Source organism: Burkholderia sp. AU45251 (genome assembly GCF_030482905.1).
Lineage (GTDB): Bacteria > Pseudomonadota > Gammaproteobacteria > Burkholderiales > Burkholderiaceae > Burkholderia > Burkholderia aenigmatica.
In genome coordinates this window covers 113,218-157,547 of record NZ_JAUJQH010000018.1, presented here as the reverse complement: position 1 = coordinate 157,547, position 44,330 = coordinate 113,218, and the positions used below count along the sequence as shown (strand labels likewise).

The 44,330-nt window shown below is 64.0% G+C and carries 44 protein-coding genes and 1 tRNA gene (1 of these 45 running past the window's edge); 11 read left to right on the top strand and 34 right to left on the bottom strand.

Translation table 11 applies throughout. The features are described 5' to 3' along the window. The first annotated feature begins 510 nt into the window (after positions 1-510). The 4 genes from QZM67_RS28455 (at position 511) to QZM67_RS28440 (ending at position 4,323) form a co-directional block, all read left to right on the top strand. The gene (locus tag QZM67_RS28455) at positions 511-1,728 is read left to right on the top strand and encodes a DUF2863 family protein (protein WP_043188777.1); all 1,218 of its coding nucleotides are present in this window, start codon (positions 511-513) and stop codon (positions 1,726-1,728) included. A 213-nt stretch (positions 1,729-1,941) separates the two neighbouring features. Further along, complete coding sequence (locus QZM67_RS28450) at positions 1,942-2,778, top strand: response regulator transcription factor (protein WP_301808489.1); 837 nt, start codon at positions 1,942-1,944, stop codon at positions 2,776-2,778. Positions 2,779-2,853: 75 nt separating this feature from the next. Further along, positions 2,854-3,528, top strand: a complete 675-nt coding sequence (locus QZM67_RS28445) for an energy-coupling factor ABC transporter permease (RefSeq protein WP_301808487.1) — start codon at positions 2,854-2,856, stop codon at positions 3,526-3,528. A 144-nt stretch (positions 3,529-3,672) separates the two neighbouring features. Then, on the top strand, positions 3,673-4,323 hold the full coding sequence (locus tag QZM67_RS28440) for a hypothetical protein (RefSeq protein WP_043188784.1): 651 nt from the start codon (positions 3,673-3,675) through the stop codon (positions 4,321-4,323). 87 nt (positions 4,324-4,410) lie between these two features. Here QZM67_RS28440 and QZM67_RS28435 read toward each other — a convergent pair whose 3' ends face one another. Together QZM67_RS28435 and yaaA are read right to left on the bottom strand one after the other, a co-directional pair. Next, entirely contained in the window at positions 4,411-5,565 is a 1,155-nt protein-coding gene (locus QZM67_RS28435; RefSeq protein ID WP_043188787.1) for a M14-type cytosolic carboxypeptidase, read from the bottom strand. A gap of 137 nt (positions 5,566-5,702) precedes the next feature. Next, the gene (yaaA, locus tag QZM67_RS28430; RefSeq protein ID WP_043188790.1) at positions 5,703-6,485 is read right to left on the bottom strand and encodes a peroxide stress protein YaaA; all 783 of its coding nucleotides are present in this window, start codon (positions 6,483-6,485) and stop codon (positions 5,703-5,705) included. Positions 6,486-6,542: 57 nt separating this feature from the next. Here yaaA and QZM67_RS28425 point away from each other — a divergent pair, with 57 nt between their 5' ends. Beyond that, positions 6,543-7,022, top strand: coding sequence for a putative toxin-antitoxin system toxin component, PIN family (locus tag QZM67_RS28425; protein WP_175023716.1), 480 nt, complete (start codon positions 6,543-6,545; stop codon positions 7,020-7,022). A gap of 33 nt (positions 7,023-7,055) precedes the next feature. Further along, complete coding sequence (locus tag QZM67_RS28420) at positions 7,056-8,228, top strand: pyridoxal phosphate-dependent aminotransferase (RefSeq protein ID WP_301808483.1); 1,173 nt, start codon at positions 7,056-7,058, stop codon at positions 8,226-8,228. A gap of 43 nt (positions 8,229-8,271) precedes the next feature. On the opposite strand, the gene QZM67_RS28415 is transcribed toward QZM67_RS28420, so the two are convergent. Continuing rightward, positions 8,272-8,928, bottom strand: a complete 657-nt coding sequence (locus QZM67_RS28415) for a glutathione S-transferase (RefSeq protein ID WP_301808480.1) — start codon at positions 8,926-8,928, stop codon at positions 8,272-8,274. Positions 8,929-9,129: 201 nt separating this feature from the next. Here QZM67_RS28415 and QZM67_RS28410 point away from each other — a divergent pair, with 201 nt between their 5' ends. Together QZM67_RS28410 and QZM67_RS28405 are read left to right on the top strand one after the other, a co-directional pair. Beyond that, on the top strand, positions 9,130-9,921 hold the full coding sequence (locus QZM67_RS28410) for an oxepin-CoA hydrolase, alternative type (RefSeq protein WP_043188799.1): 792 nt from the start codon (positions 9,130-9,132) through the stop codon (positions 9,919-9,921). Positions 9,922-10,177: 256 nt separating this feature from the next. Then, the gene (locus tag QZM67_RS28405) at positions 10,178-10,870 is read left to right on the top strand and encodes a glutathione binding-like protein (protein ID WP_175023712.1); all 693 of its coding nucleotides are present in this window, start codon (positions 10,178-10,180) and stop codon (positions 10,868-10,870) included. A gap of 47 nt (positions 10,871-10,917) precedes the next feature. Here QZM67_RS28405 and QZM67_RS28400 read toward each other — a convergent pair whose 3' ends face one another. The 28 genes from QZM67_RS28400 to QZM67_RS28265 all read right to left on the bottom strand — a co-directional run bounded on the left by QZM67_RS28400 (position 10,918) and on the right by QZM67_RS28265 (position 37,923). Continuing rightward, positions 10,918-11,394, bottom strand: a complete 477-nt coding sequence (locus QZM67_RS28400) for a MaoC family dehydratase (protein WP_301808475.1) — start codon at positions 11,392-11,394, stop codon at positions 10,918-10,920. Further along, entirely contained in the window at positions 11,391-11,852 is a 462-nt protein-coding gene (locus QZM67_RS28395) for a MaoC family dehydratase (RefSeq protein ID WP_301808472.1), read from the bottom strand. Before QZM67_RS28395 ends, QZM67_RS28400 begins: the two co-directional genes overlap by 4 nt. Before the next feature lie 37 nt (positions 11,853-11,889). Continuing rightward, positions 11,890-13,023, bottom strand: a complete 1,134-nt coding sequence (locus QZM67_RS28390; protein ID WP_301808469.1) for an acyl-CoA dehydrogenase family protein — start codon at positions 13,021-13,023, stop codon at positions 11,890-11,892. A 19-nt stretch (positions 13,024-13,042) separates the two neighbouring features. Continuing rightward, positions 13,043-14,239, bottom strand: a complete 1,197-nt coding sequence (locus QZM67_RS28385) for an acyl-CoA dehydrogenase family protein (protein WP_301808468.1) — start codon at positions 14,237-14,239, stop codon at positions 13,043-13,045. A 54-nt stretch (positions 14,240-14,293) separates the two neighbouring features. Further along, a complete protein-coding gene (locus QZM67_RS28380) occupies positions 14,294-14,716 on the bottom strand; it encodes a DUF1178 family protein (RefSeq protein WP_043188814.1) in 423 nt (140 codons plus the stop codon). Positions 14,717-14,852: 136 nt separating this feature from the next. Continuing rightward, the gene (locus tag QZM67_RS28375) at positions 14,853-15,443 is read right to left on the bottom strand and encodes an NUDIX domain-containing protein (RefSeq protein WP_089450952.1); all 591 of its coding nucleotides are present in this window, start codon (positions 15,441-15,443) and stop codon (positions 14,853-14,855) included. A 348-nt stretch (positions 15,444-15,791) separates the two neighbouring features. Next, positions 15,792-16,088, bottom strand: a complete 297-nt coding sequence (locus QZM67_RS28370; RefSeq protein WP_043188818.1) for a DUF2818 family protein — start codon at positions 16,086-16,088, stop codon at positions 15,792-15,794. Continuing rightward, a complete protein-coding gene (gene nuoN, locus QZM67_RS28365) occupies positions 16,088-17,542 on the bottom strand; it encodes an NADH-quinone oxidoreductase subunit NuoN (RefSeq protein WP_179258716.1) in 1,455 nt (484 codons plus the stop codon). The genes QZM67_RS28370 and nuoN overlap by 1 nt, the downstream gene beginning before the upstream one ends. Positions 17,543-17,578: 36 nt before the next feature. Continuing rightward, positions 17,579-19,069: an NADH-quinone oxidoreductase subunit M gene (locus QZM67_RS28360; protein WP_043188824.1), complete on the bottom strand. Its 1,491-nt coding sequence runs from the start codon at positions 19,067-19,069 to the stop codon at positions 17,579-17,581. 16 nt (positions 19,070-19,085) lie between these two features. Beyond that, positions 19,086-21,140: an NADH-quinone oxidoreductase subunit L gene (gene nuoL, locus QZM67_RS28355; RefSeq protein WP_043188827.1), complete on the bottom strand. Its 2,055-nt coding sequence runs from the start codon at positions 21,138-21,140 to the stop codon at positions 19,086-19,088. Between the two features lie 17 nt (positions 21,141-21,157). Next, complete coding sequence (gene nuoK, locus QZM67_RS28350) at positions 21,158-21,463, bottom strand: NADH-quinone oxidoreductase subunit NuoK (protein ID WP_006478272.1); 306 nt, start codon at positions 21,461-21,463, stop codon at positions 21,158-21,160. A gap of 18 nt (positions 21,464-21,481) precedes the next feature. Further along, on the bottom strand, positions 21,482-22,132 hold the full coding sequence (locus QZM67_RS28345) for an NADH-quinone oxidoreductase subunit J (RefSeq protein WP_301808463.1): 651 nt from the start codon (positions 22,130-22,132) through the stop codon (positions 21,482-21,484). Between the two features lie 112 nt (positions 22,133-22,244). Continuing rightward, on the bottom strand, positions 22,245-22,733 hold the full coding sequence (nuoI, locus tag QZM67_RS28340) for an NADH-quinone oxidoreductase subunit NuoI (RefSeq protein WP_011352695.1): 489 nt from the start codon (positions 22,731-22,733) through the stop codon (positions 22,245-22,247). A gap of 12 nt (positions 22,734-22,745) precedes the next feature. After that, on the bottom strand, positions 22,746-23,813 hold the full coding sequence (nuoH, locus tag QZM67_RS28335; protein WP_043188836.1) for an NADH-quinone oxidoreductase subunit NuoH: 1,068 nt from the start codon (positions 23,811-23,813) through the stop codon (positions 22,746-22,748). Continuing rightward, a complete protein-coding gene (gene nuoG / locus QZM67_RS28330) occupies positions 23,814-26,144 on the bottom strand; it encodes an NADH-quinone oxidoreductase subunit NuoG (protein WP_043188839.1) in 2,331 nt (776 codons plus the stop codon). Positions 26,145-26,226: 82 nt separating this feature from the next. Beyond that, a complete protein-coding gene (gene nuoF, locus QZM67_RS28325; RefSeq protein ID WP_006478267.1) occupies positions 26,227-27,537 on the bottom strand; it encodes an NADH-quinone oxidoreductase subunit NuoF in 1,311 nt (436 codons plus the stop codon). Then, positions 27,534-28,019 carry an NADH-quinone oxidoreductase subunit NuoE gene (gene nuoE / locus QZM67_RS28320; protein ID WP_006756903.1) on the bottom strand — a complete coding sequence of 162 codons (486 nt, stop codon included), beginning with the start codon at positions 28,017-28,019 and terminating at the stop codon, positions 27,534-27,536. The genes nuoF and nuoE overlap by 4 nt, the downstream gene beginning before the upstream one ends. 171 nt (positions 28,020-28,190) lie before the next feature. Then, the gene (locus tag QZM67_RS28315) at positions 28,191-29,444 is read right to left on the bottom strand and encodes an NADH-quinone oxidoreductase subunit D (protein WP_043188847.1); all 1,254 of its coding nucleotides are present in this window, start codon (positions 29,442-29,444) and stop codon (positions 28,191-28,193) included. Between the two features lie 9 nt (positions 29,445-29,453). Then, entirely contained in the window at positions 29,454-30,056 is a 603-nt protein-coding gene (locus QZM67_RS28310) for an NADH-quinone oxidoreductase subunit C (RefSeq protein WP_043188849.1), read from the bottom strand. Positions 30,057-30,077: 21 nt separating this feature from the next. After that, on the bottom strand, positions 30,078-30,557 hold the full coding sequence (locus QZM67_RS28305; RefSeq protein WP_006398799.1) for an NADH-quinone oxidoreductase subunit B family protein: 480 nt from the start codon (positions 30,555-30,557) through the stop codon (positions 30,078-30,080). A gap of 62 nt (positions 30,558-30,619) precedes the next feature. Beyond that, positions 30,620-30,979 (bottom strand): NADH-quinone oxidoreductase subunit A, encoded by a 360-nt coding sequence (locus QZM67_RS28300; RefSeq protein ID WP_006398798.1) that lies wholly within the window; start codon positions 30,977-30,979, stop codon positions 30,620-30,622. A gap of 153 nt (positions 30,980-31,132) precedes the next feature. Then, positions 31,133-31,217: transfer RNA gene (locus QZM67_RS28295), tRNA-Leu, on the bottom strand. A 112-nt stretch (positions 31,218-31,329) separates the two neighbouring features. Then, positions 31,330-31,707 carry a preprotein translocase subunit SecG gene (gene secG / locus QZM67_RS28290; protein WP_175023708.1) on the bottom strand — a complete coding sequence of 126 codons (378 nt, stop codon included), beginning with the start codon at positions 31,705-31,707 and terminating at the stop codon, positions 31,330-31,332. A 72-nt stretch (positions 31,708-31,779) separates the two neighbouring features. Next, on the bottom strand, positions 31,780-32,535 hold the full coding sequence (tpiA, locus tag QZM67_RS28285; RefSeq protein WP_301808458.1) for a triose-phosphate isomerase: 756 nt from the start codon (positions 32,533-32,535) through the stop codon (positions 31,780-31,782). A 141-nt stretch (positions 32,536-32,676) separates the two neighbouring features. Continuing rightward, a complete protein-coding gene (locus QZM67_RS28280) occupies positions 32,677-33,696 on the bottom strand; it encodes an NAD(P)H-quinone oxidoreductase (protein WP_175023706.1) in 1,020 nt (339 codons plus the stop codon). A 152-nt stretch (positions 33,697-33,848) separates the two neighbouring features. Then, entirely contained in the window at positions 33,849-35,996 is a 2,148-nt protein-coding gene (gene pnp / locus QZM67_RS28275; protein WP_175023705.1) for a polyribonucleotide nucleotidyltransferase, read from the bottom strand. A 290-nt stretch (positions 35,997-36,286) separates the two neighbouring features. Next, entirely contained in the window at positions 36,287-36,556 is a 270-nt protein-coding gene (gene rpsO, locus QZM67_RS28270; protein WP_043188860.1) for a 30S ribosomal protein S15, read from the bottom strand. Positions 36,557-36,663: 107 nt separating this feature from the next. Further along, the gene (locus tag QZM67_RS28265; protein WP_301808455.1) at positions 36,664-37,923 is read right to left on the bottom strand and encodes a branched-chain amino acid ABC transporter substrate-binding protein; all 1,260 of its coding nucleotides are present in this window, start codon (positions 37,921-37,923) and stop codon (positions 36,664-36,666) included. Between the two features lie 168 nt (positions 37,924-38,091). On the opposite strand from QZM67_RS28265, the gene QZM67_RS28260 reads away from it, so the two are divergent. The 3 genes from QZM67_RS28260 to QZM67_RS28250 all read left to right on the top strand — a co-directional run bounded on the left by QZM67_RS28260 (position 38,092) and on the right by QZM67_RS28250 (position 41,218). Further along, the gene (locus QZM67_RS28260) at positions 38,092-38,604 is read left to right on the top strand and encodes a hypothetical protein (protein WP_043188863.1); all 513 of its coding nucleotides are present in this window, start codon (positions 38,092-38,094) and stop codon (positions 38,602-38,604) included. Positions 38,605-38,987: 383 nt separating this feature from the next. Beyond that, positions 38,988-39,629 (top strand): carbonic anhydrase, encoded by a 642-nt coding sequence (locus tag QZM67_RS28255; protein ID WP_301808452.1) that lies wholly within the window; start codon positions 38,988-38,990, stop codon positions 39,627-39,629. A gap of 38 nt (positions 39,630-39,667) precedes the next feature. Further along, positions 39,668-41,218: a SulP family inorganic anion transporter gene (locus tag QZM67_RS28250; protein ID WP_301808448.1), complete on the top strand. Its 1,551-nt coding sequence runs from the start codon at positions 39,668-39,670 to the stop codon at positions 41,216-41,218. 72 nt (positions 41,219-41,290) lie between these two features. On the opposite strand, the gene QZM67_RS28245 is transcribed toward QZM67_RS28250, so the two are convergent. The 3 genes from QZM67_RS28245 to QZM67_RS28235 form a co-directional block, all read right to left on the bottom strand. Further along, positions 41,291-42,835 (bottom strand): 2-isopropylmalate synthase, encoded by a 1,545-nt coding sequence (locus tag QZM67_RS28245; protein ID WP_043188868.1) that lies wholly within the window; start codon positions 42,833-42,835, stop codon positions 41,291-41,293. A 315-nt stretch (positions 42,836-43,150) separates the two neighbouring features. After that, a complete protein-coding gene (gene pssA / locus QZM67_RS28240) occupies positions 43,151-44,017 on the bottom strand; it encodes a CDP-diacylglycerol--serine O-phosphatidyltransferase (RefSeq protein ID WP_043188870.1) in 867 nt (288 codons plus the stop codon). 15 nt (positions 44,018-44,032) lie between these two features. Continuing rightward, a protein-coding gene (locus QZM67_RS28235) for a phosphatidylserine decarboxylase (RefSeq protein WP_301808444.1) crosses the window boundary here: on the bottom strand, positions 44,033-44,330 show its final stretch. The gene runs 347 nt beyond the window's last position; only the last 298 of its 645 coding nucleotides appear in the window; its start codon lies off the right edge, out of view; it ends in the stop codon at positions 44,033-44,035.

Sequence of the window (44,330 nt, the reverse complement as noted above, 5' to 3'; positions counted from 1 at the left end):
AATATGAATTGCTTCATAAACCTGACTTACTTTAGTGTGAGACTCTTGATACTTTCGCTATCTGATCCGAGGATCAGCTCGCTTCCATCAAGCGCCCACACTTATCGGCTGTTAATTTTTAAAGAGCATTTCTGCGAGAAACTTCGTGTTTCTCAGCAGCGCTGCGTTTTCAGCAGCAGAGAAGCGAGATTATGAACCGTGTTTCGCATTTCGTCAACAACTTTTTTCACTACATCGTTGCGACTGCGGGGTTCAACTTCCAGGCCAGTGGCGCGCTCCAGACTGCAGCACACCGCCAACCTTGCTTCCCTCTTCCGCGCCGCGTTTCCGTTAGCGCGAAAGAGGCGTGATTATAGGTAGCTTGCGACATTCGCGCAAGGGGTTTGAAGCAACTTTTTTACAAAAGCTGCAATTCGGCCAACCAGCCATGCGTCGGCACGAGACCGCTTATGGTGCAAAGAACGGACTAGAATGTGAGGTTCTTCGCCTCTTTCTATATACGTCTTTAATATGCGCCAGCGAATCGCCAAACGCCTCCCCCCCGATGCCGACAAACTGGTCGGTCTGTCGCTTGCGCTCTTCGCCTCGGGCAGCCGTATCGAGGATCGCTTCTGGGAAGCGAAGCTCGACGCGCTGCTCGCCAAGATTGTCCGCAACGGCAACCAGACCACGCTCGACGCAGCGCTCGACCATCTTCAGCAGAATCACCCCGATGCCTATGGCGCACTCGCCGACATGGCCGAGACGCACAGCGAGTCGATGGTGATCGAGCACGACGGCCAACCGTTCGACGCACTGCTGGTCGCCGTCCCGGTTCTCGCATGGACGCGCTACATGATTCCGTCGGGCCCGCTCAAGGGTGACGTTGCCGATGCGCTGCGAACGCACCTGCAGGCTCACGTCCTGGCGAACGGCACCTTGGTCGGGCTTGCTCCGTTCCTCTACAGCATCGACCAGTTGCCGCGGCACCACGTCGAGACCTACCGGCTGGCCCAGCAGCTCGCGCATGCGGCGATCAGCCAGCACACGCCCAAGCTCAGCTTCGGCGACCTGCCGGAAACCTCGCCGATCCTGGCCGACCCGCGCTTCCTGCTCGCCGTCGTCGCTGCGCCCGCCGGCGCACCGCTGTTCCGCTGGCAGGAAGAAGAAGGCGGCAGCCGGATCGAACGTGGCCAGTGCCTCGAGCAATGGACCGCCCAGGGCGGCCCGAACCTGTCGATCGCCCTGCCCGGCTGCGAGTTCGAATGCCTGCTTCCGGACGCGTACTATTCGGCCTGCCGGGATGCGGACGAACGCGTGCGTCCGCACACGGTCAGAACCGCCATTCGTTATCTTTTCGACACACTTGGTGCGGCACCGCAAGAGCTGCGCGCGGTGGTCGCCGGCTTCGGCGAACGCCGTATCGACGAGTATCGTGTCGGCTTCACGCGACGTGCCAGCAACGACGTAATCTACGGCGTCGTATGGCCGCTCTACGGCCGTGAAAACGGCGACGTGTCGATCGACAGCGCGACGCTTGAAGGCGAAGCACCGATCGAAGGGCCGCTCGAGGAAATCGTGAGCCTGCTGAAGGAATGCGGTGTAACCGACGTCCGGCGGCACGCGGGCCGCTTCGAGCCCGAATACTGCGATGACTGCGGCGTGCCGCTCTACGCCGATCCGCTCGGCGAAATCGTCCACGCGGAAATGCCGGAAGACGCGTCACCCGCCCAGCCGCACTTCCACTGACCCGCAGCACAGCAGGCCCTGACGGCCTGCCCGCCTGAAGCCGCTCACGGTTCCCGCCGGAGCGGCTTTTTACTTGTCCGCCATCCCGCCGCCCGAAATTTCATACTTTTCCTAAGCCTTTCAGCCAAGCAGACATCGTGTAAGGTCTTTGTCATCATCAGACCCAAGGCATGCCAGACGGCAGATCAATGGCTCACATTATGGAGGTTGAATATGCGGTTCCTGATGCTCAATTCAGACGCCGAACGGCGTGACGGACTGAAGGCCCTGTTGCGACAGATCGACCGTCACGCCAGCATCAACGATGCGCCCGACAGTTTTCAGGCGCGCAGGCTGCTGCGCAACCAACGTTTCGACCTCCTCGTGATCGACTGGCTCGATGTCGGCCGGCTCAGCGAGCTTCAGGCGCTCTGCAGCGCGTGCTCGCCGACACCCGTCGCCGTCCTGGTCGACGAGACATCGCCGGAAGCCATTCAGCGCTTCTTCAACTATGGTGTTGCCGGCGTGATCCCGCACTCCACGCGGCCGCACCTGATCGTGCGTGCACTCGAGATCGTGCTGCTGGGCGGGCACTACATCCCGCCGATCGCGCTCCGTCTGCTGCCTTCCACCGCCTCGGCGCGCTACGATGCCCATTTCCAGACGCTCGCCGGATCGCTTCCCCGCCGCCCGCCGAGCGGTCTCTTGTCGCCGCGGCAAGCGCAGATCATGCGCTTCGTCCACATGGGCAGCACGAACAAGATGATCGCCCGCACGCTCGGCATCAGCGAAGGTACCGTCAAGATCCACCTCGCCAGCATCTTCCAGCAGCTTGGTGCCGCCAATCGCGCCGCCGCGGTCGCGATCTACAACGGCTGGCTGTCGCCCCATCTCGAGGTGCTGCTGGCGAACCGCAGTCGCCCGCGCAAGCCGCCCACCGGCGAACACGGCCCGGTTCCGCTGCGTCCGCAACGGCATGACCGGCCATACCCGTTGCCAGCCTCGATCGACGGCGCACAGGACCTGCCGATCGCCGCCGAGCCGCCAGCGCGGTTCCGGCGCGAACGCTAGGCAAACAGTCTCGATATTGCGACGGTCGGTATGTGCGGATTCCCACCTTTGATGCTCAACGAGTAATATGGACGCATGGGTTTTCTTTTCACACCGCTTCCGCTCTGGGTTGGCATCGGTGGCTGGATCGCCGCCGTGGCCCTGCTCGCGCTCGCGATCTGGAATCGTCCCTTCGTGCGCCTGCAGGACTCCACGCTCCAGCACGTGTGGCTCGCGCTCGTGACCGCCATTGCAGTCCTCTGGGCCTCGAATGCCTGGCTCGAAGATGGCATCGTCATGCATCTGCTTGGCGCGACGCTGCTCGTCACACTGTTCGACTGGACACTCGCACTGATCGCGATGGGCGCCATCACGGCGGTCGCCGCGATCATCTTCGACGCGCCTTGGCAGGGTATTGGCCTGACCTATCTGATCTACGGCGCGCTGCCTGTCGCCGTGTCGGCGTTGCTGCAGCGCGCAGCGCTCGCATGGTTGCCACACAATCTCGCGTCGTTCATCACGGGCCAGGGATTCCTGTCGCCGGCGATCGCGATCATCGCGGTCGCCGCTGCCGCGGCCGGGGTCCAGCTCGCACTCGCGGATGGCGTGCCCGTCGTGATTCCGGCCGGCTATCTGCTGAACACTGCGCTGCTCGCACTCGGCGAAGCGTGGTTCACCGGCATGGCGACGGCACTCATCGCCGTCTATCGCCCCGCATGGGTCACGACCTTCGACGTCCGGCGCTATCGCCTCGGCGGCCCGCGCGCCTGAATGACCTGACCCACTGGTAGCGGCACCGCCATCACGTACCGGCGGTACCTCGTGCAGCGCGGCAGAATACGACATCTACTGCCGCACAACTTTTTTACGCTAAGATTGAACTCCGGTTCTTCATCGGACATCTATACGTGCCCGATGTCTCATTCGCTCCTCACCAATAACCAGATGGACAGCTCTCCTGCGTCGCTCCGGATTTTCCGAGCGCTCGGCAAGCTGGCAGCCTGTATTGCGGGCCTGTCGCTTGCGCTTCCGACACCGGCATTCGCCGACCTGCTCGACCAGCGCTCCGAACTGATCAACAAATTCGTCAACGAAATGCATGCCGATCCGCTCGCCGCCGATTGTGCGGCGCACGGCAGCTTCATCGCCAGTACGTCGTCGGCGTTCGACCGCGTCGACTTCGCGCCGAACGCATTCGACAGCGGCAACGCGACGATCACGCCTTGGAACGACTCGTTCGATCAAGGCAAGCAGCGCGTGAAGGTCGACAATATCGTCACGGTCGACGGACTCGGCATCCACAGCGACGGCAGTGACCCGACGCCACTGAAATTCCGATGCGGCTACGTCGGTCAGCAAATGCTTGCGTTCAGCTGGAACGACCCGGTTCCGCCGCTGAAGCCACGCGTCGAGCGCTCCTCATCCTCGACGAAGAAATTCAAGGGCAAGTCGCACCGAGGCAAGGTCAAGGCATCGAGCCGCACCGGCAGCAAGAAGGCCGTCGCAACGAAAAAGTCGAGCGGCCAGAAGAAGGTCGTGAAGAAGAAAGCCGCGAAGAAGTCCTGATACGACGTAGCGACATCGACAGACGCAAAAAAGCCGGGGCATCTCAAGATGCCCCGGCTTTTTTCATACGGCGACGCGACGCTACGCTTACGCGAACGTGTCGACGTGCACCAGGATCGCCGCCAGCATCGCTGCGCCAAGCGCCGCACTGCGCTCGCCGTTCCAGCCGACTCGCTCGTCGGGCAGGTTCGCGTTGTCCTTGAACGGCATCTCGAGCGTCAGCGACAGGCAGCCGAACTGGTGGCCGATGTACTTCGACGCGAGCTTGAGCGCGTCCTCCTTGTATTTGCTCGCCGCATAGCCGTGTTCAGTCTGGAAGTCGGGGCTCGCGACCTTGAACGCGTCGATGAATGCGGTCTGCTCCTTGCCCTGCTGCTCGGTAAAGCTCGGCAACATCTCCGACCCGGCAACGAACACATACGGCAGATCCTCGTCGCCGTGAATGTCGAAGAACATGTCGCAGCCGATCGCATGGATCGCATCGCGCACCGCCAGCACCTCGGGGCTGCGCTCTGCATCGGGCGCCATCCACTCGCGGTTCAGGTTCGCGCCTGCCGCATTGGTGCGCAGGTTGCCATGCACGCTGCCGTCCGGGTTCATGTTCGGAACGATGTGGAACGTCACGCGATCGTACAGCTTGCGCGCGACCGGATCACCGGCCCAGTCGCCCCAACCGGCCAGCCGCTTGACGAGGCCTTCGACGAACCACTCGGCCATCGACTCGCCGGGATGCTGGCGCGCGATGATCCACACCTTCTTCTTCGGCGTGCCGTCGGTTTCCGGCGTACCGAGCGTCAGCAGCGACATCGGACGGCCTTCGACCGTGCGGCCGAGTTCGACGACGCTCGCCTGCGGCAGTTGTTGAACCGCGCCGAGAAATGCCGCGTGACGCTCTTCCGAGTACGGTTCGAAATACGCGTAGTAGATGCTGTCGAATTCAGGCGTATGGTCGATGGTCATCGTCTTGCCGTCGAACGTCGTCGGCACGCGGAACCAGTCGACCCGGTCATAGCTCGCCACCGCACTGTAATTGCGCCAGCCCGACGGATATGCGCATTCGGCAGCATTCTCGAACGTCATCACGCAGCGCTCGCCGCGTGCGCCCGTCAAGCGGTAGTAAAACCATTGCGCGAATTCCGACTGGTTGTCGCCACGCACGCGCAGCCGAATCGCATCGGGACTGTCGCACGACACGACGTCGATTGCGCCTGCGTCGAAATTGCTGGTGATCGAAAGGGCCATCTGTCTCTCCTTTATCGACCGGAGTTGGCGCTTTAGCGCTTACGCCGGTCCTATGCAAAGCTGGCGACCGGAACAAGCGGTGTAACGCCTGCCCGGCCTCATGCATGCGTCGGCCGTCTCGTGAACGGCCGACAGGGTCACTCGCCGACGCGCCGGCGATATACGTAAGTCGAATCGTTCGACGCAGCCGCATCGAACGCATAGCCTTCCGTCGCGAAATCCTTCAGCGCCTTCGGGTCGGTAATACGGTTCTCGACGATAAAACGCGCCATCAGGCCGCGCGCCCGCTTCGCATGGAAGCTGATGATCTTGTAGCGGCCGCCCTTCCAGTCCTCGAACACCGGCGTGATGACGGGTGCGGCCAGCAGTTTCGGCTTGACCGACTTGAAGTATTCGGTCGACGCGCAGTTGACCAGCACGCGCGCCGCGCCGCTGCGCGTTTCGAGCTGTTCGTTCAGCGCCCGCGTGATGCGATCGCCCCAGAACGCATACAGATCCTTGCCGCGCGCGTTCGCGAAGCGCGTACCCATCTCGAGACGGTACGGCTGCAGCAGATCCAGCGGACGCAACAGCCCGTACAGGCCCGACAGCACGCGCACGTGCTGCTGCGCATAGTCGAGATCGGCGGACGAGAGCGATTTGGCGTCGAATCCTTCATATACATCGCCGTTGAACGCGAGCACGGCCTGCTTCGCGTTGGCCGGCGTAAAGGTCGGCGACCAGTCCGCGTAGCGCTGGAAATTCAGGCGTGCGAGCGGATCGGAGATATCCATCAGCGTCGCGATGTCCTGCGGCGAAAGCTTGCGCAGGCCGTCGATCAGCTCCGACGCGTCGTCGACGAATGCAGGCTTCGTGTAAGACTGGACGTGCGCGGGCGTATCGTAGTCGAGGGATTTGGCTGGAGAGAGAACGATTATCATATAGGCTCGCTGGCACGCCGTGCCTTGCGGTCAGACGAAAACCACCGATTGTAACGAATGACCCGCTCTCTCGCCCCGCATGCCGCACATCGCGTCGTGCTCGACTCGAACGTCTGGATCGACATCCTCGTATTCGACGACCCCGCTACGCGCCCGATCCGGGCCGCGCTCGAACGCGGCACGCTTGCCGCCGTGATCGACGGCCGCTGCCTGACCGAACTCGAGTATGTGCTCGACTATCCGCAGTTCCAGTCGCGCGCAGTCGACAAGGCGGCCGCGCTCGCGACCGTCGCCCGCCTGGCGAGCCTCGTCGAGCCGCCGTCCATCGACGCCGACGCGCCGCCATTACCGAAGTGCAAGGACCGCGACGACCAGAAGTTTCTTGAACTCGCCCGCGCCGCCCAGGCCGAGTGGCTCGTATCGAAAGACCGCGCGCTGCTGAAGCTCGCGAAGCGCACCGCACGCGACTTCGGCTTCCGGATCGCGCAGCCTGCACCCTTTGCCGAGGCCTGCGCGCTCGACGCCACGCCGGCCTGACGCACGCACCTCCACCCGCTTTCGACCGTATCGATGAACGCTCCTTCAGACATGCCAACGACTCCCGTTTTCCCCTCGCGCCTGCCGAACGTCGGCACGACGATCTTCACGGTCATGAGCGCGCTTGCCGCCGAAAAAGGCGCGGTGAACCTCGGCCAGGGCTTTCCGGATTTCGACTGCGATCCGCGCATCGTCGATGCGGTTGCCGCCGCGATGCGCAACGGGCACAACCAGTATCCGCCGATGGCCGGGGTCGCGCCGCTGCGCAATGCGATCGCGGACAAGATCGCGCAGGTCTATGGCCGGCGCTACGATCCGGCGACCGAAATCACCGTGACGGCCGGCGCGACGCAGGCGCTGCTGACCGCGATCATGTGTACGGTGCATCCGGGTGATGAAGTGATCGTCGTCGAACCGACCTACGACAGCTACCTGCCGTCGATCGAACTCGCGGGCGGCAAGCCCGTGTTCGTCACGCTGGAAGCGCCCGACTACGCGATTCCGTTCGACCGTCTGGCGGCCGCCGTCACGCCGAAAACGCGCATGATCCTGATCAACACGCCGCATAACCCGACGGGTACCGTGTGGCGCGAGGCGGACATGCGCAAGCTCGAAGAGATCGTGCGCGGCACCAACGTGCTGATCCTGTCCGACGAGGTTTACGAACACATGGTCTATGACGGCGCGCGCCACGAGAGCGTCGCGCGCTATCCGGAACTCGCCGCGCGCAGCTTCATCGTGTCGAGCTTCGGCAAGACTTATCACGTGACGGGCTGGAAGGTCGGTTATGTTGCAGCGCCTGCAGCGCTGACCGCGGAATTCCGCAAGGTCCACCAGTTCAACGTGTTCACGGTGAACACGCCGATGCAGATCGGGCTCGCCGATTACCTGCGCGATCCGGCGCCGTACCTGACGCTTGCCGACTTCTATCAGAAGAAGCGTGACTTCTTCCGGGCCGGCCTCGAGCGCACGCGCTTCAAGCTGCTGCCCTGCACCGGCACGTACTTCCAGTGCGTCGACTATTCGGCGATCAGCGACCTGCCGGAAGCGGAATTCTCGAAGTGGCTCACGTCGGAGATCGGCGTGGCCGCCATTCCGGTGTCGGCGTTCTATCACGAGCCGCACGAATCGGGCGTCGTCCGATTCTGCTTCGCGAAGCAGGAAAGCACGCTCGCGTCCGCGCTCGAGCGGCTCGCCCGCCTGTAAGTCCCGCACGGGCGGCGTCGCGCCGCCCCGCCGGCCCCGCGCTTTACGAACGTGCGCCGCTCGTCGCTTCGATATAGGCCTTCCGATCGGCCGCCACGCGCTGTGCAGCAGGCCGCTCGCCGACCTGCTTCGCGTGAGCCTTCCAGTCGATGTCCGCATCGAGCAGGAAGTCACGTCCGAACACGGCCTTCGTCGCCATTCCGATGACCGGCAGATGGATCGATGCGGCGATGTCCGCCAGGCTGAACGACTCGCCGAGCACATACGGCGAAAACTGCGTCATCTGCTTGAACGCATCGATCGCGCGTGGCAGGCGCTTCTCGACATGCGCCTTCATCCCGTCGCTGACCTTGCCGCCGAAAAACGCTTCCGTATAGACCTCGCGCGCCATCCATTCGAGATACAGTTCGAGCGTTTCGACCAGTTCGCGCACCTTCGCCGCCGCGAACGGGGTTGCCGGGAAAATGCCCTTCTCGGGATAGCGTGCCGCCAGGTACTCGACTATCACCTGCGACTCGAACAGCGCGCCTTCCTCCGTTTTCAGGAACGGAATCTTGCCGAGCGGCGAATCGGCGAGCTGGGCCGGATCGCTGATCGGCAAACCGCACACCGACTCCTCGAACGGAATGTCGTGTTCGAGCAGGACGAACTTCACCTTGTTGTAATAGTTGGACAACGGAATACCGCACAGCTGTAGCATCGGAGTCTCCTTCGTTGCTGGAACGCGGCCGCAACGGTGCCGGCCGCATCGGGATTCGTCGCGCTGAAAAGCACGTTCGTGCTAGTCTAAAGCAAGTTTTTCGTCCGTCACGACAACAATACATCTGCTACGGCACCGGCTGCATCCGCGCGTGCCATGCGCCCGCCGCCATAGCCCCGCCATCCGATGGAGACACGCCGCATGAGTGCTGAACTGCTGGCCTCGCGTCCGCCCGAGAGCGAATCGACGCTCGTCCTCACGCTATCCAATCCCGGCGCACGCAACGCGCTGCATCCCGACATGTACGCGGCCGGCATCGAAGCGCTCGCCACCGCCGAACGCGATCCAGGGATTCGCGCAGTCGTGCTCACCGGCGCCGATCGCTTCTTCTGCGCCGGCGGCAACCTGAACCGGCTGCTCGACAACCGCTCAAAGGATCCGTCCTACCAGGCCGACAGCATCGATCAGCTCGCCGCATGGGTAACGGCGATCCACGCTTCGACGAAGCCGGTGATCGCGGCGGTCGAAGGCGCCGCGGCCGGCGCGGGCTTCTCGCTCGCGCTCGCGTGCGACCTGATCGTCGCCGCGCACGATGCGAAGTTCGTGATGTCGTACGCGCGTGTCGGTCTGACGCCCGACGGGGGCGGTTCGTGGTTCATCGCGCGCGCACTGCCGCGTGCGATCGCGGCCGAGATCCTGTTCGAAGGCAAGCCTGTCGCAGCCGAACGTCTGCACACGCTCGGCGTCGTCAACCGGCTCGCCGTGCCCGGCGCGGCACTGACCGACGCGCTCGCATGGGCCGATGCGCTCGCCGGCATCTCGCCGAACGCACTCACGCGCATCAAGTCGCTGCTCGACGACGCAACGATGCAGCCGCTCGACGCGCATCTCGGCACCGAGCGCGATCATTTCGTCGCATCGCTGCATCATGCGGACGGACTCGAAGGCATCACCGCATTTCTCGAGAAACGCCAGCCCCGCTACAAACGCTGAGCCGTCGCGCCCGCTTTCGAATGGACGCGTCGCCACCGCATCGACCCGATGCTGCACGGCGACGCCCCCAATCTCGGCGACTCGGCACGACACGCGATTGCCCCCGACACCATGCGACTCGACGCGCGCACGACTGCGCATACGCACTGGCACGCACGGTACCGTCGCCAGCAGCCCGCATCGATCCATGCTCTAATGACCGCCTGTCGCGGCGCTGCCGGCGCCGTTTTACGCGCATGCAACAAAGGAGTTCACAATGATCGACGTCTATAGCTGGGCGACCCCGAACGGCCACAAGGTGCACATCATGCTCGAGGAAACGGGCCTCGCCTATCGTGTCCATCCGGTCGATATCGGCGCAGGCGACCAGTTCAAGCCGGACTTCCTGAAGATCAGCCCGAACAACAAGATCCCCGCGATCGTCGATCCGGACGGCCCCGGCGGCCAGCCGATCTCACTGTTTGAATCGGGCGCGATCCTGATCTACCTCGCGGAGAAGACCGGCAAGTTCCTGCCGACCGATCCGGCCGCGCGCTATGCGACGCTCGAATGGCTGATGTTCCAGATGGGCGGTGTCGGCCCGATGCTCGGGCAGGCGCACCACTTCCGCCTGTATGCGCCGGAGAAGATCGAGTATGCGGTCAACCGCTACACGAACGAAGCGAAGCGGCTGTACAACGTGATGGACAAGCGGCTCGGCGAATCCGAGTATCTCGCGGGCGACGAGTACACGATCGCGGACATTGCGACGTTCCCGTGGACGCGCTCGTGGCAGAACCAGGGTATCGTGCTCGACGAATTGCCGAACGTGAAGCGCTGGCACGAAGCGATCGCCGCGCGACCGGCCGTGCAGTGCGGTGTCGAAGTGCTCGCATCGATGCGCAAGGCGCTGCAGGACGACAAGGCACGCGAGGTGCTGTTCGGTGCGACGCAATACGCGAAGCACTGACACGCATGTGACGAGCGGAGCGGCATCCGTGGATGCCGCTCCCCGCTTCAGAAGTAATGCAGCGTGATGAATTCCGCCGCACAAACCGGCAGTGGCGCGTCGGGACGCTCGACCTGCATCGTCACCGACCACGTCACCTGCACACCGCCTTTTGCGGCCTCGGCGGTTTCCTTTACCGCAAACAGCGCGCGCACACGTGCGCCGACCGGCACCGGCTTCAGGAACCGCACGCGGTTCAGTCCGTAGTTCACGCCCATCTTCTGCTCGAAACGCATCGCGTCGGCCATCAACGCCGGAATCAGCGACAGCGTCAGGAACCCGTGCGCGATCGGGCCGCCGAACGGCGACTCGCGCCGCGCTCGTTCGGGATCGACGTGAATCCATTGATGATCGCCGGTCGCATCGGCAAAGCCATCGACACGACGCTGGTCGATCGCGAGCCAGCCGCTCGCGAGCGGCTCTGCGCCGACACGCGCCTGCAGCGCCTGTACCGATGCGATCAGCGGCAAGGTCACGTCGGTCATGCTTGCTTGCCTCCCGGATGGCGCAGCCCGAAGATCACCTTGGTATGCACGGTGATCACCGTTTCGCCGGCGCCGTTCACGCCGACCCACTCCGTCGACACGATGCCGCGGTCGGGCTTGCTCTCCGACACGCGCTTGTCGTGGACCTTCTGATACATCGTGATCGTGTCGCCGGCGCGCACCGGCTTGAGCCAGCGGATCGAATCGATACCAGGCGAGCCCATGCTCGTCGAGTCCGACCCGAGCTTCTTGATGAGCAGGCTCATGAACACCGAACACGTATGCCAGCCGCTCGCGACGAGCCCGCCGAAATGAGATGCTTTCCCGGCTTCTTCGTCGAGGTGGAACGACTGCGGGTCGTAGCGTTGCGCGAACGTCTTGATGTCGTCCGGTTCGAACGTGTAACGGCCCACTTCAGTGGTGCTGCCCACCACCAGGTCTTCGTAACTGATGCCCACTAGATGTCTCCTTGTCTGGTGCGCTCGCGCATCGCCGTCACGCTGCGTCGGCCTGCGCGAAATCGGGCAGCGCCGCGATGCGGGCAAGATGATGATCGGTATCGCCGAGCGTCGTCTCGATGATCGTCAGCCGCTTGAACAGGTGTGCAGCGGCGACCTCGTTGGTCACGCCCATGCCGCCATGCAGTTGAACGGCCTGCTGGCCGACGAAGCGCGCGGCGGCGCCGACGCGCGCTTTCGCGGCCGACACGGCCTTGCGCCGCGCATCGGCATCGCCGCTCGCGTAGCGCACGGCTGCCAGGTAGGTCAGCGAACGCGCCTGCTCGGCATGGATCAGCATGTCGACCATCCGGTGCTGCAGCGCCTGGAAACGCGCGATCGGCACGCCGAACTGCTCGCGCGTCTTCGTGTATTCGACCGTCGCGCGATTCAGTTCGTCGAGCGTACCGACCGCTTCCGCACACAGCAGGAACGTCGCGTAATCGGCAACCTGCTCGAGGGCCGCCGCATCGCGCGCACCGCCCGTCAGCAGTCGCGCCGGCGTTTCATTGAGCTCGATCGTCGCGGCACGCTGGCCGTCGATCGTCCGGTAGTCGACCACCTTCGCATTCGCGGCATCCCGTTCGACGACGAAGAGGCCAATGCCGCCGCCGTCGACGCGCGCGGGCACGATCCACGCATCCGCCTGTGCGCCATGCTGAACGACCGACTTCGTGCCGGTCAGCCGGTACGTGCCGCCCTGCTCGTGCGCATGGGTATCGAGTTCGAACAGGTCGTAGCGCGCATGCGGTTCGTGGAACGCGACTGCCACGCGCTTCTGACCCTGCGCGACGGCCTCCAGCAGCGCGGCGTCCTCACCGGCGCCGGAGCCGGCGATGCGCAAGGCCTCGACGCCCACCGCCGTTGCCCAGTACGGCTCGATCACGAGCGCGCGGCCGAGCTCCTGCATCACGACCAGCATGTCGACCGGGCCACCGCCGAAGCCACCCTGTGCGTCCGGCACTGGCAGCGCGGTCAGCCCCAGCTCGGCGAACGCGCTCCATTGCGTGTCCGACACGCCAGCGTCGCTGTGCACGATCGCCTGGCGTGCTTCGAAACCGTACTGCTCGCCGAGATAACGGCGCAGCGCGTCGGTAAACTGCTGCTGTTCATCGGTAAAGCTGAAATCCATGGTTGTCTCCGTTCCCTGATCACAGCCCCAGAATCATCTGCGCGATGATGTTCTTCTGGATCTCGTTCGAACCGCCGTAGATCGACGTCTTCCGGTAATTGAAGTAGTACGCGGCAAGCGGTGCCGCATCGTCGTCGCCCGCGATGCTGTGCTCGCGCTGGCCGTCGAGGAACGGTACGTCGAACGGTGCGGCGAGCGGGCCGATCGCATCGACCATCAGCTCGGTGAGCGCCTGCTGCACTTCCGTGCCCTTGATCTTCAGCATCGACGCCTCGGGGCCCGGCCCCTTGCCGCTCGTCTCGCGGCTGACGACGCGCAGCACCGTCACTTCAAGCGCCATCAGCTCGACCTCGAGCGCCGCGACCTTCGCGGCGAACACGGGATCGGCGAGCAACGGCTTGCCGTTCTTGCGCTGGTTCGACGCCACGCGCTTCAGGAACGCGAGCTCGCGCTTCGACGCGCCGACGCGCGCGATCCCGGTGCGCTCATGGCCAAGCAGGTATTTCGCGTAGGTCCAGCCGCGATTCTCATCGCCGACGAGATTCTCGACCGGCACCTTCACGTCCTCGAAGAACACCTCGTTGACCTCGTGGTCCTCGTCGAGCATGACGATCGGGCGCACCGTGATGCCGGGTGTCTTCATGTCGATCAGAAGGAACGAGATCCCCTCCTGTTTCTTCGCAGCCGGATCGGTGCGCACGAGGCAGAACATCATGTCGGCGTACTGACCGAGCGTCGTCCAGGTCTTCTGGCCATTGACGATGTAGTGGTCGCCATGGCGCTCGGCGCGCGTGCGCAGCGATGCGAGATCGGATCCCGAACCCGGCTCCGAGTAGCCCTGGCACCACCAGTCCGAGCCATCGAGAATGCGCGGCAGATAATGACGCTTCTGCGCTTCGCTGCCGTATTTCATCAACACCGGCGCGACCATCGATACGCCGAACGGCAGCACGGTCGGCGCGCCGATCCGTGCGCACTCCTCATCCCAGATATGCCGCTGCGTCGCGTTCCAGCCCGGGCCGCCATATTCGACCGGCCACGCGGGCGCGGACCAGCCGCGCTGGCCGAGAATCCGGTGCCAGCTCGCGAAATCCTCGCGGTTGAGTCGTTTGTGATCGAGTACTTTGGCGCGCAGTGCGTGAGGCAAGTTGGCCTCAAGCCAGGCGCGAACGTCGACGCGGAACGCGTCGTCCGAGGGGGAATAATCCAGATCCATGCGCAGTGTCTCCTGTCCGCAGCCATCCGGCCCGACGAAGACTCACTGCATACGTTATTGCAGCGGTTCTTTCAGCGCGGCAGGAATTGGCAGCGGCATCACGTCGATGCCTTCTTCGGCCAAGGATTGCGCATCTTCGGGCGTCGTGACGCCACGAATGCTGCGTGCCGGCGCCTCGTTGTAATGGATGCGCCGCGCTTCCTCAGCGAAGCGCTCGCCCACATTCTCGGTTTTCTCCAGCACCTCGCGCAGCGCACGCATCACCTGCGCCTGCAGTGCACGCGGATCGGCCGGCTGCGCCTGCGTCGCGCCCGACAGGTTCAGGCGCGGCGCCGACGGCAGACGGTTGACCTCGGTCGTTCCGCACACCGGGCATTCGACCAGCTTGCGGGACAACTGCGCTTCGAATTCATCGGCGGAAGCGAACCAGCCTTCGAACCGATGACCGTGCGGGCACTGTAAATCGAGGACCTTCATGCTGAATCAGGGCGTGTGACGAGTGTAGCGCAAAAAGCGGTTTTGTGAACGGTCGTGCTAAAAATCGGACGCGCGACGCGGAGGCGTCGCGTCATCGGATTGTAACGCGGCGCCCCACCCGCCGCTGACGCCGCACTCAGGGTGTCAGGACCGGCCCGAGCGGCCACGTGCCGGACAGCACCTTGTCGAGCCACATCGTACCGATGATCGTCTTCACGTCGGAGATCTGGCCCGTGCGCACCCATTCCTGCAGATCGGCTTGCGTCGCGGTGAAGGTTTCGAGGAATTCGCCTTCATCGAGCTTGCGCTCGCCGGCCGTCAGCCCGCGCGCCAGGTACAGGTCGATGAATTCGGTCGAATAGGAAATGATCGGGTGAATCCGGGCCAGGAATACATACTCGCGTGCGGTGTAACCCGTTTCCTCGCGCAGTTCGCGCACCGCGCATGCGAGCGCGCCTTCGTTCGGATCCAGCTTGCCAGCCGGGAATTCGGCCATCACCTTGCCGATCGGGTAGCGATACTGGCTTTCCATCAGCACGCGGCCGTCGTCGAACAGCGGGATCACCATCACCGCGCCCGGATGCTGGACGTATTCGCGCGTGGCCTGCTTGCCGTCCGGCAGACGGACGGTATCGCGCTTGAGCTTGAGGAACGCGCCTTCGAAGATCGCCTCGCTTTCGAGGCAGGTTTCGGTCAGTGCGGCGTCGTGATTGGGTAGTTCGGCCATCGGCGGCTCCAGGAATGAGCGCGACGGCCAAGGGCCTGTCCGCGCTAATAACAAGCTTGCGCTGGCCGCCAGAAGGGCCGAGCGCAAGGAATGCGACGAAGCGAATACTCGACGTATTCGCGAGGAGCATGACGCCACGATCGGCCCTTCTGGCGGCCAGCCCCACTACAGCATTTTTCCGATCAGGGGAACGCGCCTTACCGGCCGTACTGCGACGTCGATCGTCGCTTGTCCCCCAAGGGGACTTCCTTCGGGGCGTTTGGCGCGGCCAAACGGCGCTCCTCACTCCTTGCATTACGGCCCGTAAGGCGCGTTTGCAAGCTTGTTATTAGCGCGGACAGGCCCTTGTCAGCGTCGTTTGACGAGATATTGGAACGTGAAGCCGGGAAACGCGAACACGACGAACAAACTGAACGTGATCGCGTAGAACTGCCAGCCCTGTTCGAAGCGGTTGCCGGCGCGCGACTCGAGCCAGAAGCCGAGCGCCCCAACGATGAAGTACAGCACGATCAGCTCGCCGATCCGTACCCACCCGCTCTTCTTCGTCGCACCGAACGGCACGACGGCGAAGAGGCGTTGGTTCAGGAACGGCAGGTTGGCGCAGACGAGCGCCAACAGCACGATAAACCAGCCGGCTGCCGACATTACAGCGGCAGCGTGTGACGAATTGCCTGCAGGCAAGCCGTCAGCAGCGGGCTCGGGATCAGGCCGAGCACGACGACCGCGAGGCCGTTCAGCACGAGGATCGTGCGCTTGCAGAAATCGCCCGAGATCGGCGTCACATCCTGCGGTGCATCGAAGTACATCAGCTTCACGATGCGCAGGTAGTAGAACGCGCCGAACAGCGACGTGATCACGGCCAGCACGGCCAGCCACGTGAGGCCCGCGTTGACGGTCGCCTCGAGCACGGCGAGCTTCGCGTAGAAGCCGACGGTCGGCGGGATACCTGCCAGCGAGAACATCATGACCATCATCACGAACGCGAACACCGGGCTGCGCTTGTTGAGGCCCTTGAAGTCGTCGATCGTTTCGGCTTCGAAATCGCGGCGCGCGAGCAGCATCACCACGCCGAACGAGCCGAGCGTCGTGATCAGGTAGACGATCGCGTAGAACATCGCCGAGCTGTATGCATTCGCCGGTGCCGCCGCGTCGCCCTTCACGATGCCCGCGAGCAGGCCGAGCAGCACGAAGCCCATGTTCGAGATCGCCGAGTAAGCGAGCATCCGCTTGATGTTGCGCTGGACGATACCGGTGATGTTACCGACGATCAGCGACAGCGCAGCGAGGATCACGAGCGCGGTCTGCCAGTTCTGTGCGAGCGGCAGCAGGCCCATCACCAGGAAACGCAGACCCCACGCGAACGCGGCAACCTTCGGGCCGCCGCCGACGAACAGCGTCATCGCGGTCGGTGCGCCTTGATAGACGTCCGGCACCCACATGTGGAACGGCACGGCGCCGAGCTTGAACGCGATACCGGCGACGATGAAGACCACGCCGAACATCAGCACGGCTGCGTCGGTGTTGCCGCCGACCGCCTTGTACACCTCGCCCAGCTCGAGCGAGCCGGTCGCGCCGTAGAGCATCGAGATGCCGTACAGCACGAAGCCCGACGCGAGCGCGCCCAGCACGTAGTACTTCATCGCGGCTTCGCTCGACTGCGCGGCGTCACGGCGCAGCGCGATGACTGCGTACAGCGACAGCGACATCAGTTCGAGACCGAGGTACAGCGTCAGGAAGTTGTTGCCCGACACCATGACCAGCTGACCGAGCAGCGAGAACATGCCGAGCAGGAACACGTCGCCGCGGAACATGTCGCGATCTTCGAGGTACTTGCGCGAATAGACGAGCGAGACCGCGAAACCGAACGACACGACCGCCTTCATCATGCTCGCGAACGAGTCGACGACGATCATCTTCGAGAAGAAGTAGTACTGCTGCGGGTCGAGTGCCTGCACCGCGAACCACACGCCGGCAACGACCGACGATACGACCGCGATCAGATAAGTCAGACGGCGGCCGGAAGCACCGGTAAAGGTGTCGTTCAGCCATGCGACGACGATGGCGGCCATCACCAGCGCGTCAGGCAACAGGACATTCATAGGAGCGTTCATGATCTTGAGTTCCTCCGCTCGCGATTACTGGGCCAGCGGCAGCTTCGACTGCGCGACATGGGAGAGGAGGTTTTCCACGGAAACGTGCATCACGTCGGTGAAAGGCTTCGGATACAGGCCCATCAGCATCGTGAACGCGGCGAGCACGGCCAGCATCACGAATTCGCGACGGCCGATGTCCTTCAGCTTGGCAACGTGATCGTTCGCAACCGCGCCGAAGTACACGCGCTTGTACATCCACAGCGTGTAAGCAGCACCGAGGATCAGCGTGAATGCCGCACCGAATGCGATCCAGAAGTTGTACTGGACGGCAGCGAGAATCACCATGAACTCGCCGACGAAACCCGACGTGCCCGGCAGGCCGCAGTTGGCCATCGAGAACAGCATCGCGAAGGCCGCGAACTTCGGCATCACGTTGACGACACCACCGTAATCGGCGATCTGGCGCGAGTGCACGCGGTCGTACAGCACGCCGATGCAGAGGAACATCGCGCCCGACACGAAGCCGTGCGAGATCATCTGGATGATCGCGCCTTCGACGCCGAGCTGGTTGAAGATGAAGAAGCCGAGCGTGACGAAGCCCATGTGCGCGATCGACGAATACGCGACCAGCTTCTTCATGTCGGACTGCACCATCGCGACGAGGCCGATGTAGATCACCGCGATCAGCGACAGCGTGATCACGACGGGTGCCAGGAAGTGGCTCGCGTCAGGCGTGATCGGCAGCGAGAAGCGCAGGAAACCGTATGCGCCGAGCTTCAGCATGATCGCAGCCAGCACGACCGAGCCGCCCGTCGGCGCTTCCACGTGCGCGTCCGGCAGCCAGGTGTGAACCGGCCACATCGGCACCTTCACTGCGAATGCGAGGAAGAAGGCAATGAACAACAGTATCTGCGGCGTCATCGCGATCTTCGCGTTCTGCCACGTCGCGAGGTCGAACGAATGCGTTTCCGTGTACAGATAGATCAGTGCGACCAGCATCAGCAGCGAGCCGGCCAGCGTGTACAGGAAGAACTTGAATGCTGCATACACGCGGTTCGGGCCGCCCCACACGCCGATGATGATGTACATCGGGATCAGGGTCGCTTCGAAGAACACGTAGAACAGCAGGCCGTCGGCCGCCGAGAAGACGCCGATCATGATCCCGGACAGGATCAGGAACGCCGCGAGGTACTGCGCGACGTTCTCGGTGATCACTTCCCATGCGGCGATCACGACGATCACCGTGATCAGCGCGGTCAGCACGACGAACCACATCGAGATGCCGTCAACGCCGAGGTGATACGCGATGTCGAAGCGTTCGATCCAGGTCGAGTTCTCGACGAACTGCAGCGCAGCCGTGCTCGAATCGAAGCCCGTGATCAACGGGATCGTGACCGCCAGGCCGAGCAGCGAACCGATCAGCGCAATCCAGCGGGCCGTCCCCGGATTTTTATCGTTACCCACCGCAAGCACGAGGAGGCCGAAAACGATCGGCAGCCAGATCGCGGTACTGAGAATCGGAAAAGCGTGCATTAAGTTGTCCCCCGCCTTATTTGCCGCCGAGCGTTACAAACAGGGTCAGGAGCCCCAGCATGCCGATGATCATGGCGAACGCGTAGTGATAGATGTAACCGGATTGGAGGAAGCGGATCACGCTGGCGAACCAGCCAATGAACCGGGCGCTGCCGTTGACGAGGCCGTCGATCACCACGACGTCACCCTCCTTCCACAGGCCGCGGCCGATCGCCACCGAACCGCGGGCGAACACCACTTCGTTGATCTTGTCCATGTAGTACTTGTTGTCCAGCAGCGTGTAGATCGGGCCGAACGCGCGGCGGATCGACGCCGGCAGTTCCGGACGCTTCAGGTACAGGAACCACGCGACAACGACACCGGCGAGTGCGAGCCAGACCGGCAGGCCCGACACCGAGTGCAGGCCCATGCCCACCCAGCCGTGGAACTCTTCGGCCATCTCGGCCAGTGCCGGATGGTTTTCGCCGATGAAGATCACCTTGTCGAATGCAACGCCGTGCTGGAAGAAGTCACCGAACAGCATCGGGCTGATCGCGAACGCACCGATGATGACCGACGGGATCGCCAGCAGGACCAGCGGCACCCACACGACCCACGGGGTCTCGTGCGGCTCGTGCGCGTGGTCGTCATGACCGTGGCCATGGCCGTGATCGTCGTGGCCGTGTGCAGCCGCCATGCCCATCGGCGATTCCGGATGCTTCGGCTTGCGGAAGCGCTCTTCGCCGTGGAACACCAGGAAGTACATGCGGAACGAGTACAGCGCCGTGACGAACACGCTCGCGACGACCGCGAAGTATGCGAAGCCCGAACCCGGCAGGTGCGACAGCTTCACTGCGTCGATGATCGAGTCCTTCGAGTAGAAGCCCGAGAAGAACGGCGTGCCGATCAGCGCGAGCGAACCGACGAGCGACGTGATCCACGTGATCGGCATGTACTTGCGCAGGCCGCCCATGTTGCGCATGTCCTGGTCGTGGTGCATGCCCATGATGACCGAGCCGGCGCCGAGGAACAGCAGCGCCTTGAAGAACGCGTGCGTCATCAGGTGGAACACGGCGACCGGGTAAGCGGACACGCCGAGCGCGACGGTCATGTAGCCGAGCTGCGACAGCGTCGAGTACGCGACCACACGCTTGATGTCGTTCTGGACGATACCGAGGAAGCCCATGAAGAGCGCCGTGATCGCGCCGATCACCGTGATGAACGACAGCGCGGTATCCGACAGTTCGAACAGCGGCGACATGCGCGACACCATGAAGATGCCGGCGGTCACCATCGTCGCCGCGTGAATCAGCGCGGAGATCGGGGTCGGGCCTTCCATCGAGTCCGGCAGCCACACGTGCAGCGGGAACTGTGCCGACTTACCCATCGCGCCGATGAACAGGCAGATACAGGCCACGGTCAGCAGGCCCCAGTCGGTGCCCGGGAAGTGCAGGCTCGCGAGTTCCGCGCGCTTCGCAAACACTTCGCCGTAGTTCATCGAACCCGCGAATGCGAGCAGCAGGCCGATGCCGAGCAGGAAGCCGAAGTCACCCACGCGGTTCACGAGGAACGCCTTCATGTTCGCGTAGATCGCGCTCTCACGCGTGAAGTAGAAGCCGATCAGCAGGTACGACACCAGACCCACCGCTTCCCAGCCGAAGAACAGCTGCAGGAAGTTGTTGCTCATCACGAGCATCAGCATCGAGAACGTGAACAGCGAGATGTACGAGAAGAAGCGCTGGTAGCCGTCTTCTTCCGCCATGTAGCCGATCGTGTACACGTGCACCATCAGCGAGACGAAGGTCACGACGACCATCATCATCGCGGTCAGCGAATCGACGAGGAAGCCGACTTCGAGCTTCAGCGAACCGACGTTCATCCATTCGTAGACGGTCGCGTTGAAGCTTGCGCCGCCCATCACGTCGAAGAAGACTTTCGCCGACAGGAGGAACGCGATCATTACGCCGAGGATCGTGATCCGGTGTGCGCCCTTGCGCCCGACTGCGTTCCCGAACAGCCCCGCAATCAGCGAGCCGGCCAGCGGAGCGAGCGGAATCGCCAGCAGCAGGTTTTCATTGAGTGTCGTTGACATAACAGCGTTGCCTGAAATTAACCTTTGAGCTGATCGAGATCCTCGACATTGATCGTGTCGAGCTTACGGAACAGGGTCACCAGAATCGCGAGGCCGATCGCGGCTTCCGCTGCGGCGACCGTCAGCACGAAGAACACGAAGATCTGGCCGTGCACATCGCCGAGGTAATGCGAAAACGCGACGAAGTTGGTGTTCACCGCCAGCAGCATCAGTTCAATCGACATCAGGATGATGATGACGTTGCGGCGGTTCAGGAAGATCCCGACGATCGCGATCGCAAAGAGGATCGCGCCGAGTACGAGGTAGTGAGCCAGTGTCAGCATGGTTTTCTTTTCCTCCGCTTAGCCGTTGGTGCTCGAACCGGCTTCGCTCTGCGCCGTTTCCGGCTGCGGCTTTTCCGCTTCCATCTTCACGAGGCGCACGCGGTCGTTGCGGCGCACCTTGACCTGATCCGACACGCGCTGGCGCTTGCTGTCCTTGCCCTTGCGCTCGGTCAGCCCGATTGCGGCAATGATCGCGACCAGCAGCACGAGGCCGGCGATTTCAAACGCGAAGATGTAGTCGGTGTAGATCACCTTGCCGATCAGTCGCGTGTTCGACCAGTTGGCCATCTCGCCCGTCGTCATCGCGTGCACCGTCTGCGTGTCGCCGTAGCCGCGCCACAGGATCAGCGCGGTTTCGATCACGATGATCGCACCGACCACGGTCGCCATCGGGACGAAGCGTTTGAAGTCGCGACGCAGGTAGTCGATGTTGATGTCCAGCATCATCACGACGAACAGGAACAGCACCATCACGGCGCCCACGTAGACCAGCACCAGCAGGATCGCGAGGAACTCCGCTTCCAGCAGCATCCAGATCGCGGCGGCGTTGAAGAACGCCAGCACAAGGAAAAGCGCAGACGCCACCGGGTTGCGCGAAGTGATCACCTTCAGCCCTGATACCACCAGGAGCAGCGCGAAGATGTAGAACAGTACGGTCGTGAATTCCATGATTACCGGTTCATCGTTAGGCCATAGTCAGGCGCGGCTTGCGGGACGCTCTTGCGAGCCGCACCCGTCGCGGCGGCTCGGCCCGTGCTTCGGGCCGGCACTGCAAACACAATCAACGATACGGCGCGTCGGCAGCCTTCGCCGCTGCGATGTCCTTCTCGTAGCGATCGCCCACTGCGAGCAGCATTTCCTTCGTGAAATACAGGTCGCCGCGCTTTTCGCCGTGGTACTCGAGAATCTGCGTCTCGACGATCGAATCGACCGGGCAGCTCTCTTCGCAGAAACCGCAGAAGATGCACTTCGTCAGGTCGATGTCGTAGCGCGTCGTGCGGCGCGTGTTGTCCGCGCGCGTTTCCGATTCGATCGTGATCGCCATCGCGGGGCACACGGCCTCGCACAGCTTGCACGCGATGCAGCGCTCTTCGCCGTTTTCGTAGCGGCGCAGTGCATGCAGCCCGCGGAAACGCGGCGAAATCGGCGTCTTTTCTTCCGGGAACTGCACGGTGACCTTGCGCTTGAACGTGTAACGGCCGGTCAGCGCGAGCCCCTGCAGCAGCTCGGTCAGGAAGAAGGTCTTAAAGAAGTGTTGGATTGCGCTCATGATTTCGTCCGATTACTTCACCCAGATGTTGAGCGGCGACATCATCCAGAAGCCGACCACGACCACCCAGACCACCGTGACGGGCAGGAACACCTTCCAGCCCAAGCGCATGATCTGGTCGTAACGGAAACGCGGGAACGTCGCGCGAACCCAGATGAACACCGACAGCAGCGCGAATATCTTCAGCACCAGCCAGAAGATGCCCGGAATGAACGACAGGAATTCGAACGGTGCATCCCAGCCGCCGAGGAACAGCGTCGCAGTCAGCGCCGAGATCACGATCATGTTGATGTACTCGGCGAGGAAGAACAGCGCGAACGCCATACCCGAGTAATCGATCATGTGACCCGCGACGATTTCCGACTCCCCTTCCACCACGTCGAACGGGTGGCGGTTCGTTTCGGCGATGCCCGAGATGAAGTACACGACGAACGCCGGCAGCAGCGGCAGCCAGTTCCACGACAGGAAGTTCACGCCGTGGCCAGCGAAGAAGCCGTGTTGCTGCGAGCCGACGATTTCCGACATGTTCAGGCTGCCGGCCGTCATCAGCACGAGCACCAGCGCGAAGCCCATCGAGATTTCGTACGAGACCATCTGCGCCGCGGCGCGCATCGCACCGAGAAATGCGTACTTCGAGTTCGACGCCCAGCCGGCGAGAATCACCGCGTACACGCCGATCGACGAGATCGCCATCGCGTACAGCAGGCCCGCGTTGATGTCCGCGAGCACGGCCTTGGCCTGGAACGGGATCACCGCCCACACGGCGAACGCCGGCACGACGGTCATCACCGGCGCGATCAGGTACAGCCAGCGGCTGGCGGCGCTCGGCTGAATGACTTCCTTCAGCAGCAGCTTCAGCACGTCGGCGATCGGCTGCAGCAGGCCGCCGGGGCCGACGCGGTTCGGGCCGAGACGCACGTGCATCCAGCCGATCAGCTTGCGTTCCCACAGAATCAGGTACGCGACGCACAGCAGGATGACGACGGAGACGACGAGGATGCGCACGACTGCCCACACCGTCGGCCACGCGAAGCCGAGAAGCTGGGACCCGCCCGCGTTGATCGTATCGAACAAGCTCATTTACGCCTTCTCCACCACCAGTTCACCGGACAGGCTACCGAGCGCTGCGCCGGCAGGCGTCGCCGCCGACACGCGAACGACGGTCTCCGCAAGATTCGCGTCGCGCACGGCCGGCAACTGCACCGCACGCTCGCCCTGGCGCACGCGCACCGCGTCGCCCTCCTTCAAGCCCAGCTTGTCGAACAGCGCGGCCGGCAGGGCTGCGGCATTCGCCGCCTTCGCAGCGGCCGTCAGGTGCAGCGCACCTGCGCGGCGCACGAGTGCGTCGGCGTGATAGATCGGCACATCGGCCAGGCGCTCGAACCCGCCGTTCGCGGCATTCGCCGCGACGCGCACCGGTGCGACCGACGTCTGGTTCGACAGGCGGCCCGCGACGCCGGCGTCGCCGAGCGCTGCGAGACGCACTTCTTCCGAGGTCTCGTATTCGAAGTTCGGCAGGCCGAGCAGGCTACCGAGCACGCGCAGTACCTTCCAGCCCGGACGCGTGTCGCCGAGCGGGCGCACGACGCCGTTGAAGCTCTGCACGGTGCCTTCCGCATTCACGTACGTGCCGGCCGTTTCCGTGAACGGCGCAACCGGCAGCAGCACGTCGGCGTAGTCGAGGCCGTGCTTGAACGGCGACATCACGACGACCATTTCCGCCTGGTTCAGGGCGGCAAGCGCCTGCGCCGGGTCGGCAGTGTCGAATTCCGGTTCGACGTTCAGCAGCACGTAGCCCTTGCGCGGCTGCGCGAACGCTTCGCGTGCGTTCAGGCCGCCTTCGCCCGGCAGTGCGCCGACGACGTGCGCACCGACCGTGTTCGCCGCTTCCGTCAGGAAACCGAACGTGGCGCCGGTGTTGTCGGCGATCCACTTGGCGACAGCGTGCAGCTTGGCGAATTCCGGATGGCGGACCGCGACGTTGCCGAGCAGCACCGCGCGGCGTTCGCCGTTCGCGAGCGACTGGGCGACAGCCTGTGCAGCCGGCGATGCCGTGACGCCCGCGAGCGTGTCGGGCAGCGCGACGCCGCGCAGTTGCGCGACGGCCGCGGCGATGCCGGCCAGCTCGTCGAGCCACGCGGACGGCGCAGCAACGATGCGTTGCGCGGTCGGGATCAGCGCGTCGTCACCGGTTGCGTGCAGGAAGTGCAGCTTCGCGCCGTTCTTCGCGGCCTGACGCAGGCGGGCGGCGAACAGCGGGTGGTCGCGGCGCAGGAACGAACCGACGACGAACGCGGCGTCCACGTTCGACAGGTCGGCGATCGGCATGCCGAGCCACGGCGCGCCCTGGACCGGCGCCGAGAAATCCTGCTGGCGCAGACGGAAGTCGACGTTCGGCGTCTTCAGTTCGTTGGCGAGCTGCTTCACGAGGAACAGCTCTTCGGCCGTGCTGTGCGCGCTTGCGAGCATCGCCAGCGCGTTCGCGCCGTGATCCGCAGCGATGCCCTTCAGGCCCTTCGCGACATATTCGAGTGCGGTCTGCCAGTCGGTTTCGATCCACTGGCCGCCCTGCTTCAGCATCGGCTTCGTCAGGCGCTCTTCGCTGTTGAGGCCTTCATACGAGAAGCGATCCTTGTCCGAAATCCAGCATTCGTTGATGGCTTCGTTCTCGAACGGCAGCACGCGCATCACGCGGTTGTTCTTCACCTGTACCACGAGGTTCGCGCCGACGGAATCGTGCGGGCTCACCGACTTGCGGCGCGACAGTTCCCACGTCCGGGCGCTGTAGCGGAACGGCTTGCTGGTCAGCGCGCCGACCGGGCACAGGTCGATCATGTTGCCCGACATTTCGGAATCGACCGTCTTGCCGACGAACGTCGTGATTTCCGAGTGCTCGCCGCGGCCCAGCATGCCGAACTCCATCACGCCGGCGATTTCCTGACCGAAGCGGACGCAGCGCGTGCAGTGGATGCAGCGCGACATTTCTTCCATCGAGATCAGCGGGCCCACGTTCTTGTGGAACACCACGCGCTTCTCTTCCGCGTAGCGCGACGACGACTTGCCGTAACCGACCGCCAGATCCTGCAGCTGGCATTCGCCACCCTGATCGCAGATCGGGCAGTCGAGCGGGTGGTTGATGAGGAGGAATTCCATCACCGACTGCTGCGCCTTCACGGCCTTGTCGGATTGCGTATGGACGATCATGCCGGCCGACACGGGGGTCGCACAGGCAGGCACGGCCTTCGGCATCTTCTCGACTTCGACGAGACACATCCGGCAGTTGGCCGCAACCGACAGTTTCTTGTGATAGCAGAAGTGAGGAATGTACTTATCCGCCTTGTGCGCAGCCTGGATCACCATGCTGCCTTCGGGCACCTCGACCTTCTTGCCGTCTATTTCAAGTTCAACCATGATGGTGAATGGTCCTTAACCTATTTCCGCCCGTTCGCGCCTTCGCCCGACCGTGCGCTCAAATTCCGCAACCGGGTACGCTTCAGGCTGCCGCTGCGTGCGCGTGGCCGCCGACCATGCAGTGCTTGTGCTCGACGTGGTACGCGAATTCATCCCAGTAGTGCTTGAGCATCCCGCGTACCGGCATCGCCGCCGCATCGCCGAGTGCACAGATCGTGCGGCCCATGATGTTCTCGGCAACCGAGTTCAGCAGGTCCAGATCTTCCTGGCGCCCTTCGCCGTGCTCGATACGATTCACGACGCGATACAGCCAGCCGGTGCCTTCACGGCACGGCGTGCACTGGCCGCACGATTCCTCGTAGTAGAAGTACGACAGGCGCAGCAGCGAGCGCACCATGCAGCGCGTCTCGTCCATCACGATCACCGCGCCGGAACCGAGCATCGAGCCCGCCTTCGCGATCGAATCGTAGTCGAGATCCGTCTGCATCATGATGTCGCCCGGGATCACCGGCGCCGACGAACCGCCCGGAATCACGGCCTTGATCTTCTTGCCGCCGCGCATCCCGCCGGCGAGCTCCATCAGCGTCGCGAACGGCGTGCCGAGCGGCACTTCGTAGTTGCCCGGACGCTCGACGTCGCCCGACACCGAGAAAATCTTCGTGCCGCCGTTGTTCGGCTTGCCGATCTCAAGGTAATTCTGCGGCCCGATGGACAGCAGGAACGGCACCGCGGCGAACGTCTCGGTGTTGTTGATCGTGGTGGGCTTGCCGTACACGCCGAAGCTCGCCGGGAACGGCGGCTTGAAGCGCGGCTGGCCCTTCTTGCCTTCGAGCGACTCGAGCAGTGCCGTTTCTTCGCCGCAGATGTACGCGCCGTAACCGTGGTGCGCGTGCAGCTGGAACGAGAATTCCGAGCCCATGATGTTGTCGCCGAGGAACCCGGCAGCGCGCGCTTCATCGAGCGCGGCTTCGAAGCGTCGATACACTTCGAAGATTTCGCCGTGGATGTAGTTGTAGCCGACGGTGATGCCCATCGCGTACGCGCCGATGGCCATGCCTTCGATCAGCGCATGCGGGTTCCAGCGCAGGATGTCGCGATCCTTGAACGTGCCCGGTTCGCCTTCGTCCGAGTTGCAGACGAGGTACTTCTGCCCCGGGAACTGGCGCGGCATGAAGCTCCACTTCAGGCCGGTCGGGAAGCCCGCACCGCCACGGCCACGCAGGCCCGACGCCTTGACGTCGGCGATCACCTGCTCGGGCGGAATCTTTTCTTCGAGAATGCGGCGCAGCTGCTTGTAGCCGCCACGCGCGACGTAATCTTCGAGATGCCAGTTCTCGCCGTTCAGACCAGCGAGGATCAGCGGTTTGATGTGACGGTCGTGGAGGGACGTCATTTCGAGAGCTCCTCAAGCAGCTGGTCGATCTTCTCGCGGCTCATGAAGCTGCACATTCTGTGGTTGTTCACCAGCAGCACCGGTGCATCGCCGCACGAGCCCATGCATTCGCCTTCCTTCAGCGTGAACTTGCCGTCGGGCGTGGTCTCGCCGAAGCCGATGCCCAGCTTCTGTTTCAGGTAGTCGGCAGTCGCTTCCGCGCCGCCGTGCGGGCCAAGCTGGCACGGCAGGTTCGTACAGAGCGTGATCTTGTGCTTGCCGACCGGGTTGAGCTCGTACATCGTGTAGAACGTCGCGACTTCCTGCACGGCAACGGCCGGCATGCCGAGATAGTCCGCAACGAACTGCATCAGTTCGGGCGACAGCCAGCCGTGCTCTTCCTGAGCAACGGCCAACGCCGACATCACGGCGGACTGTTTCTGATCGGCGGGATACTTCGTCAACGCTCGATCGATTTCCTTCAGGCCTTCAGCTGAGATCATTTTCAGACACGACTCTTTCAATTCCTACCGAACGAACAACCTGCCGCACACTGGGGTGCATGGACGGCAGACCTGGCGCTCACTGTTGACAGCTTACGAAGCCGCGCCGGTTCAGCGCGCATCGCGTGTGACTTGCTGCTCGCCGCCCGCTCGCGCGGGCGGCGCTAACCATTAGCGATCGATTTCGCCGAACACGATGTCCTGCGTACCGATGATCGTGACGGCATCGGCGATCATGTGACCGCGTGCCATTTCGTCGAGCGACGCCAGGTGCGCGAAACCCGGCGCGCGAATCTTGAGGCGATACGGCTTGTTGGCACCATCCGACACGAGGTAGATGCCGAACTCACCCTTCGGATGCTCGACCGCCGCGTACGCTTCGCCTTCCGGCACATGGAAACCTTCGGTGAAGAGCTTGAAGTGGTGAATCAAGTCTTCCATGTTGGTCTTCATGCCGACGCGCGACGGCGGGGCAACCTTGTGATTGTCCGTCATCACCGGGCCCTGATTCTTGCGGAGCCACTCAATACACTGTTTCGCGATACGGATCGACTGGCGCATTTCTTCGACGCGCACCAGATAGCGGTCGTAGCAATCACCGTTCACGCCGACCGGCACATCGAAATCCATGCGATCGTACACTTCGTACGGCTGCTTCTTGCGCAGATCCCAGGCGATGCCCGAGCCGCGCAGCATCGGGCCCGTCAGGCCCATCTGCAGCGCACGTTCCGGGCTGACCACGCCGATCCCGACCAGACGCTGCTTCCAGATCCGGTTGTCGGTGAGCAGCGTTTCGTATTCGTCGACGCACTTCGGGAAGCGCGTGAAGAAGTCGTCGATGAAGTCGAGCACCGAGCCGCTGCGCGCTTCGTTCATCTTCGCGAGCGCCTTCTCGTTACGGATCTTCGACGCCTTGTATTGCGGCATTGCGTCAGGCAGATCGCGATAGACGCCGCCCGGACGGTAGTACGCCGCGTGCATCCGGGCACCGGACACCGCTTCGTACACGTCCATCAGGTCTTCGCGTTCGCGGAATGCGTACAGGAACACGGCCATCGCGCCGACGTCGAGTGCGTGCGCGCCGATCCACATCAGGTGGTTCAGCACGCGCGTGATCTCGTCGAACAGCACGCGGATGTACTGCGCGCGCTCCGGCACTTCGATGCCGAGCAGCTTTTCGATCGCGAGCACGTAGCCGTGCTCGTTGACCATCATCGACACGTAGTCGAGACGATCCATGTACGGCACGGACTGGATGAACGTTTTGGATTCCGCGAGCTTTTCGGTCGCGCGGTGCAGCAGGCCGATGTGCGGATCGGCACGCTGGATGACTTCGCCGTCGAGCTCGAGCACGAGGCGCAGCACGCCGTGCGCTGCCGGGTGCTGCGGGCCGAAGTTGAGCGTGTAGTTCTTGATTTCTGCCATGACGCCCCCTTAATGTTTCAGACCGCCATAGCGATCCTCGCGGATCACGCGCGGCGTGATTTCGCGCGGCTCGATCGTCACCGGCTGGTACACGACCCGCTTCTCTTCCGGGTCGTAACGCATTTCGACGTAGCCCGACACCGGGAAGTCCTTGCGGAACGGGTGGCCGATGAAGCCGTAGTCGGTGAGGATGCGGCGCAGGTCGGGGTGGCCTTCGAACACGATGCCGTACAGGTCGAACGCTTCGCGCTCGTACCAGTTCGCGGAGGTCCAGATGTCGACCAGCGATGCCACGATCGGCAGGTCGTCGTCCGGCGCGAATGCACGCAGGCGCAGGCGCCAGTTGTTCGTGACCGACAGCAGGTGCGACACGGCCGCGAAACGCGGGCCGTCGTAAGCGCCGTCGCCGAAGGTCTGGTAGTCGACGCCGCACAGGTCGATCAGTTGCTCGAAACGGAGCTTCGGATCGTCGCGCAGCATCTTTGCGACTTCGAGGTAATCGCTCGCCTTTACGACGAGCGTCAGTTCACCGATCGCTTCGGTGAGGCTCACCACGCGCGCGCCGAGCGCGGCTTCGAGGTTTGCCTTGAGGGTCTCGATTTTGCTTGCCATATTGAGGGGACGCTCGGGGCTTTATTGACGGGCGATGGTATTGGTGCGGCGGATCTTCGCCTGAAGCTGGATCACGCCATAGACCAGCGCCTCTGCCGTGGGCGGACAGCCCGGCACATAGACGTCGACCGGCACGATCCGGTCGCAGCCGCGGACCACCGAGTACGAGTAGTGGTAGTAGCCACCGCCGTTCGCGCACGATCCCATCGAGATCACCCAGCGCGGCTCGGCCATCTGGTCGTACACGCGACGCAGCGCGGGCGCCATCTTGTTGCAGAGCGTGCCGGCGACGATCATCACGTCCGACTGACGCGGACTCGGGCGAAACACGACGCCGAACCGGTCCAGGTCATAACGGGCCGCGCCCGCATGCATCATTTCGACGGCGCAACACGCGAGCCCGAACGTCATCGGCCACAGCGAGCCAGTACGCGTCCAGTTGATCAGCTTGTCAGCCGTCGTGGTGACAAACCCTTCCTTCAAGACCCCTTCGATACTCATTTGCTTTCCACTCCAGACGAGCGACCGAGCGTGGCCGCCCATGCAAACCGGCGATTAACCCATCACTCCCAATCGAGGCCGCCTTTCTTCCAGATATAGGCAAAGCCCAGCAGGAATTCGAGCAGAAAAATCATCATTGCGATGAAACCCGGCCAGCCGATATCCCGGAGCGCGACGCCCCACGGAAACAGGAATGCGGTTTCGAGATCGAAGATGATGAACAGGATAGCGACGAGGTAGTACCGGACGTCGAATTTCATCCGGGCGTCTTCAAAGGCTTCGAAGCCGCACTCGTACGGTGCGTTCTTCTCGACGTCCGGCTTGTTGGGACCAAGGAGCTTGCCGATGCTGACCAGCGCTATACCTAAACCAGTGCCCACGAGGAGGAACAACAAGACGGGGTAATAGGCTGCGAGGTTCAAGGCAATCCTCTATCGGTTGGTTCTGAGCGTCCGGAGAATACCACTTCCGGCGGAAGGAATCATTTCGGAGTGCATGCAATCGCAAGACAACCGCAAGCACACCCCAGAAATGAAAAATGCCAGCCACTAGAAGCGGCTGGCATTGAGTAACTTTGGTGCCGACGGCGAGACTCGAACTCGCACAGCTTTCGCCACTACCCCCTCAAGATAGCGTGTCTACCAATTTCACCACGTCGGCACTGCATGCAACCGGGGTTGTAACTACTTGTTTCCCGCGAATCGCTTCAAGAATTAAATTCTAACCTGACTTCCAGAATTGTTCAACGCACAAACGCAAAAATTTGAACTTTTTATTTCGGGACGTCCTGGCCCGGCGCGCTTGCAGCCGAACCCGCGGCAGCGGATGCCGCGACAACCGGTGCCGATGCTGCAGGCGCCGATGCCGGTGCGGTCGCAACCCCACCCAGCACGCCTGCCGACGGCGTCGACTTGTACGAACCGAGGTACGTCAGCGCGAGCGTCGCGATGAAGAAGATCGTCGCGAGAATGCCCGTCGTGCGCGACAGGAAGTTCGCCGAGCCCGTTGCACCGAACAGGCTGCCCGACGCGCCGCTGCCGAACGCAGCGCCCATGTCGGCACCCTTGCCGTGCTGCAGCAGCACGAGACCAATCACACCGAGTGCAGACAGCACCTGCACCACAATAATCAGCGTCTTGAATAACAGCATCACACCCACCCGAATGGATCAGGCGACCGGATCGACCGGCCGCCATCATGGTTCAATTCGATCGCGGACCGCTCAGCGCGCGGCCCGGCAGATCGCCAGGAAATCTTCCGCCTTCAGCGACGCGCCGCCGATCAGGCCACCGTCGATGTCCGGCTGCGCGAACAGCTCTTCCGCGTTGTCCGGCTTCACGCTGCCGCCGTACAGCACGGACACGTCCGCCGCGCCCTTTGCCGCGAGACGCGCACGCAGGAACGCGTGCACATCCTGTGCCTGCGCCGACGTCGCGCTCTTGCCCGTGCCGATCGCCCAGACCGGTTCGTACGCGACGACAATCCGTGCAGCCTCGTCGACCGTCAGCACGGCCAGCACTGCGTCGAGCTGCGCACCGACCACCTGCTCGGTCGCACCCGACTCGCGCTCGTCGAGCGTCTCGCCGACGCACACGACAGGCGTGAGCCCCGCCGCGAGCGAGCGCTGCGTCTTCGCCGCGACCGTCTCGTTGCGCTCGCCGTGATACGCGCGGCGCTCCGAGTGCCCGACGATCGCATAGCGTGCGCCGAACTCCGCGACCATCGCGGCCGCCACTTCACCGGTGAACGCGCCCTGCTCGTGCGCGGACACGTCCTGCGCACCCCAGGCGACACGGCCGCCGTCGAGCTGCGCCTGAACCTGCGCGAGATAGGGGAACGGCACGCACACGCCGACCGACGTTTCGGCCGCCACCGCGCCCGCGCCCTGCACCACTTCGTTCAGCAACGCCTGGTTGCCGGCCAGCCGGCCGTGCATCTTCCAGTTGCCGATCACACGCTTAGTTCTCTGTTTCGACATCGTGTCTGTCTCGTCACCGCTTGGTCATTAACGCGCCGGAAACCGGCCGTCAGGTTTGATCTGGCGAAGCAAACCGGCGATTTTACTGCGCGCGGCTTGAACCGGTCAAACCGCGCATGTCAAGCCCGGCCGCATGGGCCGTCAGGCGTTCGTACCCCAATCGAGCACGATCTTGCCGGTGTGCTCGCTGCTTTCCATCAGCGCGTGCGCCTGCGCCGCGTCCGCAGCCGGCAATACGCGATAGATCACCGGCTTGATGCGGCCATCGGCAAGCAGCGGCCATACGCGCGACTTCAGTTGCGCGGCGATCTGCGCCTTGAACTCGACCGGACGCGGGCGCAGCGTCGAACCCGTGATCGTCAGCCGGCGACGCAGGATCTCGCCCAGGTTGACGTCGGCCTTCGCGCCACCGAGCAGCGCGATCAGCACGAGACGGCCGCCATCCGCGAGCGCGGACAACTCGCGTGGCACGTATGAGCCCGCCACCATGTCGAGGATCACGTCGACGCCGCGATCGTGCGTCAGCGACTTCACGACCTCGACAAAGTCTTCCGTCTTGTAGTTGATCGCGCGTTCGGCGCCGAGCGCCTCGCATGCGCGGCACTTGTCGGCGGTACCGGCCGTCGCGAACACGCGAAAGCCGAGCGCATGCGCGATCTGGATCGCCGTCACGCCGATGCCGCTCGACCCGCCCTGCACGAGCAGCGTTTCCTGCTCGCCGCCCTCGCCCGCGCCGAGCTGCGCACGGTCGAACACGTTGCTCCATACGGTGAAAAACGTTTCGGGTAGCGACGCGGCCTCGATATCGGTCAGTCCTTCGGGCACCGGCAGGCACTGCAGCAGCGGTGCGACCGCATATTCCGCATAGCCACCGCCCGCGAGCAACGCGCACACGCGATCGCCCAGCTTCAGGCCGAACGGGTTCTGCGCGGCGTCGGACAGGTCGCCACCAACGATCTCGCCCGCGACCTCGAGGCCAGGCAGATCCGACGCACCCGGCGGCGGCGCATAGGCGCCCTTGCGCTGGAACACGTCAGGCCGGTTCACACCGGAAGCCGCCACCTTGATCAGCACTTCGCCGCGCTTCGGTTCGGGGCGCGGGCGCTCCGCAAGCTTCAGCACGTCGGGGGCACCGAATTCGGTGATTTCGATGGCTTTCATGGTGATGGTCGCTCCAGGATCAGGATCGGAATCGGATGGCGCGCCCGCACGCGGCACGGGCGCCTGACCGGCGCTGCTGCGCCGCACAACGATGCTACAGAAAAAACGGCCGGCACGCTTTCGCACTGCCGGCCGTTGGTCCGCCTGTCCGCTTACTGCTGCGGCGGCGTGTCCGACTGCGACGCCGCCGCTGCTTCATTCAGCAGCGCCTTCGCCGACAGACGCACACGACCCTTTTCGTCCGTCTGGATGACCTTGACCTTCACTTGCTGGCCTTCCTTCAGGTAGTCGTTGATGTCCTTCACACGCTCGTTGACGATTTCCGAGATGTGCAGCAGGCCATCCTTGCCCGGCAGCAGGTTCACGATCGCGCCGAAATCGAGCAGCTTCAGAACCGTGCCTTCGTACACCTGGCCGACTTCGATTTCTGCCGTGATGTTCTCGATGCGCTTCTTCGCTTCGGCCATGCCGTCGCTGTTCGTGCTCGCGATCGTCACGACGCCGTCGTCGGAGATGTCGATGGTCGTGCCGGTTTCTTCCGTCAGCGCGCGGATCACCGAACCGCCCTTGCCGATCACGTCGCGGATCTTTTCCGGGTTGATCTTGATCGTGATCATGCGCGGCGCGAATTCCGACAGTTGCGTGTTCGCCCCCGAGACCGCCGACGTCATCTTGCCGAGGATGTGCATGCGGCCTTCCTTCGCTTGCGCGAGCGCGACCTGCATGATTTCCTTCGTGATGCCCTGGATCTTGATGTCCATCTGCAGTGCCGTCACGCCTTGCTCCGTGCCGGCCACCTTGAAGTCCATGTCGCCGAGGTGATCTTCGTCGCCGAGGATGTCGGTCAGCACCGCGAACTTGTTGCCTTCGAGGATCAGGCCCATCGCGATACCCGCGACGTGCGCCTTCATCGGCACGCCGGCGTCCATCAGTGCGAGACAGCCGCCGCACACCGACGCCATCGACGACGAACCGTTCGATTCGGTGATTTCCGACACGACGCGGATCGAGTAGCCGAATTCATCGGCGCTCGGCAGGCACTTGACCAGCGCGCGCTTCGCGAGGCGGCCGTGGCCGATTTCGCGGCGCTTCGGCGAGCCGACGCGGCCCGTTTCGCCGGTCGCGAACGGGGGCATGTTGTAGTGGAGCATGAAGCGCTCGCGGTACTCGCCTTCGAGCGCGTCGATGATCTGCTCGTCACCCTTCGTGCCGAGCGTCGCGACGACCAGCGCCTGCGTCTCGCCGCGCGTGAACAGCGCCGAGCCGTGGGTACGCGGCAGCACGCCGGTGCGGATCTCGATCGGGCGCACGGTGCGCGTGTCGCGGCCGTCGATACGCGGCTCGCCGTTCAGGATCTGCGAACGGACGATCTTGGCTTCGATGTCGAACAGCACGTTGCCGACCGTTGCCTTGTCGGCTGCGACCGTACCGGCTGCCAGCGCATCTTCCTCGAGCTTCGCCGAGGTTGCTGCGTAGACTTCCTTCAGCTTCGCCGAACGTGCCTGCTTGTCGCGGAGCTGGTAAGCAGCGAGCAGTTCGTTCTGTGCCAGCTCGGTCACGCGCGCGATCAGCGCTTCGTTCTTCGGTGCCGGCTGCCAGTCCCACTCAGGCTTGCCGCCTTCGCGCACCAGTTCGTGGATCGCGTCGATCGCGACCTGCATTTGCTCGTGGCCGAACACCACGGCGCCCAGCATCACGTCTTCCGACAGTTGATCGGCTTCCGATTCGACCATCAGCACCGCACGTTCCGTACCGGCGACGACGAGGTCGAGGCTCGATGCCTTGATCTGGTCACGCGTCGGGTTCAGCACGTACGCGTTGTCGATGTAGGCCACGCGAGCGGCACCGACCGGGCCGTTGAACGGCAGGCCCGACACGGCGAGCGCAGCCGATGCGCCGATCAGCGCGGGGATGTCCGCCGGGATTTCCGGGTTCACCGACAGCACGTGAATCACGACCTGGACTTCGTTGTAGAAGCCTTCCGGGAACAGCGGGCGCAGCGGACGGTCGATCAGGCGCGACGTCAGCGTCTCATGCTCCGACGGACGGCCTTCGCGGCGGAAGAAGCCGCCCGGGATCTTGCCGGCCGAGTAGGTCTTTTCGAGGTAGTCGACGGTCAGCGGGAAGAAATCCTGACCCGGCTTCGCCGACTTCGCGCCGACGACGGTTGCCAGCACGACGGTGTCTTCGACGTCGACGATCACCGCACCGCTCGCCTGGCGAGCGACTTCACCGGTTTCGAGGCGCACCTTGTGCTGACCCCACTGGAATTCCTTCACGACCTTGTTGAACATGGACATGGTTGCTCCTTTGAATTCATGCATTTCATTCGCCGCGCCGGCCATCCAGCACGGCGGCGTCCCGACCGAATCACCCGGAGCAAGGTGTGTTTTTTATGCCATTCCAGCGCGGCGCTCATGCAGCGACGCGCTGGAATGACACAAATCCTGCCCCGGTATCAGTCGTTGCGGCAGCCCCGCACGAACGTGCCGGACAGCCTGCGATGCGTGTGACGCTACGCACCGCGCAAAAACAAAATGCCTGTATCAGCGGACTGACACAGGCATCTTGCTGGCGGCAATCGCCTCGATTACTTACGCAGACCCAGCTTCTCGATCAGTGCGCGGTAACGGTCGGCATCCTTGCCCTTGAGGTAGTCGAGCAGCTTGCGGCGGCGGCTCACCATGCGCAGCAGGCCGCGGCGGCTGTGGTGATCCTTCGCGTGGGTCTTGAAGTGACCCGTCAGTTCGACGATACGTGCGGTCAGCAGAGCGACCTGGACTTCGGGCGACCCCGTGTCGTTGGTAGCGCGGGCGAACTGAGCAACGACTTCCGACTTCTTGATATCTGCAACAGACATGTGATTTCCTTTCTAACTGAACAGGCGGACACGGAAGAATGGCCGTGCCGTGACTTACAACCGGCGCGCATTGTAGCACAACTCCGCGCCGTTCTTACCGCCCCCTGTCACGGGCGCGTCATCGAGCACGTGGACGGCATCTCCGTGCGTTGCGCCGGCACCGCGAGCACCGTCCGGAAGCCGTAGCCCGAACCCTCGTTGTCGAAGCGCACGCCCGGCGTGCCGACCTTGTCCATCTCCATTACATAAAGGGGCTGGATCAACTGGTGATCCAGCGCGCGCATCCGCGACGCGTGGAAGCCGTCGTCGAACGACAAGCCCTCAAGCGCGCGCGCAACCGCGACGGGGTCGACCGACCCCGCGCGGTTCATCGCCGCGGCCAGCATCTCGATCATCAGGCTCATCCGGCGCACCGGATAGTCGTCCTGGGCGGCCGGAAAACGGTTCCGGAACGCGCGGTAGAACGCATCGGATTTCGCGCCGCCCGCGTTAGGGTGCCAGTCCGCCACGGCCACGACCCGCCCGACACCGGCGTCGCCGAGTGCCGCCGGCGCGCCGAGGCTGTTGCCGTAGAACGTATAGAACTTCGCATTCAGCCCCTGCTCGCGCGCCGCCTTCACGAGCAGCGTGAGGTCGTTGCCCCAGTTGCCGGTCACGACGGCATCGGCGCCGCTCGCGCGGATCTTCGCGATGTACGGCGAGAAATCCTTGATCCGGCCGATCGGGTGGAATTCGTCGCCTGCGATCGTCACATCCGGGCGCCGCGTGGCCAGCGCCTGCCGTGCGAGCGCGCTGACGTCGTGGCCGAAACTGTAGTCCTGGTTCAGCAGGTAGACCTTGCGCAGCGCGCGGTCGCGCGCCATCACGTCCGCGAGCGCGGCCATCCGCATGCCCGCGTGCGCATCGAAGCGGAAATGCCAGAAACTGCAGCGTGCGCCGGTCAGCGCCGGATCGTCGGCTGAATAGTTGAGGAACAGCATCCGGTTGTCCGGATCGCGCGCGTTCAGCTTGTCGAGTGCCACGACGAGCGCGGCCGCGACGGCCGAGCTGTTGCCCTGCGTGACGAACCCGATATGGCGGTCCGCGGCCGCGCGCAACTGCACGAGCGCCTCCTCGGGGCTGCCCTTGCTGTCGAGCACGACCAGTTCGAGCGGATGCGCGCCGTCGCGCAGCTTCACGCCGCCGGCCGCGTTGACCTGCTCGACGCCGAAGCGCAGGTTGCGCTCGACTGCCGCACCCGCGTTCGCGAACGGGCCTGACATCCCTTCGATCACCGCGATCCGCACCGGCTCGCCGCCGGCAAACGCGGACGACACCAGCATCCACCCCGCGCTCAACGCGAGCGCGCACCGCTTCCACCCCTGCATCGGCCACCTGCCCTTCAATCTGCCCGAGAAGCGCGGATCATAGGCCGGCGCCCGTGCCGCCCGCAAGCGCGACGGCGCCGGCGATCCGCACCGATTTTTTCCGCACGATGCGCGGCCGCGCGCCGTCCGTGATAAAACGGGACTTGTTTCCGTGTTCGGGAGAATCCCATGCGCATTCGCATTACCGCGCGCGTGCCGGTGCTGCTTGCCAGCGCTGCCGCGCTGCTGGCCGGTTGCGCGCAACCGTGGCAGCAATACCAGGCCGGCCAGGACGAGTCGGCGATCGTCGCGCGCATGGGCCCGCCGCGCGAGATCTACGACCTGCCCGGCGGCGGCAAGCGCCTGATGTGGCCGACCCAGCCGATGGGCGAAGTCACCGTCGCGGCCGACGTCGACGCGGCCCACAAGATCGTCAACGTACGCCAGGTCCTGCAGCCGAGCGAGTTCTATCGCGCGGAGATCGGCAAGTGGACGAAGACCGACGTCCTCGTCAACTTCGGACGCCCCGTCGAGACGTCCTACTTCCCGCTGATGAAGCGCGAGGTGTGGACCTATCGGTATCTCGAGGACAACGTCTGGTACATGATGTACAGCTTCTACTTCGATCCGCAGGGCATCCTGCGCATCACGCAGAAAACGCCCGACCCGCTGCACGACCCCGACCGCCGCAACCTGTTCTGACCGATTACGCATCGGCGCGCAATTTTCAACATGGCCATTCACGAATCATTGCGTGAATGGCCATTTCGTTTTTTCCGCTCTTCTATTTAATTCGGCAAATACGACGGAAATCTTTTCCGATCGATGACAAGCCGATGGCAATACGCTGACATCCCCGTCATGCGGGCCTTTGCGCGGAAACAGGCACACGCCGCGCATGTCATGCGGCGATATGGTGCACGCAATGCACTACGCCAAATCAATTTGAAACAAATTGTTTCGGCACCCCCGAAGTGCTAGGGCATACCCCTAATATCAGTCGAAACCAAACCTTTCAATTTAGAAAGAATGCCATTGCGTCATTTCTGCCGATATTCGTTTGCCTTTATCACAAAGGAGTCCTCATGAATCGTCCCAAGAGCATGCTGGTTGCCAACATCGCCTGGGCCCGCGAAACGCGCGAATACACGCCCGGCTTCTTCGACGCGCTCGCGCGCGGCCAGAACCCGCGCGTGCTGTGGATCGGCTGCGCCGACAGCCGCGTGCCGGCCGAAACCATCACGCACTGCGCACCCGGCGAGCTGTTCGTCCATCGCAACATCGCGAACCTGTTCCATCCCGACGACGACAATTCCGCCAGCGTGCTCGAGTACGCGGTGCGCGTGCTGCAGGTCGACCACGTGATCGTGTGCGGGCACTACGGATGCGGCGGCGTACGCGCGTCGCTGCTGCCGCCGCCGTCCGACCTGCCGCACGTCGCACGCCGTATCGCGCCGCTCTGCGCGCTCGCGCGGCGCCATCGCGACACGCTGGACGGGCTCGACGACACGGCCGCCGCCGACCGCCTCGCCGAACTCAACGTGCTTGAACAGGTGCGGCTGCTGCGCACGTCCCCGATCGTGCAGGGCCGCGAACGGCCGCCGCTCGTGCATGGCTGGATCTTTTCGCTCGCCGACGGCCGCCTGCTGGAGCTCGATTCCGGCTACACGACTCAGCCCGTCGACGTCGAACCGGCGCAGGCCGCGACGTCCGACGCGCTCGGCTGACCCACCCCGCCCCCCAAGCCAATGAAATCGCCCCAACCATGAAACTGAACGAGCGCCTGTCCACCCTGCCGCGCGACATCGTCGCCGGCGTCGTCGTTTTCCTCGTCGCGCTGCCGCTGTGCCTCGGCATCGCCAATGCATCCGGCGTCGAACCGTTCGCCGGGCTCGTGTCCGGCATCGTCGGCGGGATCGTCGTCGCACTGCTGAGCGGCTCGTCGCTGTCCGTCAGCGGGCCGGCCGCCGGCCTCGTCGTGATCGTCGTCGAAGGGATCGCCCAACTCGGCAGCTTTTCCGCGTTCCTGCTCGCGGTCCTGCTGTCCGGCGTACTGCAGTTCGGGTTCGGCATGCTGCGCGCCGGCCGCTTCGCGGCCTACGTGCCGTCGCCCGTCATCAAGGGCATGCTCGCCGCAATCGGCCTGCTGCTGATCTTGAAGCAGGTTCCGTTCGCGTTCGGTATCGGCGGCTCGACCGCGCAATCGTTTGCGAGCTGGCCAGGCCTGCCGGTCGCGTGGGCCGCCACGGCCATCGCGCTCGCCTCGCTCGCGCTGCTGGTCGCGTGGGACACGCCCGCGCTGCGTCGCTTCGCGCTGGTGCGCTCGGTGCCGGCCCCGCTCGCGGTGGTCGTGCTGGGTATCGGCGCCACGCTGGTGCTGAGCGTCGTCGCACCGTCGGTCGCGCCGGGCGCCGGCCATCGCGTGACGCTGCCCGAACTCGGATCGTTCGCGGCCTTCGCGGCGTCGCTCAAGCATGCGGAGCTCGGGCCGAACTTCGCGCAGCTCGTCAATCCGGACGTGTGGCGCGTCGCGATCACGCTTGCGGTCGTCGCGAGTCTCGAGACGCTGCTGAGCCTCGAAGCGGTCGAGCAGATCGACCCGAAGCGCCGGCCGACCCAGCCCGATCGCGAGCTCAAGGCCCAGGGCGTCGGCAATCTCGTCGCGGGCGCGGTCGGCGGGCTGCCGATCACGTCGGTGATCGTGCGCAGCTCGGTGAACGTCAATGCGGGCGCACAGAGCCGGATGTCGGCGATCGTCCACGGGATGCTGCTGCTCGCGAGCGTGTTCGCGCTCACCGGCCTGATCAACCTGATCCCGCTCGCGAGCCTGGCCGCGATCCTGATCCACACCGGCTTCAAGCTCGCGAAACCGGCCCTGTTCCGCGCGGTGATGAAACAGGGCCCGGCCGCGTTCGTGCCGTTCGCCGCGACCATCGCCGGCGTACTCGCGGTCGACCTGCTGTTCGGCATCGCGCTCGGCCTCGCATGCAGCGTGCTGGCAGTCGCCGTCGCGAACCTGAAGAGCCCCGTCACGCTCGCGCAGCACGACGACCACTTCCTGCTGTCGTTCCGCAAGGACGTGTCGTTTCTCGGCAAGGTCCAGGTCAAGCACCACCTGCGGCACATTCCCGACCGGGCCGCGGTGATCATCGACGCGACGCGCGCCGACTACATCGATCACGACGTGCTCGAACTGCTCGACGCGTTCGTCGCCGATGCGCCGCGACGCGGCATCGCGGTCGAGTTCCGGCGGCGCAGCCCGGCGCCGCGCAAGGCGGCGCGCCGCTGGCTGTTCCGCGCGCCGGCCGCCGAATGAGCGGCGCATGAAAAAACGCCCCGGCGGCACAGGGCCGCACGGGGCGTTTCGGCGATGCGCAATGCGCGGCGCTTATGCGCGCTGCGGATTGAGCTTGTCGTCCTTCGAATGCAGCTTGTTCAGTGCGGAGATGTACGCCTTGGCGGACGCAGCGACGATGTCCGGATCGGTGCCGACGCCGTTGACGATCCGCCCGCTCTTCGACAGACGGACAGTCACCTCGCCCTGCGCCTGCGTACCGGTCGTGATCGCGTTCACCGAGTACAGCAGCAGCTCGGAACCGCTGCCGACTTCGCTCTCGATCGCATTGAACGTCGCATCGACCGGACCGTTGCCGCGGGCCTCGCCGGTCACTTCCTTGCCTTCGACCCCGAACACGACCTTCGCGTGCGGCTGCTCGCCCGTTTCCGAGTGCTGCGACAGCGACACGAACTTGAAGTGCTCCTGCTCGTGCGCGAGCGCCGATTCCTCGGACACGATCGCGATGATGTCCTCGTCGAAGATCTCGGCCTTGCGGTCGGCCAGATCCTTGAAGCGCATGAACGCGGCGTTCAGTTCGCTTTCGCTGTCGAGCGACACGCCGAGCTCCTGCAGGCGCTGCTTGAACGCGTTACGACCCGACAGCTTGCCGAGCACGATCTTGTTCGCGGTCCAGCCCACGTCTTCCGCGCGCATGATCTCGTAGGTGTCGCGCGCCTTCAGCACGCCATCCTGGTGGATGCCCGATGCGTGCGCGAACGCGTTCGCGCCGACCACCGCCTTGTTCGGCTGCACGACGAACCCGGTGATCTGCGACACGAGCTTCGACGTCGGCACGATCTGCGACGTGTCGATGCCGACGTCGAGACCGAAGTAGTCCTTGCGCGTCTTCACGGCCATCACGATTTCTTCGAGCGACGTGTTGCCCGCGCGCTCGCCGAGACCGTTGATCGTGCACTCGACCTGACGCGCACCGCCGATCTTCACGCCGGCGAGCGAGTTCGCAACGGCCATCCCGAGGTCGTTATGGCAGTGCACGGAGAAGATCGCCTTGTCCGAGTTCGGAATGCGTTCGCGCAGCGTCTTCACGAGGTTGCCGTAGAGCTCCGGCACGCCATAGCCGACCGTGTCGGCGATGTTGATCGTCGTCGCGCCCTCGGCGATCACGGCTTCCAGCACGCGGCACAGGAAGTCGAGATCCGAACGGCTGCCGTCTTCCGGCGAGAATTCGACGTTATCGGTGAACTTGCGCGCGAAGCGCACCGCGAGACGCGCCTGCTCGAACACCTGGTCCGGCGTCATGCGCAGCTTCTTCTCCATGTGCAGCGGCGACGTCGCGATGAACGTGTGGATCCGCGCGCTGTTGGCCGGCTTCAGCGCGTCGGCCGCACGCTGGATGTCCTTGTCGTTGGCGCGCGCCAGCGAGCAGATCGTGCTGTCCTTCACGAGACCGGCGATCGTGTGGATCGCGTCGAAATCGCCGTTCGAGCTGGCCGCGAAGCCGGCCTCGATCACGTCGACCTTCATCCGCTCGAGATGCTTCGCGATGCGGATTTTCTCTTCCTTCGTCATCGACGCACCGGGCGATTGTTCACCGTCACGCAACGTCGTATCGAAAATGATCAGCTTGTCTGTCATGGGGGGCTCCAGGGCTCTTTATACGGAAATCAAACGTAATGAGATCGCGCCACCGCTGGCGACGCTCAACAACAGACGAGGCTTGACGGGGGGCGAGAACGGTCAGCGCGGCAGGCGCGCCAAAGCTAGCGCGCGTAGCGGCGCACCGGCTAGAAGGAGGGAGAGGCGGGGAAATGCGGTCATGCCGAAGACTATAGCGGCATTCCGCTGGGTGCGCAATCGGACGGCACCCGGGGCTTGCGGCGGCCCGGCTCGAAACAGGGGCAAAAGAAAACGGCGGCCTGGAGGCCGCCGTTTCCGGGCGAAAAACCCGCGTCAGTGATCGCGCTGCGACGAGCGCGCCGGATTCGCGCGCCCACGCACGGCCTGGTAGGCCCAGAACACGTAGCCGGACAGCCCGTACAGCACGAACAGGCAGAACAGCATCAGCGGCGGATCGGACGACACCAGCACGAACGCGACGACGACCAGCAGGATCGCCGCGAACGGCACGCGGTGCCGCACGTCGAGCGCCTTGCCGCTGTAGAACGGCGCGTTCGACACCATCGTCACGCCCGCGTAGATCGTCAGCGCGAACGCGACCCACGGCAGCCAGCCGAGCTTCATCGGTACGCGGTTGTCGGTGGCGAGCCACACGAAGCCGGCGATCAGCGCGGCGGCCGCCGGGCTCGGCAGCCCCTGGAAGAAACGCTTGTCGACGCTGCCGATGTTCGTGTTGAAACGCGCGAGCCGCAGCGCGGCGCCCGAGCAATAGACGAATGCGGCGAGCCAGCCCCAGCGGCCGAGATCCTTCAGCACCCACTCGTACATCACGAGCGCGGGCGCGACGCCGAACGACACCATGTCCGACAGGCTGTCGAACTGCTCGCCGAACGCGCTCTGCGTATGCGTCATGCGCGCGACGCGCCCGTCCATCCCGTCGAGCACCATCGCGACGAAAATCGCGATCGCGGCGATCTCGAAGCGCACGTTCATCGCCTGCACGACCGCGAAGAAGCCGCAGAACAGCGCGGCGGTCGTGAACGCGTTCGGCAGCAGATAGATGCCGCGCGTCTTCAGGAACCGCTGGCGTGCAGCCCGGCGGCTCTCGATGGGCACGGGATCGGGCGCCATCACCTTGTTACGGCGGAACGGGCGTGGCGTCTGGCCGTTGCGCGGCCGACGCGGTTTGAATGCGGCCATCGTGCGTCCCGCCGCTTACTGTTCGAGCTCGGCGAGGATCGTCGACGACGCGTAGACCTTCTCGCCGATCGACACCTTCGCGCGGCTGCCGAGCGGCAGGTACACGTCGACGCGCGAACCGAAGCGGATGAAACCGTAGCGCTGGCCGCGCGACAGCGGTTCGCCGGCGCGCACGTAGCAGAGGATCCGGCGTGCGACGAGGCCCGCGATCTGCACGGCGGTCACGGTCTTGCCGCTCGCCGTCTGGATCACGACCGCATTGCGCTCGTTTTCCGTCGACGCCTTGTCGATCGCCGCGTTCAGGAACGCGCCC

Excerpts from the sequence above, each read along its gene's own strand:
- QZM67_RS28455 (WP_043188777.1), top strand. The coding sequence starts at position 511 with ATGCGCCAGCGAATCGCCAAACGCCTCCCCCCCGATGCCGACAAACTG.
- QZM67_RS28450 (WP_301808489.1), top strand. The coding sequence starts at position 1,942 with ATGCGGTTCCTGATGCTCAATTCAGACGCCGAACGGCGTGACGGACTG.
- QZM67_RS28445 (WP_301808487.1), top strand. The coding sequence starts at position 2,854 with ATGGGTTTTCTTTTCACACCGCTTCCGCTCTGGGTTGGCATCGGTGGC.
- QZM67_RS28440 (WP_043188784.1), top strand. The coding sequence starts at position 3,673 with ATGTCTCATTCGCTCCTCACCAATAACCAGATGGACAGCTCTCCTGCG.
- QZM67_RS28435 (WP_043188787.1), bottom strand. The coding sequence starts at position 5,565 with ATGGCCCTTTCGATCACCAGCAATTTCGACGCAGGCGCAATCGACGTC.
- yaaA (WP_043188790.1), bottom strand. The coding sequence starts at position 6,485 with ATGATAATCGTTCTCTCTCCAGCCAAATCCCTCGACTACGATACGCCC.
- QZM67_RS28425 (WP_175023716.1), top strand. The coding sequence starts at position 6,543 with ATGACCCGCTCTCTCGCCCCGCATGCCGCACATCGCGTCGTGCTCGAC.
- QZM67_RS28420 (WP_301808483.1), top strand. The coding sequence starts at position 7,056 with ATGAACGCTCCTTCAGACATGCCAACGACTCCCGTTTTCCCCTCGCGC.
- QZM67_RS28415 (WP_301808480.1), bottom strand. The coding sequence starts at position 8,928 with ATGCTACAGCTGTGCGGTATTCCGTTGTCCAACTATTACAACAAGGTG.
- QZM67_RS28410 (WP_043188799.1), top strand. The coding sequence starts at position 9,130 with ATGAGTGCTGAACTGCTGGCCTCGCGTCCGCCCGAGAGCGAATCGACG.
- QZM67_RS28405 (WP_175023712.1), top strand. The coding sequence starts at position 10,178 with ATGATCGACGTCTATAGCTGGGCGACCCCGAACGGCCACAAGGTGCAC.
- QZM67_RS28400 (WP_301808475.1), bottom strand. The coding sequence starts at position 11,394 with ATGACCGACGTGACCTTGCCGCTGATCGCATCGGTACAGGCGCTGCAG.
- QZM67_RS28390 (WP_301808469.1), bottom strand. The coding sequence starts at position 13,023 with ATGGATTTCAGCTTTACCGATGAACAGCAGCAGTTTACCGACGCGCTG.
- QZM67_RS28385 (WP_301808468.1), bottom strand. The coding sequence starts at position 14,239 with ATGGATCTGGATTATTCCCCCTCGGACGACGCGTTCCGCGTCGACGTT.
- QZM67_RS28380 (WP_043188814.1), bottom strand. The coding sequence starts at position 14,716 with ATGAAGGTCCTCGATTTACAGTGCCCGCACGGTCATCGGTTCGAAGGC.
- QZM67_RS28375 (WP_089450952.1), bottom strand. The coding sequence starts at position 15,443 with ATGGCCGAACTACCCAATCACGACGCCGCACTGACCGAAACCTGCCTC.
- QZM67_RS28370 (WP_043188818.1), bottom strand. The coding sequence starts at position 16,088 with ATGTCGGCAGCCGGCTGGTTTATCGTGCTGTTGGCGCTCGTCTGCGCC.
- nuoN (WP_179258716.1), bottom strand. The coding sequence starts at position 17,542 with ATGAATGTCCTGTTGCCTGACGCGCTGGTGATGGCCGCCATCGTCGTC.
- QZM67_RS28360 (WP_043188824.1), bottom strand. The coding sequence starts at position 19,069 with ATGCACGCTTTTCCGATTCTCAGTACCGCGATCTGGCTGCCGATCGTT.
- nuoL (WP_043188827.1), bottom strand. The coding sequence starts at position 21,140 with ATGTCAACGACACTCAATGAAAACCTGCTGCTGGCGATTCCGCTCGCT.
- nuoK (WP_006478272.1), bottom strand. The coding sequence starts at position 21,463 with ATGCTGACACTGGCTCACTACCTCGTACTCGGCGCGATCCTCTTTGCG.
- QZM67_RS28345 (WP_301808463.1), bottom strand. The coding sequence starts at position 22,132 with ATGGAATTCACGACCGTACTGTTCTACATCTTCGCGCTGCTCCTGGTG.
- nuoI (WP_011352695.1), bottom strand. The coding sequence starts at position 22,733 with ATGAGCGCAATCCAACACTTCTTTAAGACCTTCTTCCTGACCGAGCTG.
- nuoH (WP_043188836.1), bottom strand. The coding sequence starts at position 23,813 with ATGAGCTTGTTCGATACGATCAACGCGGGCGGGTCCCAGCTTCTCGGC.
- nuoG (WP_043188839.1), bottom strand. The coding sequence starts at position 26,144 with ATGGTTGAACTTGAAATAGACGGCAAGAAGGTCGAGGTGCCCGAAGGC.
- nuoF (WP_006478267.1), bottom strand. The coding sequence starts at position 27,537 with ATGACGTCCCTCCACGACCGTCACATCAAACCGCTGATCCTCGCTGGT.
- nuoE (WP_006756903.1), bottom strand. The coding sequence starts at position 28,019 with ATGATCTCAGCTGAAGGCCTGAAGGAAATCGATCGAGCGTTGACGAAG.
- QZM67_RS28315 (WP_043188847.1), bottom strand. The coding sequence starts at position 29,444 with ATGGCAGAAATCAAGAACTACACGCTCAACTTCGGCCCGCAGCACCCG.
- QZM67_RS28310 (WP_043188849.1), bottom strand. The coding sequence starts at position 30,056 with ATGGCAAGCAAAATCGAGACCCTCAAGGCAAACCTCGAAGCCGCGCTC.
- QZM67_RS28305 (WP_006398799.1), bottom strand. The coding sequence starts at position 30,557 with ATGAGTATCGAAGGGGTCTTGAAGGAAGGGTTTGTCACCACGACGGCT.
- secG (WP_175023708.1), bottom strand. The coding sequence starts at position 31,707 with ATGCTGTTATTCAAGACGCTGATTATTGTGGTGCAGGTGCTGTCTGCA.
- tpiA (WP_301808458.1), bottom strand. The coding sequence starts at position 32,535 with ATGTCGAAACAGAGAACTAAGCGTGTGATCGGCAACTGGAAGATGCAC.
- QZM67_RS28280 (WP_175023706.1), bottom strand. The coding sequence starts at position 33,696 with ATGAAAGCCATCGAAATCACCGAATTCGGTGCCCCCGACGTGCTGAAG.
- pnp (WP_175023705.1), bottom strand. The coding sequence starts at position 35,996 with ATGTCCATGTTCAACAAGGTCGTGAAGGAATTCCAGTGGGGTCAGCAC.
- rpsO (WP_043188860.1), bottom strand. The coding sequence starts at position 36,556 with ATGTCTGTTGCAGATATCAAGAAGTCGGAAGTCGTTGCTCAGTTCGCC.
- QZM67_RS28265 (WP_301808455.1), bottom strand. The coding sequence starts at position 37,923 with ATGCAGGGGTGGAAGCGGTGCGCGCTCGCGTTGAGCGCGGGGTGGATG.
- QZM67_RS28260 (WP_043188863.1), top strand. The coding sequence starts at position 38,092 with ATGCGCATTCGCATTACCGCGCGCGTGCCGGTGCTGCTTGCCAGCGCT.
- QZM67_RS28255 (WP_301808452.1), top strand. The coding sequence starts at position 38,988 with ATGAATCGTCCCAAGAGCATGCTGGTTGCCAACATCGCCTGGGCCCGC.
- QZM67_RS28250 (WP_301808448.1), top strand. The coding sequence starts at position 39,668 with ATGAAACTGAACGAGCGCCTGTCCACCCTGCCGCGCGACATCGTCGCC.
- QZM67_RS28245 (WP_043188868.1), bottom strand. The coding sequence starts at position 42,835 with ATGACAGACAAGCTGATCATTTTCGATACGACGTTGCGTGACGGTGAA.
- pssA (WP_043188870.1), bottom strand. The coding sequence starts at position 44,017 with ATGGCCGCATTCAAACCGCGTCGGCCGCGCAACGGCCAGACGCCACGC.